The organism is Mediterraneibacter massiliensis (assembly GCF_001487105.1).
GTDB classification, from domain to species: domain Bacteria; phylum Bacillota; class Clostridia; order Lachnospirales; family Lachnospiraceae; genus Mediterraneibacter; species Mediterraneibacter massiliensis.
Genome location: NZ_LN913001.1, coordinates 1,058,074 through 1,115,339, shown reverse-complemented (window position 1 = coordinate 1,115,339; position 57,266 = coordinate 1,058,074). Strand labels below are relative to the sequence as shown.

The following is a 57,266-nucleotide window of genomic DNA, read 5'->3' as shown; positions in this document are numbered from 1 at the left end:
CTGGGCTATCGCTTCTGTTTTGATCTTCTCCAGTTTTTCTTTCATTTTCTTTCTCCTTTCATAAATAAGAGTTTTGCCCCGTAGAATTCTCCGCCTGCGGCGGATTGATCCGGCAACATGACACTTTTTTGCCGCAGCGCAATCCTTACGGAACATTTTTATTTCATAAGAAGTAATTTCCTGTGAAATAAAAAAACTCCGTTCCCTGCAAAGGGACGAAGTTATACTATCGCGGTACCACCCTGTTTCACGCTGAAAACCAGCATGCACTCAGTTTTGTGTAACGTACAACATACGGCACTTTCTACTTCCGATTTCAAAAGTGCAGCTTCCGTGGGAAATTCGATCGCCATCTGAACTAAAGAAAACTTGCAGCCGGTGGTTTTCTCTCTCTGCTAGAAAATGGTCCTCTACTTTACACGTTCATCGCTTTTCTCTCAATTTCTCGCCATCTTCGACGAAATTACTCTTCCATTTTAACACACGTTCTCTGTTTGTCAAGATTTTTTCGCTGTAAACCTTCCAACATAGCATTTACCTCTCCTCCCAAAAGAATGATATACATGCAGACATACAGCCAGAGCATGATCAGGATAATGGTCGTAAGACTGCCGTACATACTGGAGAAGCCTGTAAATACATCCAAATATACAGAAAAGAAAAAAGAAAACAAAAGCCATCCCGACGCAGTAAACAGCGCGCCTGGCAGCTGCTTTCTCAATGTTGTTTTCCCCCTGTTCTTCCTATTTGGCAAAAATTTATATACCAGATCCCAGAATATCGTCAGGACAACTAACGACACTACGGTACGGATCCGGATGATAAAATCTACCACTTTGCTAAGAAACGGAACGTGCTCATACATCATCAGACTGATACGGTTTCCGAAAACAGAAAGCACTAAGGAAAGAATGATCGCAAGGATAAAAATAACCGTATAAAAAGATGCCCTAATACGCAGATACAGATAGTTTCGTGTCTCTGTATTATCATAAATACAATTCAGTCCGGAAGTAACTGAGAGTACGCCCTTTCCTGCAGACCACAGAGCCACTATGATCGTAAAGGGAATAATACTGCCGGAACGTGTATAAACTTCCAGTACGATAGAACGGATCAGCCCTTCCACCGAGGTCGGAAATACCTGTAATACCGCCCCCATAACATCTTCCATAGGCACAGAGGTAAACTGCACCAGTGTAAGAAGTAGAATAATGATCGGTATTAAGGACAACACGAAAAAATAGGCTGCCTGCGCCGCATAAGCCCCCGTATGATGCGAACCTATCGTCTCTACTATCCTCTCTATATTCTTCCTTGTATTCCTGCTTTTGCCTGACATCTATAAACTCCTGACTTTTCATCGGTTTTCCAAATCATACCATACTTCCCTATATTAGGCAACAAAAAGCGGCTGTACGAAACAGCCGCCTTTCTCTTTAGTAATTCCCCAAAATGCCGGTCCTGTATTTTGACTCCTAGCCACAGCTAGGTGGGCAACCGCATCTGCTTTTTTGTCTTCCACTGCGAACGGAGGCCTGACATAGTACAGAAATATAGGAATCCCGTTTCAAGTAATTGTAGGTTCAAAATTACAGGGTTGTCGCACATCTCAGGTTGTGTTTTAAACTCTAGGAGTATTATACCCTATTTATTTCAAATTTACAACCTGTTTTCCGCTTTCAATTCCTTCCAATTTTCCCTCTCTAAATGCGTGCATTCTTTCCCTGAATATGATATAGTTACCATATTGCCAAAATACCTGGCGTTATCACATTACTTAATCAGATAAGGAGTTTTGCTTTATGAAAATGAATGAATTAAAACTTGTCTATTTTAGTCCCACAGGAACCACAAGAAAAGTTATTATGGAAATCGCGAAAAATATACATTTAAAATCAGTATCTTTTGATTTTTCTGTGCATAAAGAAAAAAGACCTGCCCTGTCATTTACGCAGAATGATTTTGTACTTTTTGGGGTTCCTGTCTATGCCGGAAGGGTCCCTTGCACTTTCTTGGACTGCCTGAAAGAAATACAGGGAAATAATACCCCCGCCGCTGTTTTCGTGACTTACGGCTGCCGCGAATATGAGGACGCACTTCTCGAATTAAAAACAGAAACAGAAAACAGAGGTTTCAAAGTAATCGGCGCCGGCGCTTTTCCCACAGAACATTCTATCGTACGTTCTATTGGTCTTGGGCGGCCAAACAAAGAAGATATGAAGGTGCTCTCTGACTTTGCCACACAATTAAACAGACGTCTGAAAGCCGAACAACCTTTTGAAAGCTATACTATTAACGTACCAGGCAATACTCCCTATCGAAAATACAGTACTGCCGGTCTGTACCCTAAAGCAGATATCAATCTTTGTACGGAATGTAAAACTTGTGCAAAAGTCTGTCCTGCCGGTGCGATTTCCTTGGAAGATCCTAAAAAAACAGATAAGAACAAATGTATCAGCTGTCAAAAATGTGTACGGATATGTCATCAGAAGGCAAGAAGTGTCAGCACAATGAAATTAAATATGCTTACAAAAAAACTCACAAAAGTTTGTAAGAGCGACAAGACCGCCGATATTTTTCTGTAAACTTGTTTTCCCATGCAGACACACCTCTCCATAGCTGCATTTTTTCATAAAACCACACAGTATTCCCTATTACGCAAAAAGTATCCCATCGTCTGCAAAGACTTTGGGATACTTTTTATTTCCTTACGGAATCTCTCTTTTTATTATTTCTGCGGTCCGGCTGCTACCAGCGCCTTGCCGATCTCGTTTCCTTCATATTTTGCAAAGTTCTTAATAAATCTTCCCGCCAGATCTTTTGCTTTTTCTTCCCATTCAGAAGCACTTGCATAAGTATCCCGTGGATCCAGAATCTTAGGATCTACGCCTGGCAATTCTGTCGGAACTTCAAAGTTGAAGAATGGAATTTTCTTTGTTGGCGCATTTAAGATAGAACCATCCAGGATCGCATCGATGATACCTCTTGTATCTTTAATGGAAATACGCTTTCCGCTTCCGTTCCATCCTGTATTTACCAAGTATGCCTTAGCTCCGCTTTCTTTCATTCTCTTAACAAGTTCCTCTGCATATTTTGTCGGATGCAATTCCAGGAATGCCTGTCCAAAGCATGCGGAGAAAGTAGGTGTCGGTTCTGTGATCCCACGCTCTGTTCCGGCAAGTTTTGCTGTAAAACCGGACAGGAAGTAGTACTCTGTCTGTTCCGGTGTCAGAACAGATACCGGAGGAAGTACACCAAACGCATCTGCAGACAAGAAGATCACATTCTTAGCTGCCGGTGCAGAAGAAACGGGACGTACAATTTTTTCAATATGATCGATCGGATAAGATACACGTGTATTCTCTGTTACACTCTTATCTGTAAAATCAATCTTTCCGTTTTCATCCAGTGTCACATTCTCTAAAAGCGCGTTACGCTTGATCGCGTTGTAGATATCTGGTTCAGACTCTTTATCCAGATCGATAACTTTTGCATAGCATCCGCCTTCAAAGTTAAATACTCCGTTGTCATCCCAACCATGCTCATCATCTCCGATAAGAAGACGCTTTGGATCTGTGGAAAGTGTTGTCTTACCTGTTCCGGAAAGGCCGAAGAAGATCGCTGTATTCTCTCCGTTCATATCTGTATTGGCAGAACAGTGCATAGAAGCAATGCCCTTTAAAGGAAGGTAGTAGTTCATCATAGAGAACATACCTTTCTTCATTTCTCCGCCGTACCATGTATTTACGATCACCTGCTCACGGCTTGTGATATTAAACATAGCCGCTGTCTCAGAATTCAGTCCCAGTTCTTTATAGTTCTCTACTTTTGCCTTAGAAGCATTATAAACAACAAAATCCGGAGTAAAGTCTTTTAATTCTTCCTCTGTCGGACGGATAAACATATTTTTAACAAAGTGTGCCTGCCATGCCACTTCCATAATGAAACGGATTGCCATACGTGTATCTTTATTTGCGCCACAGAATGCATCTACTACAAAAAGTCTCTTGCCTGAAAGTTCTTTCTGTGCGATTGCTTTTACAGTATCCCATGCTTCCTGGCTAGCTGGATGATTATCATTCTTATACTCATCAGAAGTCCACCATACAGTGTCCTTGGAATTCTCATCCATCACGATGTATTTGTCTTTCGGGGAACGCCCTGTGTAGATACCAGTCATAACATTGACCGCACCAAGTTCGCTTTCCTGACCTTTGTCAAACCCTTCCAAAGCCGGATTGGTCTCTTCTTCGAACAGCATTTCATAGGAAGGATTATACACGATTTCTGTAGTTTCTGTAATACCATACTGAGTTAAATCAATATTCGCCATGTTACACTCAACCTCTTTCTTTCTATAGTATAGAGCGCCAAATATAGTAAAACAATATTTGACATTACATTTTCCCCCAGTTTCAAAATGGGGGAACATGAAAACTTCATGCCAGGATACATTATACTAAATAATTTGTTAAAAATCAATCAAAAATACTTATTTTTCAATTTTGTTGTATATACCATAAACCATATCAGCATAATGAAAAATGCCACCATGCCGATCACATCGATCAGCATGATCGGCTGTACGAAATAATGGAACATATCGATTGCCCCATATATCGTAGCGACAACTGCAAATATCAATACCGCAGGAAGCGCTTTTTTCATATAACTTTCTTTGTCTTTGCACATCTGTTCTGTATAGCTTTTTCCAAGCAAAAGCGTTTCATTGATGTGCCCGTCCCGTTTCATCTGGAAATAGGCATAGAACCCATAAATCCCACACCCAAAAACAATCACACTAATAATGCCAAAAAAGTCATCCATTGCCTACACCTCAACTCCCAATATTTCTTTTACGGTCTTTTTCATCTGATCTGCGTCACACTCTCTCGTATGGCGGATCGGAGCATTCCGTATTTCCTCTATTGCCGCCGGTATTTCCATGCCGGAAATCTTATGCAGTTCATCGATCAGCTCAAATTCATCCTTTTTGCTGTATGCTTCATCGATCGCTGTCATCACACTGTGAGCAAACTTATAGGGACTTGCAGTAGAAGCAACAAGTGCTTTTTTTGCATCTTTGTTCTTCTTTTTATACTCTCTGCACACATAGGCGGCTACAGCTGTATGCGTGTCCATTACATATCCTGTCTTCTGATACGTTTCTCGTATCATCTCTTTAGTCTGCGCTTCTGTTGCATACCCGCCCGCAAAATCTTTCAGTCCTTCCTGCATTTCTGCTGTGATCTCATATGCGCCTTTTTCTTTCAGTGCCTGCATCAATTCTGCATTTTTCTGTGCATCCTGTCCTGCGATCGTATAAATAAGACGTTCCAGGTTGCTGGAAATCAAAATATCCATAGAAGGAGAGGAAGTCAGCACGAATTCTCTGTTTCGATCGTATCTTCCCGTCTGGAAGAAATCAAAAAGCACTTTATTTTCATTGGACGCGCAGATTAATTTTGCGATCGGCACGCCCATTTGCTTTGCATAATACGCCGCTAATATATTCCCAAAGTTTCCTGTCGGCACCGTGACATTAATTTCTTCTCCCTCGGAAATTTCTCCATTCTCCAAAAGTTTCGCATACGCATATACATAATAAACGACCTGCGGAACGAGCCGCCCGATATTGATAGAATTAGCGGACGAAAACTGATAGCCGCACGCAGCCAGTTCTTCTGCCAGTTCTTTATCTTCAAAAATCTCCTTAACGCCGCTCTGCGCATTGTCAAAATTCCCATGGATCGCTACAACAGAAGTATTGTCTCCCTTCTGGGTCACCATCTGCAGTTCCTGCACTTTGCTTACGCCGCCTTTAGGATAAAACACGATGATCTTCGTTCCCGGTACATCTGCAAAGCCTGCAAGCGCGGCTTTTCCTGTGTCTCCTGACGTCGCTGTCAAAATCACAATCTCATTTTTCACATGATTCTTCTTTGCCGCTGTAGTCAGCAAATGAGGCAAGATCGACAGTGCCATATCCTTGAACGCGATCGTCGCTCCGTGGAACAATTCCAAATGATAGGTATCTCCTACTTTTGCCAGAGGCGCGATCTCTTCTGTATCAAACTTTTCATCATAGGCGCTTTTGATACAATGCTTTAATTCTTCCTCCGTAAAATCTGTAAGGAACTGCTTCATTACCACGTATGCCGTCTCCTGGTAAGTCATGCTCTTAAGCGTCTCCATGTCCACATCCAACTTTGGCAGCTGCTCCGGAACAAACAGACCACCGTCATCTGCCAGTCCCTTTAAAATCGCCTGGGAAGCTGTCACCGTTTTTTCTGTGCTGCGTGTACTTCTGTATACTAACTCCATATGTTCTCCCTCTTTTTCTTTTACTTCTTGATATGCAAAGAGCAGTACGTGCTCTTGCATGCACGTTACTGCCCTGCATTATATCATAAGTTTCTCTATTTATCAATTTTGTTCCCTGACTTTATATCTGTGGAACTTCATTGGTTTTCTGCCTGCGGAACAAAATCACGATAAGACCACTGACCGCCATCAGGATCGGATAGATCAGATACGGTATAATCTGGAACGGCGTAAGCCCTGTCAGCGTAGCGGCAGACAAGAGCTGTGCCCCATACGGGATCATTCCCTGCCCCACAGAAGTAAACATATCCAAAAGGGATGCAGAACGTTTTGGCTCAATGTCAAATTCATCACTGATCTCTTTTGCGATTGGTCCTGCCATAACGATCGCCACTGTATTATTTGCCGTACAAAGATCTACAAAAAGGGCAAGAAGGGCTATACCAAGTTCTCCGCCTCTTTTCCCGTGGATCCTGCTTTTGATCATCTCCAGGATAAATTGGATTCCTCCGTATTCGCGCACAAGAGAGACCACACACGCTACAACGATAGAGATTACAGTAATATCATACATAGAAGTCACACCGCTGCCTACTACACTGAATATTTCAGAAACCGCAATACTGCCTGTTGCCACTCCTACGATCAGAGACACTACGATTCCACTGATCAATACAAGAAAAACGTTGATTCCGATCAAAGCCCCTACCAATACGATCACGTAAGGGAGTACCTTCCACAAATTATAAGAAAATTCACTTTCCATCTGATAACTGACGTTTCTTGTCATCAGCCAGAAAAAGATAATTGTTATTATAGCTGCGGGCAGCACGATCAAGAAATTCGCCTTAAATTTATCCTTCATCTCACATCCCTGTGTCTTTACTGCAGCAATCGTCGTATCAGAGATCATAGACAGATTATCTCCAAACATCGCACCGCATACGACTGCTCCGATACAGATAGCCAGTGAAAACCCCGTCTTCTCACTGATCCCCACAGCGATCGGCGCCAGTGCCGCAATCGTTCCCATAGATGTACCCATAGAAACCGAAATAAAACAACCGATGATAAACAGACCTGCCACAGCAAAATGGGAAGGTATAAAAGACAAGCCCAGATTTACCGTGCTGTCTACGCCTCCCGCCGCTGTTACCGCACCGGAAAAACCGCCTGCGCACAGAAAAATCAGACTCATGGTAATAATATTTTCCTCACCTACTCCTGCAGAGATCACTTTGATCTTATCTGCAAAAGACAATTTACGGTTCTGCAAAAAAGCCACAAAAAGTGCAAGCAAGAAACCGACTATCGCAGGCATAGAATAGAAATCATCAAATAGAATACCTGCACCTAAAAAGATAACCAAAAACACCCCGATCGGCAGAAGCGCAATACCTCTGCCCTTTTTCTCCTCTTTTCTCATATCTCACCCGTTTTTCTTATTATTTGTGTAATTTACAAGCCCTCCGGCTGCAATAAGCTTCTGCATAAATTCCGGAAATGCCTGTCCTTGGAACTGCGTACCTTTTGTTCGATTATAAATTTTCCCACTGTCAAAATCTACTTCTACTTCATCTCCCGCTTCTATACCTCTTGCTGCCTCCGGACATTCAATGATCGGAAGTCCGATATTGATGGCATTACGGTAAAAAATGCGTGCGAAGGTTTCTGCGATGACACAGCTCACCCCGGCTGTTTTTAAACAAAGAGGCGCATGTTCCCTGGAGGAACCACAGCCAAAATTTTTATTTGCCACGATCAGATCCCCCGGCTGTACTTTTTTTGTAAACTCCGGGTCAATGTCGACCATTGCATGGCTTGCCAGCTCTTTTGCATCAAAACTGTTTAAATATCTTGCAGGAATGATCACATCCGTATCTACATTGTCTCCATATTTAAATACATGCCCACATGCTCTCATTCTTTCTCACCTACTTTCTCAGGATTTGCAATACAGCCTGCGATCGCACTTGCGGCCGCTACTTCCGGCGATGCCAGGTAGATCAGAGAATCCACATGCCCCATTCTTCCTACAAAATTTCGGTTTGTCGTGGATACACATTTTTCGCCTGCTGCCATAACTCCCATGTGGCCGCCCATACAAGGACCGCAGCTCGGTGTGTTCACAGCACATCCTGCATCTACAAAAATGTCCAGCAGACCTTCCTGGATACATTCCTTATAAATCTTCTGTGTCGCAGGCACTACCATCACTCTTACATCTGGATGTACAGTGTGCCCCTTTAGGATCGCGGCTGCCTTTCTCATATCTTCCATTCTTCCGTTTGTACAGGAACCGATCACTACCTGGTCGATCTTGATCGGCTCCATCTGCTCGATCTCATCGATCGTTTTTGCATTTCCCGGCAAGTGTGGGAATGCGACAGTCGGACGCACTTTCGCAAGATCCACCTCTACGACTGCGTCATAGTCGGCGTCTTCATCTGCCTCGTAAATCTTATATTCTTTCTGCGTATGTTCTTTCAAATATGCCTTTACTTTCTCATCTGCCGGGAAAATACCGTTCTTCGCCCCTGCCTCGATCGCCATGTTCGCCATCGTAAACCGGTCGTCCATCGACAGATTGGCAATCCCGTCACCTGTAAATTCCATCGATTTATATAACGCGCCGTCCACACCTATTTTTCCGATAATATGGATAATGATATCTTTTCCACTGACATAAGGCCCCGGTTTTCCAGTCAGCACGAATTTGATCGCGCTTGGCACCTTAAACCAAAGTTCTCCTGTCGCCATTCCTGTGGCAATATCCGTCGTTCCCACACCTGTAGAAAAAGCTCCCAGTGCGCCATATGTACAAGTATGTGAATCGGCACCTATGATACATTCCCCGGCGGCAACCACGCCTGCCTCCGGCAGGATCGCGTGTTCCACGCCAGATTTTCCCTGTTCAAAATACCACTTTAATCCCTGCTCTTTTGCGAACTCACGGATTGATTTTGAATTTTCTGCTGATTTGATATCTTTATTCGGTGTAAAATGATCCGGCACTAACACTACCTTATCTTTGTCATAGACTTTATCTGCCATCTGTTTAAAAATCGGCAGAGCCATTGGTCCTGTAATGTCATTGGCCATGACCACATCCAGCTTCGCTTCGATCAGTTGTCCGGCAGTAACAGATGCAAGACCTGCATGCGCCGCCAAAATTTTCTGGGTCATCGTCATTCCCATTGTGACATCCTCCTTTTCCATTTCCTATGTGAGACATTTTATCACACACACGCTTTAAAGAAAAGAGAGGAATCTTATCTTCTTTTTTTCCTTTTATCTATAAAGACAATAAGCACTGTCCCAATGCTGATAAAAATTCCAATCATATACATATAGATAAGGGCATCGTCTCCGGTCTGTACGCGCTTTGTCTGCTGCCTGTGTCCGATCAGTGTATCTGGTCTGTCTGTTTTTTGCTCCTTCGGCTCTTGCGGAAAGTCTAGATTCTCGATCGTTCCCATGTCCAGCACAAAGGCATCCCTTGAAATGATAAATTCTCCTGTATACAGTTGTTTGCCTGTATTATTCTCACAGCGCAGTTCCTCTATCCTATATGTATCATAGGGAAGAGCTCCCTGTGTATCGTTCACCGGCGCCGCCACGCCATCGGCCATTCCAAACCACAGCCCCGCCTCTGCCTTTTCGGCATTGGTGTCCACGGAATGTCTGACATAATCAGAAGCAGAAGAAAAATACCCATTAGCATCCGTTACAATAACATGACTTTCCCCTGTTGTCACAGAAGTGATCCTAAAGGGGATCCCTGCCATCGCTTTCTGCGTCTTTTCTTCTATCTTTGTAAAAGAAAAATCGCCCCGGATCACCTCATCTGCCGCATAATACGTATTTCCTCCCGACAGATGTGCCGTTTCTCCTTCCTGTTTGATCTGTATCACACACACAGAAGTCCAAACTTCTTTCCTTTCTGTGTCCGGCTCTGTTTTTTCCTCCGCCGTTTTCCGAAACACAGCGCCCTCCAGCAAATATCCTGTCGGTGCTTTTATTTCTTCTATAACGATCGTTCCAAGCGGAAATACAGGTTCCTTGTCTTCCTTGGAATAATAAAAAGGATCCCCGGATATCTTATATAGTTCAGAAAATTCCCAAAAAGCTTCTCTTTCTTTTTCTTCTGTCCCTTCTCGCTCTTTATCTGCCTCTTTTGTCTCCATGATCCATGTTCTCTTTGGTTTATCTGGTAATGTTTCCTCTGTATAATATCCATCATAAAAAGAAACAGAAAACTGCGCTCCTGCCAGTGAACCACTCCCCTCTGCTCTTATCCCCTTTGTTCCTGCATCTAGTTTCACAAGCTTCAGATCTGCCTTTGCCTTAATCGGTCTGTCTTCTACCTGCACACTGACTGTCTGCGCGCTTTTTACAGAAACAATCACACTTTCTCCGGACAATGTATAGCCTGCCGGTGCCTTGATCTCACGCACCGTATAAGTGCCGACAGGCAACTTTTCACTACGCGCGTATCCATTTGCGTCTGTCACGAGCGTTCCTTTCAAACTTTTTTCTGCGTAAATCCCATAGGAAGCACCTGCCAGGCTGTAACAGGGATTGGTTTCGGAAATATCTGCATCCGAAGATTCTTTCTGTATTTCTACATATCCTCCCGCCGGACGATACTCCCATTGACAAAGATCTTGCCCGTTTCCTTTTAATATAACGCCGCTGCATTCCCATTTTTCTCTCCATTTTGGATCTGTCGCATGCTCGATCCCATATTGCAGCACCTGCCAGGTATATTCCGATACATAGTGCACTCCGTCCGGACACAGCACATTGTTCCCGAATTCCAAAGTAATTCCGGGATACCAGCCGTTTACTTCATTTAGCACCTCCCAGATCAATATCTGTTTAAAGAAATAATCCTGACTGGAAGTAAAAGAAAACCCCAGTGTCGTCTTCCAGTCATCATACCAGGCAAAGGCACATCCGATCGTATCGATCGTATACTGACTGTAATATGCTGCCGCATCGTATACCTGCTTATCTCCTGACTGGAAGCCAACAGTAGGATCCGCACAAAACGCCCACTCTCCGTCCGCTCCCAGAACACCTTCCGACCAACTGTCCACCATTTCCCAGGACTGTCCGTCCGGGCTGTATTTTACCATATCGATCGTTCCCTGATCTGCGGCGAGTACATTCGTGTACACTTTCTTTCCCGGAACAGCCTTTCTCACCAACTTCTCTTCCTGCTCACTTTTTTCCGCAAAACCTACTCCTGTAAGCAGTCCTGACAGATAGGATGCGTCGTACATAGGCTGTCTCTTCTCTTCCGCTGCCGCGACCTGTATGCAGGAAAGCGCAAAAACAAAAACAACAAACACAAATAAAAGGAGCTTTCCTCCCTTTGCCCATTTTTCTTTTTTCTCTTTCATATTTTCTCCTGTCACAGAAAACCTGCACCTTCATTCATATTTTCCCCAGCAGAAAATATACACCATCTGCACGCAGACACCAGGCGTGCACAAAATTCTTCTGCCTCCTTTCCCTTACTTTTCTCACTTTTATTCATTTAGGAATTCAGTGGGGAGAAAACCCCCGGATCATGAAATGATTGATTTGCTTCTAAAATAGATATTCATTCTGAATTGCCCTTTCCGGCAGCTGCCGGACGACATAGGATGTTGCCTTGTATCCCTTTGCTGGGACACTTATTATACCACATCCTGCCGGAAGGGGCAATTCATAAAAATCACCAAAAAGATTCTTTCCGATTATATCTCTAATATCTTTCCGATTATTTTGCCTGGATATATCCTTTCGCTGTCAGAGACTCCGCGCACAGTACGGCTCCGCCTGCAGCACCTCTTACTGTATTGTGAGACAGTCCGATAAACTTGTAGTCATAGATCGTGTCCTCTCTGAGACGTCCGATAGACACACCCATTCCCTTTTCATAATCTACATCCATCTTTACCTGTGGCCTGTTGTCCTCTTCAAGGTATTGGATAAACTGCTTCGGAGCACTTGGAAGATCTGCTTCCTGCGGAAATCCTTTAAAACTTGTCAGCTTCTCAATGAGCTGTTCTTTCGTCGGCTTCTTCTCAAAATTAATGAAAACTGCGGCCGTATGTCCGTTTAATACCGGCACACGTACACACTGGCAGGTAATCTTTGGAAGCTCTGCTTTGACAATTTCTCCGTTCTCCACTTTTCCAAGTACACGCAGAGGCTCCTGCTCACTTTTTTCTTCCTCGCCGCCAATATACGGAATAATATTCTCCACCATCTCCGGCCAGTCCTTAAATGTTTTGCCCGCTCCTGAAATCGCCTGATAGGTCGTTACGATCAGTTCTTTCGGGCCAAACTCTTTCCACGCAGCCAGACACGGCGCATAACTTTGAATGGAACAATTTGGTTTTACCGCGATAAATCCACGTGTTGTACCCAGACGCTTTTTCTGATCTGCGATCACTTCAAAGTGTTCCGGATTCACTTCAGGAATCACCATAGGCACATCCGGTGTCCAACGGTGCGCGCTGTTGTTCGATACGACCGGTGTCTCTGTTTTCGCATATGCCTCCTCGATCGCTTTGATCTCGTCCTTTGTCATGTCTACTGCACTAAATACAAAGTCTACTGTAGACGCCACATGTTCTACATCATTTACATTCAAAACAACCAGCTTCTTTACTGCTTCCGGCATCGGGGTATCCATTTTCCATCTATTTCCCACCGCTTCTGCATACGTCTTTCCTGCAGAGCGCGGACTTGCCGCTACTGTTACAACCTCAAACCACGGATGATCTTCCAGAAGAGAAATAAATCTCTGTCCTACCATGCCCGTTGCTCCCAAAATTCCAACTTTTAGTTTCTGCTCCATTTTTCTTCTCCTTCTTTCTTCTTATGTAGGATCGGTTTCCCGATCCTTTCACCTATATTTAATTTACAAAACTATGTTCAAACATCTTCGCTTTTCTCTGCCAAATAAGCTTCCTCCGCTGCGATTACCTTCTCCATCGCAGCCTTTCCCGGCGCTCCGATAGTATTTCTCTGTTCTACACAAGTCTTCATGCTGATCGCCTCATATATATCCTCGGCAAATACCGGAGAAACAGACTGAAATTCCGCAAGACTTAAATCATCCAGCGCGATATTCTTCTCGATACAGTACAATACAAGCTGTCCGACGATCCCATGCGCATCCCTAAATGGCACGCCATGATTGACAAGATAATCCGCCGCATCGGTGGCGTTAGTAAAACCACGTTTTGCACTGTCTTCCATCCGACTATGATGAAATTTCATTGTCTCTAACATGCCTGTAAACAGGAGCAGACAGCCTTTTGTCGTGTCGATCGCATCGAAAGTCAATTCTTTATCTTCCTGCATATCCTTATTGTAAGCAAGTGGGATTCCCTTCATTGTCGTCAAAAGCGCCATCAGTGCTCCGTAGACTCGCCCGGTCTTTCCTCTCACAAGTTCCGCGATATCCGGATTCTTCTTCTGCGGCATGATGCTGCTTCCTGTACTATATGCATCGTCGATTTCTACAAATTTATATTCATTGGAATTCCAGATGATCACTTCCTCAGAAAAACGGCTCAAATGCATCATCACCGTAGACATCGCAGAGAGCAATTCCAGCAGATAATCTCTGTCCGATACAGAATCCATACTGTTTAAAGTAGGCCCGTCGAATTCCAGAAGCTCCGCTGTATATTCTCTGTCCAGAGGATAGGTAGTTCCCGCAAGCGCCCCTGCTCCAAGCGGACACCTATTCATCCTTTTATAAATATCTTTCATCCGCAGGCGGTCACGTTTAAACATTTCAAAATAGGCCCCCATATGATGCGCAAGCGTGATCGGCTGCGCTTTTTGCAGATGCGTAAACCCCGGCATGAAAGTTTCTGTATTTTCTTTCATCAATTTTAGTAATACGGTCAAAAGTCCTTTTAATAATACGTCAAGTTCTCTTACTTCATTCCGGATATACAGCCGCATATCCAATGCTACCTGGTCATTGCGGCTCCTCCCTGTATGCAGTTTCTTTCCTGCTTCGCCAATCCGCTGTGTCAGCACTGCCTCCACAAAGCTATGGATATCCTCATATTCATCCGTGATCTTAAGTCTGCCGTCCTTGACATCTTTTAAGATTCCTTCCAATCCCTCTAAGATCTGTTTTTTTTCTTTCTCCGTCAGGATCCCCTGCTTTGCCAGCATTTTCACATGGGCAAGACTCCCTCTTATATCCTGCTCACACAACCTTTTGTCAAATGAGATCGAGGCATTGAAATTATATACTAGTTGGTCCGTTTCCTTTGTAAAACGCCCGCCCCATAACTGCGCCATTTCTTTTCCTCTTTTCTTAGCTCATATTTTTCCTCATAGTTTATCACATGAAAGTATGGCCTGTCCAGTACATCTGCAAGAAATCCATGTAAAGACTTCCTCATAAAAAGCATGCGCCAACAGAACACACCATAGAAAAAAACGCTGTACTGTCCGAGTTTTCACTCACAGCACAGCGTTTTTGCTTTTTTAAATTCTCTGCTTTTGGCATCCACCATCGTCAGACAAAGTCCGTGTTACATGATCTCTTTCTGATGGGTTGCATATAAATATTCATCAATCGTATTGATGATCCTGTCTTCTATAAGTTCTATCGGCGTATTTTCCAGCAGACCCTCCCGTACTTTCGTATACTGGATAGGCATGAACTGGCTTAATAGATTCAATGGAACGCCTGCTTTTTCCAGATTTCCAAGCAGCCGGTCAGCCGCTTCTTCCACCGCCGGTGTCGGCATATAATACCTGCATCTGTCAGAGAAGGAATATTTTCTCTTCATCCGTATTTCCAGATCACTTCCCTGATAATGCTTTTTCCAGTATTTCTCATCTTTCAACATTTCAGCATCCAATGTCTCTGCGAAATGGCTTAAAACCGTATCTGTACCATAGAACAATTCTTTCTCGATATGTTCCAAAGCAAACATCGCCTCACGCATGGCAAATGTGAGCGCTGGCCCTACTTTCAGAATACCAACACCATCTTCCACCAATTCACGCAGTTTCATCTTTGTCTGATAATCTGTCGAATGTCCTTCAAATACAAGCGTAGGGAACTCCTCGATGGAAGCCATCAGTTCTTTTGCCTTCTCACGATCATATTCCGTACATCCACTGTCCTTTTCCTCCACACCCGGCTGTACGACAACACCGATCACACGTTCCCACACATCGGCTCCAAGTCCTGCTTTCTTAAATGCTTCTTTAAATGCCTGTACCGTATTCTTAAAATCCTCTACCTTTGTCACCTGTACTCCTGTATCTTCGCTGCCTACAGCGCCTCCGGGAATGGGCACTTCACTTCCGATGATATACACCGGCGGGATTGCATCCGGTTCTGTCTTGAGAAGTTCATGGTATGTCTCTTCAGCCACCTGTGCCAACCTTGCGCCGCGTCCTGCGATCACTTCATCGGAAAGTCTTTCATCTTTCGCGTCGCTGCGCACTTTCATACTCGTATCAATGTGGATTTTCGTAAAGCCCGCTCCCACATAGTGACGGATCAGTTCTTCTGCATCTGCCATCGCTTCTGCTTCATCTTTTCCCGCAAAAGTCAGAGGTCCCAAATGATCTCCGCCTAAGAATATCTTCTGTTCATCAAATCCATTTTTTCTGGCAATCTCCAGCACGAATTTTTTAAAATCCGCCGGTTTCATCCCTGTATAACCGCCGTTTTGGTCACACTGGTTTGCCGTACTTTCAATCAGTACGCAGGAACCGTCTGCCTTGCCTCTTTTTATCGCCGCTTCAATAACATATTTGTTCGCACTGCAGACAGAATAGATGCCGACATTTTTCCCTTCTTTCTGCAGATCTACAATTTTTTTCAGTGGATTCAATACCATGATGATCCCTCCTTTTCTTTCTTCATCCTAGCACGAAATAAAGTATCATACTTTGGATTTATTAAACAATCATTTGCATTTTTTAAGAAAGCCAGAAATAGAGAGACAAAACCAAAGGTTATATGCTATACTGTTAGCAAATTAAGCAATAAAATCTATAAAGAATCGAGGTTATTTCTATGTCATTAGTTACAACAAACGAAATGTTGAAGAAAGCACAGGAAGAACACTATGCAGTCGGTGCATTTAATGTAGAAAATATGGAAATGGTCATGTCTGTATTAAAAGCAGCCGAGGAAATGCAGGCACCAGTCATTATGCAGACGACCCCGTCTACTGTTAAATATGCGGGACTTTCTTATTATCTTGCTATGGTCCGCGCAGCAGCCGAAAGCTCCTCTGTTCCGGTCGCTATGCACCTTGACCATGGCAGTAGTTTCGAACTTGCAATGCAGGCACTGCGGACAGGTTATACCTCTATTATGATCGATGGCTCTCATGAATCTTTTGAAGATAATATCTCTTTAACACGCCGGGTAGCGGATGCCTGTCTTCCGTCTGCCGTCAGTGTAGAAGCAGAATTGGGAAAAGTCGGTGGAAAAGAAGATGACCTCGTTGCAGCAGACGACTCGCCTTATACAGATCCACAGCAGGCAAAAGAGTTTGCCGAACGTACAGGAGTGACTTCTCTTGCAGTTGCGATCGGGACTGCACACGGTTTATACAAGGGAACACCAAAGCTGGATTTTGATCGTCTCAGCGCTATTCGTGACGTCGTCTCTATTCCTCTTGTCCTACACGGCGCTTCCGGCGTGCCGGACGAAGCAGTCCGTGAAGCCATCCAACGCGGCATCTGTAAAGTAAATTTCGCAACCGAACTGCGTATCGCTTTCAGCGACGGCGTCAAAAAATATCTCGGAGAAAATCCGGATGCATTTGATCCTAAAAAATACGGTAAAACAGGTATGGATAACGTCGCTGCCCTCGTCAAAGAAAAAATCTCCGTATGCGGCTCCGCAGGAAAAATATAAATTTAACGGAGCAACAAGCAGTGCGAAAAGAACAGCTCATGCCATGTGCCATGCTTGCATGTAAACAGGGTATGAGCTGTTCCTTTTCATTCGGCGACTGCCGATAGCGAAATGAAGCGTAAGCAGAATTGAGCTAACACTGTGGAAGTAATCAAAAGAAATATGAAGTCAAATGGCAAAAGGACACATGAAATGTGTATTTTACATCGCTCGTCAGGGCTTTGCCGAAATTCCTCGCTCACGTAACACACATATTTTCCACGCCCATTTTGTCAGTTGAATTTATATTTATTTTCTCCTGAATTTCTGTACAGTTTCTATATCTGTTTCCAACATCTCTGCTATCTCTTCAACAGAATATCCCTTTTGGACTTTCTTTTCTATTAATTCCTGCAGCTTTTCCAGTCTTCCTTCTTTCAATCCGGCTGCATGGCCTTCCTCACGTGCCTTATTCTGTCCCATGATTTTTTCTTCCCAAGCCTGCATATACCTCACTCCGATCTTTTCACTGGATTTGATAGCCCGGATGCGCTTCTGGATGTTATGGATCCGCTCACTGGCACAGGTCCTGCTCACTTCCTCCGTGGTGTGCTCCATATACTTGAGGAGTTCTACCAGTTCTTCTGACACGCCCTCGGTATTCGTTCCATGGGTATTAAGGAAGATACGGACAGCGTCGTCTTTTAACGAAAGTTCCGGTACTTCCTCACACTGCATACGGAAGGTATAGCGGTACAGTCCGTATCCGAACAGGTCAAAGGGACAGATCAGGATGATATATACGGGATTTAACTTCTGAAAGCCGACTTCTCCCGGAGTCAACAGATTCGAGTCTATCAGCGCCTGATAGAAGCGGCTCCGTTTCGAAAGATTTCCCGTGTTCTCCTTCTGGACTTCTGTATTATATACCGTGTCCTCTTCATCCATGGCCCATACATCCAGCCGCACATAGCGGTTTAAGGGATGGATGCGCTGTTCCTTCTCCGTCTGGGGCAGCAGTTTTAATACAACCTCTCTCCCTAAGATGATCTCTAATATATCCCGCATGGTATCCGGGTCGTCCGCCGCCTGTGCGAATAAAAAACGATCCAGCAGGTTCAAATCCTTCAATGGCTTTTGTTTTAGTTCCATCTGTACTTTTCTCCTTTCATTATAGGGAAAAGCCTGCCGGTTTACAACACTTTTCCCTAAATTGCCTGTGACGTAAAATTTCTCCGGCACAAATATGTGATTTTGTTTCTTTGGGTAAATGTTTGCGAATATCCCGGATAAAGATCCGGATATATCGACGATCCGGAAACCGGATAAAACAGAATGATCTGTACAGAGCAGATCATCAGACTGTGCTTAAAAAACACAAGACTCTTTCTTATAGATGCGCATCTAAAAAGATACTCTTACCTTAACACAACAAAAGATAAACTACAATAAAATAAATATAAATTTAACGAAGCAACAAGCAGTGCGAAATGAAGCGTAAGCAGAATTGAGGAATCTGCCTTCTAATAGTGGAGTAAAACTTCTGATTGGAAGAGACAGCGAAGAACCACTGTGTCAGAACACAGGGCAGGACCCGCTTATCTGACACAGTGGTTCTTTGCATACCTTCTATTTTATTTCCTTTTCTTATTCATCTTCACCAGTGCTATGAAGTGGAGCGCGCTGAAATATACTCCTACCACCGCAAGGCAGCCGCTGAATATGACAAGCCCTGTCCCATATTTCTCCTGATATGCATTCAGCAAGATCAAAACTGCAAATACCAAGTACAGCACTGCTAAGGCGATCACTCTGCCCTTCTCTTTTTTTGTGACAATATATTCTAACGCGGAAACTCTCTTTTCAAAGTCTACATCTGTAACTGGCTCTAATTTTTTCAAAAAGGATCTTCTGAAAAATATCTCTGCCAACACCAGCATTACCACACCTGCGACAATCGCCTGGCGGACTGTCAAAAATGTCGCTCCACACAGGATCGCAGCAAATAAAATCACTACAAAACGGTTTTTATAAAACACAGCAGAATTCTCATTCTTCTTCTCGATCAAGTATCCTTGTTTTGTCACAAAATCATAATAGATTGTACGTTTCTTTTTATCTGTATATATATTTCTGCCTGACAGGCGGATCGTCTCCACCGGTTTCGAATTCTTTTTCTTTCCCATTTATCTATTCATCCATATCTTTTGTTTATTTAAGCTTCTTGTGCCAACATTGCCTTTCCCATACAATATGTCTCAAGTACCTGATAGTTTCTGTCAAGAACGACCAGGTCGGCATCCAGTCCCACTTTGATAGATCCCTTACGATCTTCCAAATGCAGACACGCTGCCGGATTTCTTGTACATGAATTGATCGCCGTATCCACCGGAACAAGTGCTTCTTCTATCAAGATACGCAAGCCGTCGTTGATACGCAAAGTAGAGCCGGCAAGTCCTTTTGTGGAAGTCAGATGCGCACTTCCGTCCGGATAGATCTCGATCTCGTTTCCGCCAAATAAGAACTTAGAGCCTATTGGTTTTCCTTTTGCCATCAAAGCATCGCTTACCATTATACCATAATGCGGTCCTTTTGCCTCAAAAAACTGATGCAGCGCTGCAGGTGTAGAATGATTTCCGTCACAGATGATTTCTCCATACATACTCTTTATACGATATGCTGCTCCTACCAGACCATTTGCCCGGTGATTAAACGGTGTCATGCCATTGTACACATGCGTCATAGACCTCGCGCCATAGGCAAATGCCCGGACAGCCTGTTCGCTTGTTGAAGCAGAATGTCCGATACTGACCACTACGCCATGTTCTGCACAGTACTGCGTCAGAGCAAAATCCTCATCTGTCTCCGTTGCCATTGTAATATATTTGATCATGCCATTGGCTGCTTCCTGATATTTTTTAAACTGTTCTACCGTAGGTTTGCAAATAAACTGTTCCGGCTGTGCTCCTTTATATTTCATATCCAAATACGGACCTTCGAAATGGATTCCTACTATCTCCGCACCTGTATATCCTTCTTTCACTACCTTTGCTACGTTTTTAAGCGCTCCTGTAAGAACCTCTTCACTCTGTGTGATCGTCGTAGGAAGAAGCGCAGTCACGCCTTCGGATACAATATTTTTTATCCAATGACGCAGTCCTTCTTCGTCGGCATCATTCGTATCAAATCCGTATGCTCCATGGCAGTGCACATCGATAAACCCGGGCAGGATCCGTTCACTTCCATAATCCTTATCTACCGCTTTTGTCCCGTATTCATACAGATTTACAATTTTCCCATTTTCCACTTCAATCTGTGCTTCTACAAACTGGTCTGCCAACCAGACCTTCTTGCTTTGGATGATCATACCTATTCCTCCTGTTTTCTTAACCAACATACTATTTCCCTGCTCAAATACCTGTTCCGCTGCATTTTGCACAAGTTCCTGACATCTTGATTTTTGCCGGCAGTTATACTATAATTTTTTAATATAGTAATCATGTGACTCATATAGTATGGGGGATCTTTAAGATGATAAATCAAATAGCTGATCACAGCTTTGAACCATTTGGAACTTTTTACGATGAACCAATAGATATTCAAAACCACAGCCTTATCTGTCAAGAAATCACTTCTCATTCTAAAAAGATAGAACAACTTTTTATCTTCCCCTGCGAGACCTATATAGAATGTACACAAGGACTCTCCCTGCTTTTGATCGCTAATTCTCCGGATATGGAAGATCTAAAAACATTTCCGATCCGACATTATGTGAAGATTAATCCCAACATGTACTTTAATGTGATCCCTCTGTCTATCCCCTTTACCTGGAATCTTATTTCAACGCAGGTGGAACCTTGCACCGTAGACCTGCCAACCCCATACACATATCAGCCGGTATCAGCGCCTTTTCATGTCCGCAGAATACTAGACTGCTGGTTTACAAACCAGATGACGCCCTGCCGACTTCTAAAAAAAACTCATAAATCATATGAACTCATTTATGTGTATGAAGGTTCTTTAGATATCACTCTGTCACATGATGTATATACATTGCAGCCTCATGATCTGATTTTGTTCAGATCAGATGCAGCAACTGTAGATATTAAGTCTGCCTGTTCCTATCTGACAGCAATTTTTGATATTAACCAGCGTAAACCCTTGCATATACGCAACCAGATTTTCCATTGTACAAGTGAATTACAGCAGGTTTTATGGAAACTTCTGATCGAGAGTTTTGCAAATTCTTATTATACACGTACACTTATGGTCTGCTATCTGCAGGAAGCGCTCATGCTGCTTATGCAGTTTTACGAGACCATTAATCATCAGGCATTGCTTTCAGACAGTAAGTCCCATATGAACGATCTTTTATCAGAAATCCTCGCTTATATGAACAAGCGTATTGCCGAGCCGATCACGATAGAAGAAATCTGTCACGAATTCTACATTTCCCGTTCTTCTCTTCAGGCTTTATTCAAAACGCACTTGAACAGCTCACCAAAAAACTATCTGCTCAATATCAAACTGCAGAAAAGCAAAGAGTTGATCCGGGAAAACCAATATACGATCAGTGAAATCGCATATATGCTTGGTTTTAGCTCCATTCATTATTTTTCCCGACTTTTCAAAAAGTATTTCAACATCACACCAAGCGCCTATGTCAAGAAAATAACGGAGCGTCAGAACACCTCTTCTGAAGAGTCCTGACACCACCTCCTAGCGAATCACTCCATTACGTTTTGAATGCTGTAACGGGATATCTGCACCACGGTGCTTTTATTGATCTCTACATCGATCAGATCGTCTTTGATTTTTACGATCTTTCCGTAAATCCCGCCTGCAAACATGATCTTAGCTCCAACTCGGATTCCTTTTTGCAATTTCAACATTGCTTCTCTGTTCTTTTTCATATTTCGTGAAGAAATAAAAACCAGAACAAGGGCGCATATTCCTATCAGAACACCTACAGTAACACAGCTCCATCCTATAACTTCCCAGTTCATAATTGCTGTTTCTTCCTCCTTGTCAGAACATGGTTTGCCGAAAAAGCAAACCATGTCCCTATTTTCTCAATTGTTTCTTATTTTCTTGTATATGGATAAAGAGTAACTCCCTTTACCACTCTGTTTACCTCGCCTGTCGGACACGGATTATCCGGCGTAATAGACATAGAGAGGGATTTTAATACAGCAAGTGTCTGTGCAAACAGAATATAATCCAGTCCCAACAGTACATTTTCCGTCTTCCCGTCGAGACCGAAGGAAACTGCATAATCAGCCAGCGCAGCTGTCTCATCGTCTTGTTTGCTCATAACTGCCACGATTTTATTTCCTTTACGCTGTCCACTCATCTCTTTTAACAGATCCGTCTCATACTGCCTTGTATAGGCGCAATCGCTAAGATATACAACTGTCAGTGTATTATCGTTAATAATAGATTTTGGTCCATGGCGGAATCCCATCGGAGTATCATACATAGTTACTACGTTTCCTGCTGTAAGTTCCAACATTTTCAACGCGGACTCCTGCGCCGTCCCTTTCAGCGTATTGCTTCCCAAGTAGACGATACGGTCAAAATCATATTCTGCAACAATCTTCTGCGCAACAGCAAACCTGTTATCCAGAAAATCCTGTCCTGCCGCAGCAATCTTCCGCACACCTTCCAACACCTTATCCAGCTCTCCTAAATGGAAGCACAGATATGCTGCCAAATACATATTAGAATAACTGGAAGTCATGGCAAAACTCTGGTCATGTGTCTCCGGTGTCAGATTGATCGCATAACAATTCTCTGTTGCAGCCGCACGTTTAGACAACGCGCCCTCTTTATTGCATGTGATGAACAAATGATAAATATGATCACATACACTTTCCGCTGCGTCGATCGCGCCTACTGACTCCGGTGAATTTCCGGAACGTCCAAAACTGATCAGCAACGTCGGTTTTGTCCTTGACAGATATGCTTCCGGTGTCGCTACAATATCCGTTGTTCCATATGATTTTGCCTTATGGTTTAATAAACCTGCCAGGTGTGGGAAAAGTGCGTTTCCTACAAACTCACTTGTGCCTGCGCCTGTTAAAATCACATCAAAATCTTCGCATCCTATAACCTGATCGATAAATTTCTGTATTTCTTCTTTTTCCGCTTCAATCTGCTTACATGTTTTTTCCCATGTAGCAGGCTGCTGATAAATCTCTGTAAGAGTAAAAGTTGATGAGGTTTCCTTCATTTTTTCTTCTGTCACATCAAAAATCTTACTCATATTTTTCTCCTCTCTCCGCTTTATATACAGCGGCTCTATTTTTTATAGTATGCAGCTGTTTCATTCAGATACCGTCTTCCGATTCTTCCTGTACTACCTGCTTGAATTCGTATTTTGTCACCTGTTCTTTTCCGGTTTCCAGGACAGCATCAACCAATCCGTCCAGATCATCCATAAACTTTCTGGACATAACGATCTCTACCAACATCGGCAGATTGGTCCCTGCCACGATCCTGATATTGTCTTTCCCATGTCCAAGCTGTGCCGCAACATTAAACGGCGTTCCTCCCATCAGGTCTGTAAATAATATAATTCCTTCGCAGTCCTTTAATTCTTCCATCGCTTTCGTAAGCTCACGAGTCAGATCTTCTGTGCTGTATGTCGGCAGAAAATCTACATAGCGGTATGCCTCTTGTTCCCCTGCGATCAAATTAACAGAGCTTGTCATACCGGATCCAAAATTTGCGTGTCCTGTTACCAATAATCCAATCATCTTATCTCTCCTACTCCAAAGCATGTGCAGCGTCCGTGTCTTCTTCCTTAAGACAGATATCTACGATCGGCATATAGACTGCCTTAGGATGAAAACATGCTTTTGCACTTTGATAATATGTCATTGCATTTTTCTTATCCCCCAGATAAGAATATTGCTTCGCGACCATAAATAAAATCACTCCAAGCGCAAAACCATAATACTTCTTGGAATTGATCTCCTCCACCATCTCATCAATCAGGTCATGTTTCCCGTCCAGCATAACGGCATACGCCATTTCATTGTAGTGGATAAATGCCGGATCCTTCGTATTTTTTATCTCTTCCAGAAGCCAATCTGCATATTTCCGGTTTCCTTTTATAAGAAATGTATGGAAATATACTTCCAGAAAACTTTGCTTATCCGCAGGATCCCGATACTTTTTCTCAATCATATGACGCAGCATTTTTTCAAATTTCTCTGTCTCTCTGGAAATATAATACACTCTCAACTTATATAAGTCACAGACATATTCCCCCAGCAGTCTGCGGGAAAGCCCCATATCCGCGATACGCTCCACTGTATCACTGTCCTTTTTATGAAGCGCAGTATTCATCGTGTGAAGCTGAAAATTTTTCACGCCCTGGAAAACAAAATAGCCCACAGCTGCAATGATTATAATTGAAATTGTTACTGTACTCAAATAGTCACCTGATTTCCCTGTAAAATAATGGGAGGGGGGATTAAAATCCCTCCCCTCCCGGTTATCTATTGCAAACCGCAACAGACTTTCATTTCAATAAACACTATTCAGCTTCTTCCGGTACCGGATAATCATACCATTCTACAAGTGGTGTATATCCTCCTGGAATAGACTTGCCGTCTGCGTCCATTGCTTTGGAATCTCCTGTCCAGATACCGAACGCACATCCTACGATTCCTACTACAAGAATCAGGACGATACATTTTACCGGAGTCCAACCTTTCTTGATCAGAACATAGATACCAAGTGTGATCAACAGCGGAATCAGCTTAGGCAGCACGCCGTCCAGCAAAGCCTGGATATTGATCTGTGTATCGCCAACAATCAGACGTACAGTTGTAGAACCATAGTTTGCGATCAGACCGCCGACTACAAAGATACCAAGAATACTAGCTGCACGAGTAAATTCTTTTGCATTGGATGTCAGCAGTGTAACAGCTTTGGTTCCCAGTCCATAGGACCAATACATCAAACCGAAACGAACAATAAACTGTACTGCATTGAAGATGATCAGGAAAAGGATCGCGCCGGCAATCTGTCCTTCCATCGCCATATTGGCAGTCAGTCCGGCTGTAATAGGAACTAAGGTCAGCCAGAATAACGCATCCCCGATACCGCCCAGCGGTCCTGCCGCAGAAATACGTACGGAACGGATCGTCTGTGTATCCGCTTTGTTCTGCTCAAGTGAAAGCACGATACCCATTACAAACGTTACAAGGAATGGGTGTGTATTTAAAAAGTCCAGGTTGTGCGCCATGGAAGCCTTCAAGTCTTCTTTGTTTGTATGTATCTTCTGAAGACCTGGAAGCATAGACCATAACCATCCTGCTGCCTGCATTCTTTCATAGTTAAAGGATGCCTGTAAGAAACAGGAAAGCCAAACCATCTTGTTCAGTGTTTTCTTATCCAGCTGCGGTGCCGGAGTCAGGTCTTGATATTTATCAGGAATATTATATGCCATCCTCGTCACCTCCTACAAAGCCGGCGCCTGCGCCTGCGTTCTGTTTGATCCTTGTCTGCATAGTAAAGTCATAGATTGCAATCGCAACACCTACAAATGCGCACAGGATCAAAGTTGCTCCTGATGTTGCCTCGTTTGCGCTGCAAAGCAGAGACATCGCGAATCCTGCAAGCAGGAATCCCCACATTTCTCCGGACATCATAACCTTCATCAAAATCGCAAATCCAACGAACTTCATAGCGCCGCCCGCTGCGTCCAGACCTGCCATTACCCATGAGAACTGGTATGAGAAATCTTTAAGCGTCTCGCCGAGCGCTGTACCACCGTACAGACCTGCTACAGCCAGGATACCAAACAGTGTACCCAATACTGCCATCTCAAGGAAGTTGATATTGCGGATACCTTTTACGTCCGCATTCTCTGCGCACTTGTCTGCTTTTGCCATCATACCGGACATGATCGTAAATGTCAGTGTAACTGCATACTGTCCGAATACCGCGAATGGAATCGCAAGACCCATCGCCGCGCCGACTCCGTCTGCCGTTGCCTCCATTCCAAGAGAAACAGCAAATACTGTCGCCATGATACCTCCCATGATCGCGTTTGGAGGCTGTGCTCCTCCGATCGGCATACTACCGATCTGAATCAGCTGGTATGCACCACCTACTACGATACCAAGCTCAAAGTTACCTAAGATCGCACCGATGATCGGACAGGTTACGATCGGCTGGTACAGAGACTCTAAAAAGCTGAACTGGTCGATTCCCATGATAAAGGCAACCACAAAGACCAGAATCGCCTGGATAATTGTAATATCTCCCATGTTTACTCCTTTCCAATAAACCAATAAACCAACTTGTTATTTAAATAATTTGTCAATGCTTTCCGCCGGTGTGTCCGGAACTCGTTTGATTTCCAGCTCTACTCCCAGCTCCTGCAGCTTCTTGAATGTCGCGACATCATCGTCATTGACCGCAACAGATGTTGCAACTTGACGCTTCCCATCAGCCATGTGCATATTTCCGATATTTACTTTTTTGATCGGCACTCCGCCCTCAACCAGCTTTAACACATCCTGTGGTGTCTCGCAGATAATTGCAATATGCTGATTTGCAGAAGCTTTGTGGATGATATTGATTGTTTTCTCAAGCGTGAAGAAACGTGTCTGCGCATATGACGGTGCAGCCATGTTCATCAGCCCTTGGCGGAACTCATCCCCGGCAACTGCGTCGTTTGCAACCAGGAGTAAGTTTGCACCTACTACACCACACCACTGTGTCGCAACCTGACCATGAATCAGCCGATTGTCAATTCTCGTCAATCGAATATCTGGCATGCTCGTATCCCCCTTTCTTATAATTTCCAGCATTCTCCGGCCTATAAAGGCGCCGTCATAATGCCATTTCAACAAGCATTTCTCAAACACATCTTTCGTGAGAAGAAACATCTGCTTACAAGATTTATTATACCAAAATTCTTTATAATTAATTTGCACTTTTTATTTATTCTCTTGCATTTTTAATTATATGGTTTCACCAAAAAACATCAGGAAACGCCTCTTCTTTATTACAAATAGGACAATTTCCTGATGTTTTTTTCATTTACTCTTTTATTTTTTCCTTTTTTCTGCTCTCATAAGAGAACTGACAGCCACAGTAATCCTGCCTGTATAACCCGTATTCTCCTGACAATTCGACAGAGCGCTTATACCCATTTTTCTTTTTAAAATCCGAGCAAAGATATTCTATCCCATACTTCTGTCCGGCCTGCCTCCCTATCTCATTAAGCTTTTGTGCATTTTTCATAGGACTGATGCTCAGCGTAGTTGTATAATAATCAAACCCACACTCTGCCGCTGTTTTAGCTGTCTGCTCAAGACGCAGTTTGTAGCATTGGAAACACCTCTCTTTTCCCTCTTTCATGTGTTCCATCCCTGCTGCCATCTCGTAAAACTTTTCTTTATCGTATTTTCCGGCAAGAAAAGAAACCGGATATTTGAAACGCATCTGTGAAATCAACATCTGCTGCTCTAAAATCCGTTTCGTATACTCGCTTTCCGGATAAATATTAGGATTATAATAGTATACGGTGATCTCAAAATATTCTGACAGATATTCCAGCACGTAACTGCTGCAGGGAGCACAGCAGCTGTGCAGAAGAAGTTTTGGGACTGTCTGCTCCTTTTCCAGTCTGCCTAATATTTTATCTAATTCTTTTTGATAATTTACTTTCTGTACGTTCATCCGGATCACTCCTGTGTTTCTATTTATATATCTATTGTATATCGTACGCCTTATGAAAAACCTGCCCGAAAGGCTGCACGTTTCTGTTATTATACCACATTTAAACGCTGATGCACCGATATTTATTTTTTTCATAAACTAACTATATATCTGTCGACTGGAGTGATGTTATGGATGCCATTTTAAAATTAACAAACATACATTATACGTATCACAGCTATACCGGAGAGACAAAAGCACTTTCTGATATTTCTTTTTCTGTCGCTCCCGGAGAATTTACCGCCATTGTCGGCCCGTCGGGATGCGGCAAATCAACTCTTCTTTCTCTGATCGCCGGACTTTTAAAACCAGAAAAGGGAAATATAACACTCTGCGGAAAGCCGCTTAATGAAAGCACAGTCAACGTAGGCTATATGCTCCAACACGATCATCTGTTTGAATGGCGCAGTGTCTACCGCAATATCTTACTCGGTCTGGAGATCCAGCACAAATTGACTCCACACTCCCGCCAAAAGGCCGACGAACTTTTAGAACAATACGGCCTAAAAAATTTCAAAAACGCGAAGCCTTCCGACTTATCCGGAGGCATGCGTCAACGTGCGGCGCTGATTCGCACGCTTGTTTTAGAGCCGGAACTTCTGCTCCTAGATGAACCTTTCTCCGCCTTGGACTATCAGACCCGGCTCTCTGTCAGTGATGATATCGGACAGATCATCCGAAACTCCGGCAAAACCGCTCTGCTTGTTACACATGACTTATCGGAAGCAGTCAGCCTTGCAGACCGCATCATCATTTTAAGCCGCCGTCCTGCGGCAATCGTAAAAATCCTGCCGATCACATTTGCGCTAGAAAAAGATACACCCATGGAAAGAAGAAATGCGCCCGAATTTAAAAATTATTTTAATATTATATGGAAGGAGTTGAAAGCATATGAATAAATTTTCCCACGGTCAACAACTCTATCTGCGCCGCCTGCGCATGCATCGCCGCATCGTTATCCTCTTTCGTATATCCATCCTGCTTCTCTTTCTTATTTTATGGGAGGCCTCGGCCGATATAGGACTTATCGATTCTTTTATCTTCAGCAGTCCTTCCAGAATTTTTCTGTGTTTCTGGAGTATGGTACTCGATCGGTCTATCTTTCTCCATATCGGCATCACTTTGTATGAAATTATCGTCAGCTTTCTGCTGGTCACATTTTTCGGCATCCTGGTCGCTGTGCTGCTCTGGTACAGCCATAAGCTGTCTGAAATCGCCGAACCTTATCTGGTCGTATTGAACAGCCTGCCGAAATCCGCACTCGCCCCTCTTCTGATCGTATGGCTGGGCGCCAATAAGAAGACGATCATCGTCGCCGGTATGTCTGTTGCCATTTTTGGAAGTATCCTCAGCCTATATACCAGTTTTTCCTCTATAGATCAAGAAAAGATCAAACTGATCTATACCCTGCGCGGCACCAAGCGGCATGTGCTGAGCAAGGTCATCCTCCCTGGTTCTGTTCCCGCCATTATCAGCAACATGAAAGTCAATATCGGTCTCTGCCTGGTAGGGGTGATCATCGGAGAGTTTCTTGCCGCAAGAAACGGACTTGGCTATCTGATCATATATTCCAGCCAGGTCTTTAAACTCGACTGGCTTTTGATGGCTATCGTGCTGCTGTGTATCATGGCAATGGCGCTGTATGCGGTGATCAATTTATTCGAAAAATGGTATATAAAGAAATTCTAAATTTTTTTAATTTTTATATGACTTTCCTTTGGAACAGCTTTCAATGCGTTCGGTATAGTAATCTTTATATTTAACATGCTGTTCTCGCAGCCATCGCTTTCCTTACGCTGTTTGATTATTTTCGCAGCGTACGGGAAGGTACGATCTCTCTGCCCTCTGTATAGAGTACAAAACACGACAGCAGAAACTACCTGTGCATAAAACACAGACAATAAGAAGCCCCCGCTGCGGCTAAACAAACGGGGGATTTTTATTGTGTCTGAAAACTTTTAATTACTTTTATTGCATAAGAAAGAACCACAAAACATTATCTGGCCTGCACTTCTTTAGCTCTGCCTATTCTTTCCCATCGAAACAATACGTACACAATTTGCAGGGAGATAACCCAATAGACGCTCTTAGATCATCCAGTCTGTGATAGCGAAGTGTCGTAAAGTTCTGACGGCGTCTCACTTCTTCTACCATTTCTTCATACCGGGCACTGCACGGATCTGCATATTCCTCCAGTATTTCCGGAGTCACTTCTTTTTCTCGTTCTTCAATAATCCTTCTTGTAATCAGATCCAACTCAGATTTAGAACGTGAGAAATTCAAATATTTACAGCCATACAGCAACGGCGGACAAGCCGGTCGGACATGCACCTCTTTCGCCCCGCTGTGATAAAGAAATTCCGTTGTCTCCCGAAGCTGCGTCCCTCTTACAATAGAATCATCTATCAAGAGCAGTTTCTTATTCTTGATAAGCGCCTGTACCGGTATCAGTTTCATACGCGCGATCAGCTCCCGCTGACTTTGATTTGCAGGCATAAAGGACCGCGGCCATGTGGGAGTATATTTAATAAACGGCCTTGCATAGGGTATCCCAGATTCATTTGCATACCCAATCGCATGAGCAATCCCCGAATCCGGCACGCCGGCAACGATATCAGGAGAAACGCTTCCTTCATCACGCTTTGCAAGCATGCTGCCACATTTGTAACGCATTTCTTCCACATTGACGCCTTCATAGGCTGATGTCGGATATCCATAGTACACCCAGAGGAAAGAACAAATCTTCATCTCCTCGCCCGGAACGCCTACTGTCTCGATCCCATCCGGCGTTATATAGACGATCTCCGCAGGCCCTAATTCTTTATGATCCTGATACCCCAGATTGATATATGCAAAATTTTCGAAAGAAACACAGTAAGCGTCTTCTTTTTTCCCGATCACCACAGGAGTACGCCCGTACTTATCCCGCGCTGCATACAACCCTTTTTCTGTCATCAGCAAAATTGTCATGGAACCATCTACCAGACTCTGTACATATCGTATGCCGTTTACAATACTGTCTGCTTTGCAGATCAAAGAAGCAACCAGCTCTGTAGCATTGATCTTCCCGCCGCTCATCTCCTGAAAATGGGAATGTCCATCTTTATATACCATCTTAAGCAGTTCATCCTGATTATTGATTTTTCCCACGGTTGCGATCGCAAAGCTTCCCAGATGAGACTGGATCAAAAGAGGCTGAGGCTCATAATCTGAGATACAGCCAATTCCCAGATTTCCATTCAATTCTTCTACATCTTTTTCAAATTTTGTACGAAAAGGAGAGTTCTCTATATTATGGATCGCTCTTTGAAAACCTTCCTCTCCAAACAACGCCATTCCTCCTCTTCGTGTGCCGAGATGTGAATGATAATCTACTCCGTAAAATAATTCCAACGTACAATTTTTCTTTGAAGCAACACCAAAAAATCCGCCCATTACCGTATTCCTCTCCTTTACTTGATAAAAATATCAATTGCTTTATTTAATTTTTCTACACTTTCCATATCCCCGTGTTCGATTGCATCGACGATACAATGTTCCAGATGTTCTTTTAAGATTACTTTCCCTGTATTATTGACTGCCGCTTTCACCGCCGCGAGCTGTATCAGTACTTCACTGCAGTCTTTTCCACTCTCTATCATCCGCTTGATCGACTCTAAGTGCCCGATAGAACGTGACAGCCTGTTTATGATTGCTTTTTCATACCCTTTCGAATGGACATGGGGATGTTCGCCATGTTCATGCATATGTTCTTCTGCCATTTTTCACCTGTTCCTTATTCTTTCCTCTCTATAATACATCAGCTTATCCATTTCTTAATGCAGCAAAGACCAGTATCCCTGCACAAAAATAAACAGAACCACAAGCGGCAGGATAAAAGTCACATATATCCTTGACCATTTAGGAAATTTTAGACCTGTACCGCTGTCTGCCTCGGCACAGAAGTTTTTCCATCCCCATCCATACCTGCTTGTACAAAATAAGACATACACCAGACTTCCGAGCGGCAGTAAGTTATTGCTCACGAGGAAGTCTTCGAAATCCAGCACCGTCGTCCCACTTCCCATCGGCGCGAGACCGCTGAGCACATTAAAGCCCAGCACACATGGTATAGACAATACTATGATTGCCGCCATATTCCATATAACCGCTTTCCTCCTGCCGCATCCGATCAGATCCATCGCAAAGGAAATGATATTTTCAAATACTGCTATGATCGTCGAGGCAGCCGCGAAGAACATACAAAGAAAGAAAATGCTCCCCCATATCCTGCCGCCGCTCATAGAATTAAATATATTCGGCAAAGTAATAAAAATCAAGCTCGGTCCGCTTCCAGGATTGACATCAAAAGCAAAGCACGCCGGAAAGATGATCAAACCTGCGATCAGCGCTACACAAGTATCCAGGATCGTCACACAAACAGCCTCCCCTGTAAGTCTGCGGCTTCTGTCAATATAACTGCCAAAAATAGCGATTGCTCCAATACCCAGGCTCAAAGTAAAAAACGACTGTCCCATGGCCGCAAACACCACTTCCATGATGCCTGCCTCTTTTACTTTCCCGAAATCCGGGAACAGATAAAATGTCAGTCCTGCATATGCCCCTTCCAGAGTAATAGAACGTACTGCCAATACGATCATCAGAGCAAGCAAAAGCAGCATCATGACTTTCGTGATCTTCTCGACTCCTTTTTGCAGTCCCAGACAGCAGATACCAAAACAAAGAGCCACAACAAGAACCATGAACACTGCCATGATCCCCGGATTTGCTGTCAGCTCTCCAAAAGACTGTTCGATCTGTTTTGCGTCCAAACCTGCAAACTGGCCTGACGCCATTTTAAGCAGATATGTGATCATCCAGCCGCCGATGGTGGTGTAAAACATCATAAGCAGGTAATTCCCTGCCATGCCAAAATACTTATACCAATGCCATTTTGTTCCTTCAGGTTCCAACTTGTCAAACGCCAGCGCAATACTGGACTGCCCCGCGCGCCCCACAGAAAACTCCATGACCATAATGGGCAGTCCCAGGATCAGCAGAAAGAACAGATAGATCAGCACAAACGCCGCTCCTCCATACTGCCCGGTAATATAGGGAAAGCGCCAGACATTTCCCAGTCCGATCGCGCATCCCGCCGAAATAAGAATAAAGCCCAGACGCGAGCCGAATTTTTCTCTTTTCATCGTATTTCTTCCTCTCTATACTCTCATTCACAGTTTTTCATCTGCATGCAGATTTCCAAACACTTTTTTATCTTATGACAGACTTTCCTCTCTGTCAAGCAGGAGTAAAATACATCCCGGAAAAATTTGCCTGAAACAGATTGATACTGCTCGCCATTTTGCATATAATTATAGAAAGAAGAGTGGACAAATAAAAAATCACGCTCTATATAAAGGAGATTCTGCTTATGAATTACTTGACCTATCTTCCTGTGTTTGGCAAATTGCCAAAAGAACAGCAGGATGCGCTTACGAATACAGCTTTCATCCGTAAATTCAGTAAAAGCGAAATACTGCATAACGGATCCCAGGACTGCACGGGACTACTCCTTGTGATATCCGGTCAGATCCGTGCGTTTACCATATCTGACGATGGCAGGGAAATTACTTTGTACCGTCTTTTCGAAAGAGATATCTGCCTGTTCTCTGCTTCCTGTATATTGAACAGTATACAATTTGACATAACGATCACCGCTGAAAAAGATACCGAAGTCCTGGTCATTCCCTCCGAAGCTTATAAGAAGATCATGGAAGTGTCCGCCCCCCTCGCCAATTATACAAACGAGGTCATGGCAAGCCGGTTTAGCGATGTCATGTGGCTGATAGATCAGGTAATGTGGAAAAGCTTTGACAAGCGGCTTGCAGATTTTCTTTTAAATGAAGCCAGTATCGAAGGTACAAACACGCTTAAGATCACCCACGAAACTATTGGGAAACATCTGGGAAATCCAAGAGAAGTCGTAACCCGTATGCTTAAGTATTTTGTAAATGAAGGACTTCTCACTCTCTCCCGAGGAACGATCGAGATCACAGATGAAGAGGGGCTCCAAAGAATGCTGGATTGACAAAAAACGCTGAGATCCTCCAAAAAGATTTTCTCAGCGTTTTTTCTTTTATGCTTATTTATCGGCATCCATTCCGCAGGGAGTTGCTTTTTTATGCAATGCTTTATCATTGTGAACCGCATCATAGAACCGGAACCCACCGGCAAAGTTATACGCTTCAAAACCATTGCCGGTCAAGATCCTGCTTGCAATATAGCTGCGCAGTCCGCTTTGACAAATAACATATACCGGTTTGGTTTTGTCAAGTTCATCAAGGCGCTCCCGCAGTTCATCAACAGGAATATTCATAAACCCTTCTACATGCCCCCTGCTGTATTCCATCACTGTCCGCGTATCGAGGAGTATACTACTGCCGTCACGCGGAAGTGTTTCGTCGTCCTCATAATACCACTGTTTCACAACACCTTTCTTTAAGTTCTCTATCATATATCCTGCCATATTCACAGGATCCTTGGCTGAGGAATACGGAGGAGCATAAGCAAGATCAAGTTCTGTAAGATCATCTGCTTTCATACCGGTATGGATTGCCGTCGCAAGAACATCTATCCGCTTGTCAATCCCTTCAAAACCTACGATCTGGGCGCCAAGCAGCCGGTAAGTTTCTTTTTCAAACAGGACTTTCATCGTCATCATTTTGCCGCCGGGATAGTATCCCGCATGGCTCATCGGAGACAGGATCACTTTATCTGCTGCAATACCAAGTGATCTTGCTGTTTTTTCATTGATCCCCGTAGATGCAGCCGTCATATCAAATACTTTAATGATCGAACTTCCTTGACCGCCTGTGTAGCGGCTGTCTCCGCCGCATATATTGTCGGCAGCGATCCGGCCTTGCTTATTGGCAGGGCCCGCAAGAGAAATGAGCGCATCCTCGCCGGTCACAAAATTTTTAATCTGTACCGCATCTCCCACAGCATAGATATCAGAAACCGATGTTTCCATTCTGTCATTGACTATAATACTGTCCCTGATTCCTGTTTCAAGTCCCGCCTCCTTTGCAAGTGTCGTTTCGGGAGCAACGCCGATAGCAAGCAGCACCATATCTGCATGAACTATAATATCGTCCTTTAGTTTGACATCAATGCCGCATCCGGTATCCGAAAATCCTTCCACAAAATGCCCCAGCAGCAGATTTACGCCGTTCCTACGGATCTCCGCGTGAAGGAAAGATGCCATATCTGCGTCAAAGGGAGTCATCAGCTGTTCAGCAGCCTCCACAAGGGTTATATCAATCCCAAGTCCATGCAGATTTTCCGCAGTCTCGATTCCAATAAAACCTCCGCCAACGACAACTGCATGCTTTGGACGATGTTCCTCCACATATTTCTTAATCTTCAGCGTATCCTCAACGGTACGCAATGTAAATATCCTGCTGCTGTCCATCCCGGCAAACTTTGGCCGCACCGGCTTTGCGCCGGGGGAAAGGAGGAGCTTGTCATAACTTTCTGTAAATACATTCCCACTTTCAAGATTTTTTACGGTCACTGTTTTGCTTTCTGGATGAATTGCTGTAACCTCATGATGCACCTTCATTTTAATACGAAAGCGATTCCAAAAACTTTCCGGTGTCTGCAAAGTCAGTTCGTTTTCATCTTCAATGACACCGCCAATGTAATAAGGAAGTCCGCAATTAGCATAAGAAATAAATCCCGAACGCTCAAACACCGTGATCTCAGCCTGTTCATCAAGCCTGCGTATTCTTGCCGCCGCTGTCGCTCCGCCTGCGACGCCGCCTATGATTACAATCTTCATGATCTGACCACCTTTCCGCCGTAACTTTTGATTCCGCCTATATTTTCTATCTTTGTATATCCTTTTCTCTTCAGATAAGACACAGCCTGTCCGCTTCTGATACCGCTGTGGCAATGCACAAAAAGTGGTGTGTTTTTATCTTTCACCGTATTTTCAATTGCCGTGATCCGATCAAGAGGCAGATTGATACTGCCCTCAATATGTCCGTCACGGTATTCTTCCACAGTTCTCACATCCAGCAAAACTGCACCGTTTGTTTTTGTATATTTTGCAACACCAGCGTTAATATCAGTGCTGTGCAGCAGTGTAAAAAGTCCCATTCTGTTTCCTCCTTCTTTTTACTATATTCTTAATATATCCTATTTACGATCTAAACTCTGTGATCTCATCACAAAGCCTTTTTTCTATTCCTTAGTTTACAGATTGCCTGCGTCATCGTTCCCATCGGGCAGAAAGCGCACCATGTCCTCGGCTTAAATAGGAGCATAACGATCAGACCTATGAGAAGCGATGTAAGCATCAGGCTGTAAAACCCAAAACTGAACTGCGCCGCCCAGTCCGGAAAGATACTTCCCGTATATGTCCATCCCCACGGTACCCGGAATGTCCAGAACAATTTAATAGCTTCACGCAAACTTCTGGCACCTTCTGCCACAAGATACGTCTGAAAGACCATATTTCCGAACATAGACAGAAAAAACAGCAGGAAACCATATCGAAACCATTTCGAAGCCATCCATTTTGGCGTAGGTCTATTTCGGGAACATTTCAAGTCTCCGCCGAGTTTACAATATAATTGTCCCCTGCCGCAAAGATGGTTGCAAAAAAACTTGTTGCCGCCAAATACCGCAAGTATGACCGGCAGCAGAAAGTCGATCATGCCAAGCCAGGCAAAAAGGATATTAAAGAATCCGAGTGCAAAATATACGATCGACCATATCCATAGATACTCATACCACTGCTTTTTCTTTGTCTTCATAACTCTCCCTGCTTTCTATCTGAATACTGTTCGCCGGACAGACCTTTTCGCACCTTCCACATCCAACACATTTGTCTTCCCGAACCTTGGCATAACAGCCTCTATATACCTGGATCGCCCCCAACGGACAAGCCGCTTCACAGGCACCACAGGCAACACAGACTTTTTTGTCTACAGCTGCATATCGTTTAGACGCCATCTTTCTTCCTCCTGTTTTCCACATATCTATTCTGCTTTTGCATTATAGCAGTTTGCCGTACTGCTTTCCGTGATATTGTCACACAGACCTATATCATTCTGTTCTATTTATTTTTCAAATATTTTTTAGTGTAAAAAAAGACAATCAACTTCTTACTTGAAATCAACTGTCTTCCTTAACTAAAAACATCTCCATTGGCTGCTGATATTTTGGAATATCTATAATAAAACCGCCACAATCTTTATAGTCCGATTTTCTATAAAAATGCTGTGCTCCTTCATCAACTTGTGCAAAAGTCAATAGTATGTCAAGTCCATACCAAGCAGCTGTACTCAAAATAGCATCTTTCTTCGTTTTCATTTCTTGCACAAATCGGTTTTTGTTATTCCCTTTGTTTTTTTATTTCGCCAAACATAGCCCCTCCAATAATCAACACTGCACCGACAATTTGTACAGATGTCATTACCTCGTGCAGCAAGAATGCCGAGAATAGAAGCGCTGAAACCGGATCCAGATAGCTGATCAAGGCAACAGATTGACCAGACAGCTTCTGCAAACCAGAAAAATATAGCAAATAGGCAAGTCCTGTATTAATAAAACCAATTGCCGCAATATACGGTAAATCATTTCCTTTCAAATACGGAAGGCCTAAAGTACATAACGTGTACACCAACACAACAACAAAAGCTACATCCAATTCAATGGCTGCCGTCTGCAGCCCGCTTGTATGGGAAATCTGTTTATTTATAACAATCAATGCAGCATACAGAATTGCCGAAATCACTGCAAACACCAATCCCCATGTATTCATCCCTGTTACAACGATGCTCCCACTTATACAGAGCAGACCACTTGCTACGATAATAACAGAAATCAACTTTCTTCCCGTAAGCTTTTCACGGAAAAAGATCGGCGAAAATAGCAGAACAAGAATTGGTCCCACATAGTAAATCAATGTCGCAAGGCTGACATTCAATACTCTGTATGCCTCAAAAAGTGTAATCCAATTCAGACCAAGCGCAACGCCGCCCAGTAAAATCGGCATCCACTCTCTCTGCACACGATCTTTATCAAAGCCCCCGCAAAACAAAACCAGACAAGTTAGCATTATGCCACCAATAAATGTACGCAGTAGCACAATCTGGCTGCTGGCTAAAGATATATGTGATGCGAAAATACCATTTGTACCAAAAATCAATAAGGCCATTATATATATACCGTATGCCAGAAATCTCTTATCGTGGCTCTTATTATCCATCACTTTACTTCCTCCACAAATTTACATTTATCGTTATCTTTATTAAGCATTATATCATTAGAAAATGGAACATTCCTTCTTTTTCAATCATGGAACACGCCTTAGAATATAAATAGAGCTTATACAAATGATAATCAAAAGCATCTGTATAAGCTTCCCTTCACTTTTCTGCTTTTACAAAACCTGTATTAATTCATAGTTTCTATTTCCCAACCCAATCTTCTGCGCATGCTCCAGACAGGTCTCCCACTCACTTTCCGGAGTCGTATTGATGAAATGATCGTGATGATCGCACCTGCTGTGGTCTTTTACATGTTCCTCCAAAAGACTTCCCGGCATCGGCTGCTGGGCATTACAGGCGTCTGCGCATGCCTGATCCAGAGCAACCGGATCAAAGCTTGCAAACATTCCTACATCCGGCAGGATCGGCACATCGTTTTCCGGATGGCAATCACAGTACGGAGAAACATCGATTACCAGATTGATATGAAAACTTGGTCTGCCATCTACTACTGCCTTAGAATACTCCGCGATCTTCATATCCAATTCTTTTACCGCCGAGCTATTCTCATTATAGATCGCGTCAAAATTACATGCACCCAGACATCTGCCGCAGCCTACGCAGCGGCTGTGATCGATGGATGCCTTTCCTTCCTGAAACGAAATCGCTCCATGGGCACAGTTCTTAGAACAGACCTTACAGCCAACACAGATTTCTTGATCTACCGTCGGCTTGCCGCTGTTATGCTGTTCCATCTTCCCTGCCCGGCTTCCGCAGCCCATCCCGATATTCTTCAGACATCCACCAAATCCGGTCGCTTCATGCCCTTTAAAATGGCTCAGGCTGATAAACACGTCCGCATCCATGATCGCCCTGCCTATCTTAGCTTCTTTTACCAGTTCTCCACCTTTCACCGGCACATACGCCTCGTCTGTTCCCTTCAGCCCATCTGCAATAATAATATGGCACCCTGTGGAGAGTATATTGAATCCATTTTCATAGGCAGCGCTTAAGTGCTCTAACGCATCCTTTCTTCTTCCCACATACAGCGTATTACAGTCTGTAAGGAAGGGACGTCCGCCTAGCTCCTTCACCACATCTGCCACTGCTTTCGCATAGTTCGGCCGCAGGAAGGACAGGTTGCCCGGCTCTCCGAAATGGATTTTGATCGCCGTCATCTTTTTCTCAAAGTCGATCTCTCCAATCCCTGCCTTTTTTATTAGTTTCTGCAGTTTCTTTGGAAGATTTGTGCCCGGAAGGGCACGAAGATCTGTAAAATACACTTTTGATTTTTCCATATTGTCTCCTCTTTTCCGTCTTTTTTTCTTCCAATTCTTTCTTACTTTGCTTTTCTGAATCCGGTCGTATGAACGACAACCGCCAGATTTCCCAGCTCGTCTTTTACTTCTACCCGGTAATAACTCGTCGTTTTTCCATTTTTTACGCAGAATGCCTCGGCGATCAGAGTATCCCCCTTTGCCGCGCCCAGATACGCAATATCTGAATGCAGGGACACAGTACCGATCTCCTGCCAGTTCGCCGCCACGGCAAAGGCAAAATCTGCCAATGTAAAATAGGCGCCGCCCATGACGGCTCCCATAGCATTTCGATGGCGTGCTTCCAATGGCATCGTACACTTTGCGTAAAGATGATCTACTTCTTCTATGACAGCGCCATTTTCTGTAGCGAAACGATCTTTTTCAAATAGTTTTATAGTTTTACCTTCTGGTTTCACTACTTTTGCCCTCCTTTCTGAAAAAAACTGTTGAAATCCTTTTGAAAAAGCGATATAATAACAAAGTCGCATGGCGATAAGCTGGAATAGCTCAGTTGGTAGAGCACTTCACTCGTAATGAAGGGGTCGTCGGTTCAAGTCCGATTTCCAGCTTTTTTATTTTGCTTTCAATTCTTCTGCACGCATATGAACAGATATCTGTGGATATGGAATTTCAATCCCTTCTCTGTCAAATGTCAATTTTATTTCTTCTAACAGTCTCCATCTTGTTGCCCAATATTCTTCTGTTTTTACCCATGCACGCATTCCTAAGATCACACTGCTGTCTCCCAAAGAATCTACAAATACCTTTTTTTCTTCCTTCTGGATAATCTCTGTATCCTGCCGCAGCATCTCCTCCAATAGAGACTTTGCTTTTTTTAGATCCGCCTCATAGGAGATCCCTATCTTTAGATCCAACTGTCTTTCTGGGCGTGCCGTCACATTTGTAAGGCTTTGATTAGATAATGTACCGTTTGGAATAATAACGGTCTTATTATCTATGGTCGTCATCTTCGTATAGAAGATCTGGATCTCTTTTACTGTCCCCTCTATATTTTCGTTGTTTACGATGATATAATCCCCCACAACAAACGGTTTTAACAAAAGGATAAGAACACCGCCGGCAAAATTGGAAAGGCTCCCCTGCACAGCAAGTCCGACAGCAACTCCGGCAGATGCAATGAGAGCCGCTACGGATGAAGATTCCACACCAAATTTTGTGGCGATTGAAAAAATCAGAAGCGCGTATAACCCAAATTTTAACAAAGAGTCTACAAATTGGGTCACGCCTGTATCTGCGTTTGCCCTTTGCATAGAGCCTCTTACAAACTTACGTATCCCCCGTATGACTGCTCTTCCGATAAAGAAAAATAAAAGCGCAAGCAGTACTTTGATGCCGAAATTAATCAGCGCCGGTATATTTTCCTCAAAAAATTTCACGATATGTTCTGTCTGTTTCACGCTGTCTCCTCCTTTCTCTTTAATGCCAGAAAAGCACACAAATTCCCCCTCTTATCGCCTGCCTCCCTGTGAGAATATAAAATCTTACTATTGCAGTGCGTACAAATATTGGTAACTGCCATATGTTCCTCTGTAATCCCTGCTTCCTTAAGAAGATATACATTTGCCTTCCATAGATCCAGCTGGTATTTTCCGTTCTCTTTTCTATAAAAAATATCTCTCCATACAGATTTTGGAAAACTATCTTGAAACTCTTTTATCACATCTTCGCTCACTTCATAACAATCCTGACAGATAGACGGACCCACAGCTGCCAACATATCCTTTGGATCACATCCGTAAGTTTCCTGCATCTTCTCCACTGTCTTCTGCCCGATCTTCCCGACTGTACCTCTCCATCCGGAATGGCTTAATCCGATCGCCTTTCTCACCGGATCGACAAAATACAAAGGTACACAGTCTGCATAGAATGTCACCAGACAAACTCCTGGAACATTCGTCACCAATCCATCTACATCCGCATAATCTCTCGGCTTTAGGATCCCCATCCCTTTCTCCCGCTCTGTCACAGCCCGCACATTCACCGTATGCGTCTGCTGTGAAAAGACCATATCCTCACACTTCACACCAATGGCGCGCCCGATCCTGCGGAAATTCTCTTGGACAGCCTCCTTGTCGTCTCCTCTTGTAAAACTCAGATTTAAAGATGTATAGCAGCCTTTGCTCACGCCCCCTAAACGAGTAGAAAAACCATGCCGCACAAGGCCTGTATTTTGAAATAACGGATATTCCAAATAAGGAGTATCCGCCTCTATCTCATCAAAAATATGTGCCGTGTTCTTATATCGTAATCCCAATCCCATATGATCTGCTCCTCTATACTATTTTCCCTCAAACGCATTCCTTATATGACATATTTCTCTGCCTTGTATGCCGATTACATCAAACCTGCAGGGAACCTCTGTTTCTCCTTTTTCCGTCATATAGTGCATAGCCGTATAAAAAACCTTTTTCTGCTTGCGTGCATCCACTGCTTCCAGTGGGTTTCCTCTGCGCGTGTCAAAGCGGTACTTCACTTCGCAAAATACGAGTATATCCTTTTCCCGCGCGATAATGTCAATCTCTCCAAACGGGCATCGGTAATTGTACCGCAATATTTCCAGTCCTTCCTGTTCTAAATAGCGCCCGGCCGTCTGTTCATATATTCTTCCTTTTCTTACGTTGTTCTTAGACATGCTTCTTTTTATGCACCTGTGCCCAGAAAACACCATATTTTTCTTCTGTTCTAAGAATCTCTATACGTCTGCGATAAAATGACCTATAAAAGAACGGCGGTGGATCGGTGATGGTCCCAGCTTCTTCAAAGCCTCTATGTGTTCTCCTGATCCATATCCCTTGTTCTGCGCGAACTTATAGCCTGGGTATACGCTGTCATATTCTTTCATCATATGGTCTCTTGTCACCTTCGCCACAATGCTTGCGGCAGCAATTGATATACTTTTTGCGTCTCCTTTGACAATAGGCACTTGCGGCACAGAGATCTGCGGGATCGTCACCGCGTCGTTTAATAAAATCTGCGGTGCCACCTTCAGTTTCTGGACTGCTCTGCGCATTGCCTCATAAGTAGCTTGCAAAATATTGATCTCATCGATCCGCTCAGGAGACACGACTCCGATTCCCACGGCAACTGCTTTTTCCTGGATTTCTGTATAAAGTTCCTCCCGCTTCCCAGCAGAAAGCTTCTTTGAATCATTGATCCAAAGAATGTCACAATCCTTCGGAAGGATCACTGCGCCCGCAACGACGGGACCCGCCAAAGGGCCTCTTCCAACCTCATCAATCCCACATATATAGTCAAACTGTCCATATGCATTTTCGAATTGTCTCATCTGCCTTAAACGTTCTCTTTCTGCGGAAAGTTTTTCAAGTTTTTTTCTATATCTTACAAGCAGATTTTGCACACCACTTCTTGCATCATCTGCATACTCTGCAAAGAGAAGAGGCAGTGTTTCCTCTTCGGCCGCTTCAAACTCTGCCTTGATCTGCCCTATACTTTTATTCATGTCTGATCACCCCAAATTTGTCAAAGGGCCAGATGCGTACCCATGCCCTGCCTAACAGGTCTTTTCTGTGGATCACACCGACACTAGGGTCTCTGCTGTCCTGGCTGTGGTTTCTGTTGTCTCCAAGGACAAAATAAGCATCTTCCCCTAAAGTAACCGGTTCTTCCGCAATCCCCGGATTAAGCATTTCTTCTGTGCCATACTGCTCACCAAGCGCTTCTCCGTTTATGTAAACTTCTCCGCCAACGACCTGCACAGTTTCTCCCGGCAGTCCAATGATCCGCTTGATATAATAGGTGTCTTCTTCATACTGGTATGGAAATACAACAATATCATATCGCTTCGGATCCCGAAAACGGTAGGATATTTTATCCACGATCAACTGATCTTTGTCAGAAAGTGTCGTTTCCATGGATGAACCGCTCACTCGCGTCCTGACTCCCACAAAAGTGATGATCAGGTATGTAAGCCCAATAATCACCAGAATATATAGAACCCATCCTAATAATTCCCTGACAATACTCTTTTCGCCGTCCATTTCCATCCTTCTTTCTGCCGTCTATCTATATCTTAGTAACTCTCCTGTGGGAATTCAAGTGTTATTTTCCCAAGCCGTCCATTTCGAAAATCATCTAGCATAAGCCTTGCCGCTTTCTCTGTATCCAGTACATCTCCCTGCAGCAGACAGTGCCTGCATCTCGCGATTGCCTTCAGACACTCATAATCATCTTCCGATTCCGTCACTTCATACTTCTCTGCAAGTATCCCCCGATAGTATTCCTTCAAAAACGCGATCAGTCTGCACACCAGTTCTTCCGTCTGTAAAATCTCATCTTTGATAGAACCGATAAAAGCAAGTTTCAATCCTACGCTCTGATCCTCGAATTTAGGCCAGAGGATACCCGGTGTATCTAACAGTTCTACATTTTTATTTAAACGGATCCATTGCTTTCCTTTTGTCACGCCCGGCTTGTTCCCTGTCTTTGTACACGCCTTTCCCGCCAGAGAATTAATAAAAGTAGATTTCCCCACATTCGGAATTCCTACCACCATAGCCCGGACCGGACGATTTAAGATCCCACGTTTTCTGTCTCTTTCTATCTTTTCTTTACATGCCTGCGCGATCACTCCCTGAATAGACTTCATACCACTGCCTTTTTTCGCATTTATCTTCACGACTGCATAACCCTTTTCCTGAAAATATTCCATCCAGGCATCGTTATATTTGTCCTGTGCCAGATCCGCCTTATTTAATACGATCAGACGCGCCTTATGCTTTCCTAGCTCATCAATGTCCGGATTTCTGCTGCTTATCGGAATCCGGGCGTCAACAAGCTCGATCACCAGATCGATCAGTTTTATATTTTCCTGCATCATCCTTTTTGCTTTTGTCATATGACCGGGATACCACTGAAAATGCATGCTGTTCCTCCTCTACTGTTTTACAAAACCAAAATTTTCTCCAAAACTTGCCACAAACCAAACCTTGCCATATATTTCTTCCCGTTTTACATTTCCAACTTCTGCCATGCGGCTGTCATCACTTCCTTTATGATCATCTCCCATGACAAAATATTCTCCTTCTCCAAGTTCTACGGAGTCTTTTGCGACGCCTGCATATACAATATCTGTAGGATATAGTTCTCCTGTCAGTTTCTCGCCGTCGATGTACACACTTCCTTCCCGAATCTGTACTGTCTCTCCAGGAAGACCAATGATCCGTTTGATCGAATAATGCACATTTTCATTCCCGCTGGGACGAAACGCGATCACGTCCCCTCTGTCTGGTTTTACCGCATCATACACAAGATGATCGACAAGAACCACATCCCCATTATAAAGCGTCGGTTTCATCGAGTCTCCCGCATTGCTGACTCTTTGTCCAAAAAACCATACAAGCGCTGATGCCACTATGCAGACGAGCAAAATTTCTGCTCCCCATACTATCACATCCTTACGTGCGTACCTGCCGACTCTCCTTGTCTTCCCCTGCATACGCATATGTCCCGCTTTCTTTTCAAAATGCAGGCCTTTCTTCTCGAGCTTTCCTGGCCTGTGCCTTCTTTTTCTGTTTTTACGAAACTTTAGATCCTGCATAACTCTCCTCTGTCATAGAATGAAGTTTCTCCTGCGGCTATAAGAAAAGGGACAATATACATATTTGTAATTGTCCCTCTCATGGTTACTTATTTTGTGTCTTATCTTACTAATTCTTTTACCTTTGCAGCTTTTCCAACACGTTTTCTTAAGTAGTTCAGTTTTGCTCTTCTTACTTTACCTCTGCGTACAACTTCTACTTTTTCTACATGTGGGGAGTGGATTGGCCATGTCTTCTCAACACCGATGCCGTTAGAGTTCTTTCTCACTGTGAAAGTAGCTCTCACTCCGCCGCCCTGCTTTTTGAGGACAGTTCCTTCAAACACCTGGATTCTTTCACGATTCCCTTCTTTGATCTTTGCGTATACTTTTACAGTATCGCCTACGTTAAATACAGGTGCGTTTTCCTTCATCTGCTCTGCTTCGATTTTTTTAATGATTTCGTTCATTTCGTGTGACCTCCTTCATATTAGACGTTCTTAACACATAGCATAAGTGCCAGAGGACCATCGACTTTCTTTTCACAACTATCGTAGTTTACCACATTTTTGTATATGTTTCAAGTATTGTTTTGATTTTTCTTTAGAAACTCTTCTTCTGCCTCCGTAAGAACCGCTTTTTCCAGCAGGTCCGGACGATTCTTCCAAGTCCGCAAAATAGACTGTTCCCTTCTCCATTTCTCGATATTGGCATGATGTCCTGAAAGAAGAACCGGCGGCACCTTCTTCCCATGCCATTCTTCCGGTCTTGAATACTGCGGATACTCCAGCAGATTGTCCTGAAAGGATTCAAATTCTGCCGAAACATCATTGTGCAAAACTCCCGGCACCATACGGGCGATCGCATCCACCATCACCATTGCCGGCAGTTCTCCGCCCGTAAGTACATAATCACCGATCGATACATAATCTGTAACGATTTCTTCCAGTACCCTTTCGTCTATCCCTTCATAATGTCCGCACAAAAGGAGCAGATTTTCTTCTTGCGCGAATTCTTCCGCCATCTGCTGCGAAAATGTCTGCCCCTGGGGCGAGAGATAGACCACTCTCGGCTTTTTGCTGAGTTTCTCTGCCACAGACTGATAGGCTAAATATACCGGTTCTGCCTGCATCAACATGCCTGCTCCGCCGCCATAGGGATAATCATCCACACTCTGGTGCTTGTTAAACGCAAAATCCCGGATATTTACCGCGTCGATCGTAAGCAGGTCATTTTTCACCGCCCTGCCGATGATACTCGTATTCAATCCACTCATGACCATATCCGGAAACAGTGTCAATATATGAAAATGCATTGTTTTTTCTCTTGCTCCTTTCTGCGGCAAAGACTAGATCAATCCCTTCAAAAGGAAAATCTCCATCTTTCCTGCCTCTACGTCCACACTACGTATACACTGCTTGATCGCGGGAACAAGCACTTCTCCATGTTCTATAGAGTCAATGACATACACTTCGTTAGCTCCCGTCTCTATAACGTCCTTTAAAATCCCAAATTTCCCCGTCTGTGTATAGACATCCATTCCGATCAGATCTCCGATATAATATTCATTCTCACCAAGTTCCACCGCATCCTCACGCGGTACAAAAAGCGCTTTTCCTTTGTATTTCTCTATCGCATTTATATTGTCGATCCCCTCAAATTTTACGATCACCAGATTTTTAAAAAATCTTACACCTTGTATTTTGAGGGAGATCTGTTCTTTTCCTGTTTCCAGTATCACATCTTTCAATTTTTTAAAACGTTCCGGATCATCTGTCGTAGGAAACACCTTGACTTCTCCCCGGATCCCATGTGTCGATGTGATAACCCCAACCTGCAGCAGCTGTTCCATTTCCATATCTCCTTGTATAATATCTTTTTACCGAAAGATCGATCCTTGCAAAGCTTTTTGCTTTCAATAGAAAGCAATTTCCTATGAAATCAAAAAAAGGCAGCTTCCATATCCTATCTATGAAGGCTGCCCCTTTTCACAGGCTCTTCACGCCCGCGCCTTATCTACATGATGTCCACGACAACTCTTTTATCTTCTTTCGCCGCCGCTGCTTTTACCACAGAACGGATCGCCTTTGCGATACGTCCCTGCTTACCGATAACTTTTCCCATATCTCCATCGGATACATGCAGCTCAAGTACTGTCGTTCTTCCGTCCTGTCTCTCTGTTACAGAGACACCGTTCGGATCATCTACCAACGCTTTCGCGATCACTTCTACTAATTCTTTCATTTACGCGCACCTCCGCGAAAACAGCTTATTTCTCAATTCCTGCTGCTTTGAAAATCTTGCCTACAACTTCTGTTGGCTGTGCTCCATTATTGAGCCATCTTTTTGCTGCTTCCTCATCTACTTTGAATACGCTTGGTTCCTGATTCGGATCATATGTTCCGATCTCCTCGATAAATCTTCCGTCTCTTGGGGACCTTGAATCAGCCACTACGATTCTATAAAAAGGAGCCTTCTTCTGTCCCATTCTTCTTAATCTGATTTTTACTGCCATTTTCTTTCACCTCTGTTTTTTCTTTCTTTTCATTTAGTTTTTCGTCTCTTCCGCTGTGCAAAAAAGACATCTATGTGTTAAAAAGGAAGTTTAAATCTGCCTTTTTTACCACCTCTGCCGCCCATCATGCCAGGAAGCTTTTTCATCATCTTCCTGGTCTCATTGAACTGCTTTACCATCCGGTTTACTTCTGCGATATCTACACCGGCGCCTTTTGCGATCCTGTGCTTCCGAGAAGGATTTAACATCTCCGGATTTCTTCTCTCCTCCACCGTCATAGAATAGATGATAGCTTCCATCCGCGCCATTTTCTTTTCATTCTCTTCCGTGTCAAGCTCCGGCATCTTACCTTTTCCAAAGCCGCCCATGCCGCCAAGTCCCGGCATCATACCCAGAATACTGGAAAGCCCTCCCATCTTCTTCATCTGATTCATACTCTCTAAATAATCCTCAAAATCAAACTGGGCTTTCTTCATCTTGTCTGCCATCTGCCTGGCCTTTTCTTCATCCAGTTCGGCTCCAGCCTTCTCGATCAGGGTCAGGACATCGCCCATCCCCAATATACGGGAAGCCATTCTGTCCGGATAAAACTGTTCCAGATCGGACAGCTTTTCTCCCATACCTACATAAAGGATCGGACATCCCGTAACTGCTTTGATGGAAAGCGCAGCACCGCCTCGTGTATCACCGTCCAATTTCGTGACGATCACGCCGTCAATCCCTATCTTTTCATTGAAACTTCCGGCTACATTCACCGCATCTTGCCCAGTCATGGCATCTACGACTAAAATCGTCTGATGAACTTCTACCGACTGCTTGATCTCCTGCAGTTCCTCCATCATCTCTTCATCTATATGAAGGCGGCCTGCCGTATCCAGGATCACCAGATTATTGTGATTCTTTTTCGCATGTTCAACAGCCGCTTTCGCAATATCCGCAGGACGATTCTTCTCACCCATAGAGAAAACTTCCACTCCCTGTTTTTCTCCGTTTATCTGCAGCTGTTTAATCGCCGCAGGGCGGTATACATCACAAGCGACCAGAAGCGGCTTCTTTCCTTTTACTTTATACTTTCCGGCAAGCTTAGCCGTCGTCGTCGTTTTACCGGCACCCTGAAGACCTGCCATCATGATCACTGTGATCGCGCTTCCCGGCTGTAATTTAATCTCCGTGGTTTCAGAACCCATCAGCTTAATGAGTTCTTCATTTACGATCTTGATCACCATCTGACCGGGATTCAGTCCGTTCATCACATCCTGCCCGACTGCACGCTCCTGCACACTTTTTACAAAACCTTTGACTACCTTGAAATTGACATCCGCCTCCAAAAGCGCCATCTTGACTTCTTTTAAAGCGGCTTTTACGTCGTCTTCTGTCAGACGACCTTTGCTTCTTAAGTTTTTAAACACATTTTGAAGTTTCTCTGTTAAACTGTCAAATGCCATCCTACAACTCCTCTATAATTTTATCCGCAATCTTACGAACTTCGGTTATCATTTTCTGTGTATCTGTCTTTTCGTTTCCGTACATCTCCAAAATCCTGTCGATCTCATGCACCTTTTCTTTAACAGAAACGAACTTTTCTACAAGATGCAGTTTTTCTTCATAGCCCTCCAAAATCCTTTGACAGCGTTTCACTATATCGTGGACTCCCTGCCTGCTGATTCCGGCGCTTAACGCGATCTCTCGCAAGGATAAATCTTCCAGGACAAACTGTTCGTAGATTTCCTTTTGATGTTCTGTCAAAAGTTCTCCGTAAAAATCATACAGCAATGCCTGTTTAAAAATCTCATCCATTTTCATCACCTTTGTTATATTACATGAAAAGAAAGGGGTTGTCAAGCTTTTTCTCTTGACACCTTCTCAGGACTTTTTCACGTACTGCGGGACAATAATTTTTCCACCTGCAGCATTCCCCATCCGGGTTCTTTCTCTCTCCTGGTACAGGAGGCGCGCAATTTCAACTTCACTTCTACATTTGTCATATCCGGTTCTTTGGACAGAAGACAGGCGATTGCGCCTGCTACTACCGGTGTTGCCATAGATGTTCCACTTTTGCTTGTATAAAATCCTTCCGTCTTCTTGTTAAACCGGCTATTGCAGCTTATGATCCCAGTTCCCGGCGCCAGGACATCCGGCTTTACCACGCACTGTTCCGTAGGACCTCGCCCGGAATAATTCTTAATTTTCCCTTTTCCGCCTATAACCGGCAGTTTCACAGATGTTTCTGCATAATCCGGCACCCCGACCGTGATCACCTTGGGACTGTTTCCTGGTACTGCTACAGTTCCGGCCTCCGGTCCATAATTGCCGGCAGATACAACGACGACAACTCCCTGATCCCACAAATCTTCTACCGCCTCTAATAGGAGCTCTTTTTGATATTTTTCCAGATCAGGGTGTGTTCCCACCGAAATATTCACAATCCGGACAGAATATTTTGTCCGCAGCTTTGTGAGCCATTCAATCCCATCCAAAATTGTCCGAACAGCTCCGTTCCCTTCCTTATCTAGCACCTTTCCTATCAGAAGTCCTGCTTTGGGTGCCATTCCTGCGTAATTTCCCTGAGATCTGCATCCGCTTCCCGCCAGAATACCAGCCACATGAGTACCATGCCCGCTGTCATCATAAGCCTCCCGCTCCTGCCCGGTAAAATCCTTAAATGCCAGAATCCTGCCGGCAAAATCAGGGTGCTGTGCTATCCCCTCTTGTGTCAAGTAGTTGCAGGCAATTTTCTTTTACTTTTTTTACGATTTTATCAGGTTTTGCAAGGCTTTTGCTTCCCAAATATCTACTTAGTGTTAAATAAATGCTATAAATCATCAAAAAGCGTTGCTGAATAAATGCAAAATGATAGGAAGATATTTATTCTATTTTACATCCACAATATGAACACTATTCTTCTTCATGTATAGGTGCAATCCGTAAAATTTTCGCTTTGCTTAAGGTTGGAAGCTATCATTCTTTTCTAATCTCACTTATAATATTCTCTCTTCCCATCTTCCATGCTGGAATCATCACTGCCACCACCGCAATCATCACATTTAGCACCATAATTCCGTTCAAAACCAGATTGGGAACATTAGAAGTCAGATGTAAAAATTGAAGCACATGAGCCATATAATAGTTCATTACCCTTCTAAGAACCCGATTATATAGCAGATAGATGAATACATCTGCCAACAATCCATACAGAACACCTGTCTGCAAAATCATCTTATAAAATCCGCTGTCTGTGATTCCCATTGCACGTATGATACCGTATTCTCTTCTTCTGGCAAGAATCGTATGGTTCATACTATTCACGATATGAAACAGACTTATAACCAGAAGAATCACCGCAATGCCAGAAAAGAATATCTGCTGTTGCTTAAGATAATCTTTCTGTGTTTCGATTGCAGAAGTATATTCCTGCAATACTGCCTTGGGAACATCTCGGATTACTTGCAATAACTGATTACTCACGTTCTCTGCATTTGTGCCATCAGCTGGTGACGCATTGATAAAACTGTAATCCATAATTCCAAAGTTTTCTTCCATCTGTTCGCCAGTCATAATCACACTCTGCGCATTTTTCCAGACTCCTGTATTTAAAAAATCTTTCTCCTGTGCCAATGGTCTGCTTACGATCGCCGCAATCTCAAACTCTTTCTCAATATAGTTTTCTTCGCCGCTTTGGAATTTTAACAGTTCATCTGTATAGTTCTCTGTCTTTGGTACACGAAGCGTAATTGTATCACCCGGCTTCTTTCCGTAAAAATAATAGTTTCCCTGACCGTCCATATTCGCCGTCACGATCACTTGATTATTATTTTTCATTGTTTCCGGCTGAATCTCTCCTTCCAAAATGAAATCCTGAAGCTGTTCTATCAGAGCTTCATCGTAGCCATATACATTATATTTGATCCGATACTTCCCATCTTCCTGCTGATTACAGATTCCATCGTATCTCTCGATAAAATACGGCTCTTGATTTTGATTTCTAAAATAATCACGCCAAACTTCTTCTGCCAAAAACTCATTTTCAGAAAACTGTAAGTCTCCCATCGTATATTTTGTGGCAGATACGTCAGATGTTTCAGACATGTTTTTAATCTTATCTGCTACCGCCTCTGGGATTGTATCTTTCAGCGAATTGGACTTTAAAGAAATACGGTATTCCGAACCAAGTCCATCATCCGATATTAACGAAAGTTCTGCGTGTACTTTCAAATTTTCCACCATATAAGTCGTACATAAGAAAATACATCCGCCAATAGACAAGGATAATATAATTCCGATCACCTTTCGCTTGTTAGCAAACATAAATTTCCGTACAACGACATTTGCCATATTTACATTTCGCAGAGCATAGATTTTTCTTCTTTTTGTGAAAGAAGTATCTTCATTCACCACTGCTCTTAACGAATGTTTCCGAAGTGAACGAACCACAATAAAGGCAACCAGTGCCAATGAAATCAACAGAAATAGAAATCCAAATACCATTGCATCCATGGAAACAAAAAACTTCGCTGTATTTACTCCTTCTGCCAACGTATGGTCGGTAACGGATAGACCAGTCTCCACTCCTCCAATTCCTTTTCCGCCAAATACATTGCTAAGTTTTTGATACACGAGGCTTATTAAGCCATTTCCCAAAAAACACCCTAACGGATACCCAATGAAAAATAACATCCAAAGTTCCAAAAGTAATGTACCGCCAATCTGTGCTTCACTGATGCCTAATGTCTGCAATATTCCATACGCAGAAATTCTCTTCGATACGGAAATGTTAAATACACTATATACTACAAACAGGCTGAACAGACATAACAGGAAAACCATCCCATTATAAGCCAGATTGTAGTCGCTCTGTAGGCTCAAAACAATATAAGTGAACTTTCCTTCTTCATTTTTCAGACCAGTTTTCACAATTTCATAAATACTTCTTGGGGCTTCTCCACCAAGATACTGTGTAACTTCATCATTTCCTACTGCTATCTCAGATGGTAATTTATGTTCTTTCAAAAAAGCATCCAACTGTTTATATAACTTCTCATCTTCATTGAATCTGAGATACAAAAACGTCTGACTGCCTCGCCCTCTAAACGCATCGCTCACAAAAACTTCCATTTCACTGGAACTTGCCGCCCATTCGCTTTTTAGAACGCCAGTAACGATATACTCTTTTTCTCCAATGCGAAGAGAATCTCCCAGATTCCCTGAAAATCCGAGATTGCTAAGCACAAATCCATCTGCTGCAATTTCATTTTCTTTTTCAGGGAATGTTCCTTCCACCAAGTCTCTGTGTGCCATCTGGCGATAAGTTTCATCAGCATGGATAAAACAAATCATAAATTCCTCTGCCACTACGTCACGGATTTCCATCTTTCCACACTGCTCCAGCGTGTATCCTTTCCCTTTCTCATCGCTTTCTACAGAATCGAAAAGCTTCTTGTCCGTTTCTATATAATAATGCCAGTCTCCGTAAATCGTCTTGCTGTTCGCCAGATCACTTTTCTGACTGCTGTAAATCAAAGAAGAAATTCCGGAAAGCAATGACGCTGTTAATAGAATACTCGCCAAAATTGCAAACGTCTGGCTCTTGTAATACCGCATATATTTCCATGCCAGCTTTAACATACGACATCACCGCCTTTTGCCGGAAATCTTCTCTTTCCCGTAACAATCTGACCATCTTCGATATGAATTACTCTGTCGCAAGTCTGTGCAATGGCTTCATTATGCGTTACCATGAGAATCGTCTGATTATACTTGCGACAACTCGCTTTTAATAATCCCATAACCTCAATGGTTGTAGCTGAGTCCAAATTACCTGTCGGTTCATCACAAAGCAGGATGCTCGGCTTGTTTGCCAAAGCTCTGGCGATTGCAACTCTTTGCTGCTGACCGCCGGATAATTCGTTTGGATATTTCTTACGCTTTTCCCAAATGCCCAGTTCCCGTAACAATTCTTCGATATATTTTTGGTTAATATGTTTTCCACGGTCAAATGTAATCGGCAATGACACGTTATCATACACATTCAACACAGGCATTAAACTATAATTCTGGAATACAAACCCTATATTTCTTCTGCGAAAAATCGTCAGTTCTTTTCTTGACAGAGAACCAATCTCTTTATTCTTTATGAAAATCTTTCCACTTGTCGGATTATCCAGACCACCGATTAAATTAAGACAGGTAGATTTACCTGAACCAGATGTGCCTACAATGGCAACAAACTCACCTTTTTCTACTTTTAGATTGATATTCCGTAATGCTTTTACCTGATTATCTTTTTCTCCATATATTTTCTCAACATTTTCTAATTCTAAAATACTCATCCGTCACCACTCCTCTTTTTCTGATACATCCAGTATAACTGCTGTATCTTGCAATTTCTTTACAAACGGATGATTAGTTCTTACAGTTTTGTAAGAACACAGAAAAACAACTTCCCTTTCCATACTCGGAATCTACCGTCATATATCCTTTTTCTTTTTCCAAAATCAGATTAGAGAGATACAAACCAATCCCGGAACCTTCCAGGTTCTCAACTTCTGGACTTCTATAAAATCGTTTGAATATATCGGTCATTTCCTCCTGCCGGATACCACGCCCATTATCTGCAATCTGAATCTCTGTATATAAATCATAGTTTTTTACACGGATAGAAATTTTTCCTCCTCTATCGGTGTACTTAACAGCATTTTCCAACAAATTTACAAATACTTCTGTTGTCCATTTTCGATTATGATACAGTAATTTGTCCTGAAATGGCTCCAATGTAAAATTGATTTCCTTTTTCTCCAGTTTCTCATAAAGCGTATCTACTGCGTCTAAAATCGTCTGCTTGATTCCTATTGCTTTTCCTTCAAAGCCATCAATATTTTGTTCCAACTTTACCATCTTCGATAAAGACTCCACAATCCAGCTCAGCTTGTCAACCTGTCGTTGCATTTTTTCAGAAAACACAGTTTTCTGTTCTGGCGTAATTTCCTCTTTACTTAAAATTTGTGCATAAAGAGAAATATTCGCTAAGGGCGTTTTTAATTGATGAGACATATTGGATACCAGACTTTTCACCTGTTCTTTTTCTTGTTCGGCACTACTCGCATGGTTACTAAGCACTTCTTGTATCTGCTTGATTTTACTGACAAGGGCAGAATATTCCCCTTCTTTCAAATCCGAATCGACAATCATTTCCCTGCTTAACACACGCTCCAGCAATCGATCAATCAAACGATACGTTTTTCTCCTTTGATATATGTTATATCCAATTGACATAAGCAAAAGTACTGCTAAAATTATCGTAAGCCACATCTTTTTATTCCTTCCAGATATATCCGATTCCATGAACTGTTTGAATCCATTTTGGTTTCGATACATCATCCTCTATCTTTGTACGAAGTCTGCTGATATTCACAGACACCGTATTGTTATCTACATACTTCCCATCACTATCCCATATTTTCTCCAGAATCTGCTCTTTAGAAAGGATATGGTTCTTATTCTCAATCAAATACACTAACAGACGGTATTCCAATTTGCTAAGTGAAATCTCTTCGCCTCGTTTATATACTTTGCAGACACTCTGATCTACGTTTAATTCTCCTGAGATGATTTTCGTACTTTCCGTTTTTTCCTGAAGAATCCTCTTCATTCTTGCCTTTAATACTCCAAGAGAAAATGGTTTTGATAAGTAATCATTTACTCCTAATTCTAAAGCCTTTATCTCATCCAGCTCTGTATCACGAGCTGTCAGCATAATAATTGGGATATTGCTGTAACTGCGAACCTCTTTGCAAAGTTCAAACCCTGTTCCATCCGGCAAGTTACAATCAAGAAGAACCAGATCACAACCACCTTTCTTTATTTCCTGTAAACCTTCCTTTTTGGTCTCTGTCTCCAGAACATCATATCCATCACTTGAAAAAGAGAAGGAAAGACCTTCTCTTAAATCACTGTCATCTTCAACTATCAAAATTTTATACTTTTCCATCATATATTCCCTTTATTGCTTCACACTAAATAACTATTTTTTACTTTACATATAATTATACAGCAACCACCTTCATTGTAAAGAAAAAAGCAAGCCGTTTTCAGACTTGCTTTTCATCATGCTTTATTCCCTAGCATTTCCCCTACTCTCCCATAGCTATTCTTTTCCAGCACTAAAGTTCCAGATAATCTCCATATGCTGTTCATCCCATACATTTATCTTCTTTATGAAAGTATCTACCACCTCTTGGTTTAGTTCATTGATCTTACATTCTTTCCAAATGATATGAGTATCCAGCAGTTCTGCATGAAGTTCTATCTCCACCGCTGCCAATCGCATCTCCTGCTCTTGGATTTCACTTTTTATAAAATCTTCCTTTTTCTGCAATTCCTCTCTGAACTCTATATATTCTTCCCTTGAGATTTCCCGTTTTCCATATTTCTCATAAAGTGTGATCTGTTCTTTTCCCACAACATCCAAGGCTTTTTGAGATTTTTGCAACTTATCCCTCTTCACATGGTACTTCTCTTTTTGTACTTCCTGATACTGACTCCACACTTCTTCCAATTCCATCTGTCTGCGGATTTCCTTTTGCAAGGCAGATAAAAGAACCTGTTCCAAAAAGAATACATTGACTTGGCTCACACAATTCTCATCACCTGTCGTATAACGTTCATTACAATAAAAATAAGGATTTTTTGCTTTACGATAACGCAAAGCCTTACCGCACTCTCCGCATACAACCTTTCCCATCAGAATATGTGCTTTTTGTGGCTGATAAGGTTTCGTTCTTCCCCTCGTCTGCTGTACTGCATCAAATATTTCCCGTTCGACGATTGGTTCATGATGATTATAAGTAATCTTCCATTCACTTCTTGGTTTTAAGTGATTTTTTCCTCCAACCTTATCCTTCTTATATTTTCCATATACCACATCTCCCGCATAAAAATGATTTTTCAGTATCGTACAGATTGTTGTATGCTGCCATGAAAATTCCTTGCCAACTGGCTTCCGGTGTGTTGCTCCTCTCTCTATCAGATATTCCACAGGTGTTTTTACCTTTTCTTTATGAAACTTCTTTGCAATGTCCACCGAAGTATATCCTTCTAATGTCAGTCGAAAAATTCCCCGGACAACTGCTGCCTCCTCTTCTACAATCTCCACTTGATTTCTGTCATCTGCTTTTTTGCGATATCCAAAGGGACAGTTCCCGCTGCAATAAATCCCCCGTTCTTTTTTAGAATGTAGGGAAGAAGTCACCTTTACCGACAAATCCTTGGAATAGAGATCATTGACCAGCGTTTTAAATGCCAGATTCATCCCAATCGTTTTTTTAGTGACAGCTTCACTATCATAGTGGTCATTCACAGAGATAAAGCGGATTCCTAAAAATGGGAAAATCTGTTCTACATAGGAACCTGTTTCTACATAATCTCTGGCAAAACGTGAAAAATCTTTTACGATAATACAATCTACTTTTTTCTGCCGGGCAGCGGCTAATAATTCCTGCATTGCAGGTCTGTCCATACTGGTTCCGCTGTAACCATCATCCACAAATTCTAAAATCTCATAATTTTCAAAATTTCGCTCAATATATCCTCTTAACAACAAACGCTGATAAGAAATGCTGTTACTCTCCTGTGCATTCCAGTCATCTTCCTTGGACAA

The 57,266-nt window shown here is 43.1% G+C and carries 60 protein-coding genes, 1 tRNA gene, 1 other RNA gene and 1 other annotated feature (2 of these 63 only partly in view); of the genes, 7 read left to right on the top strand and 55 right to left on the bottom strand.

Annotated features, from left to right (window positions below; translation table 11 throughout):
* From pheS to ssrS, 3 genes are all read right to left on the bottom strand, one after another.
* On the bottom strand, positions 1-45 hold the 5' portion of the coding sequence (pheS, locus tag BN3282_RS09660) for a phenylalanine--tRNA ligase subunit alpha (protein ID WP_059068735.1). Its footprint begins 975 nt before the window's first position; only the first 45 of its 1,020 coding nucleotides appear in the window; it begins with the start codon at positions 43-45; its stop codon lies off the left edge, out of view.
* Positions 46-208: 163 nt separating this feature from the next.
* Positions 209-436: a binding site (T-box leader), on the bottom strand.
* 27 nt (positions 437-463) lie between these two features.
* Complete coding sequence (locus BN3282_RS09655; RefSeq protein WP_059068733.1) at positions 464-1,342, bottom strand: YihY/virulence factor BrkB family protein; 879 nt, start codon at positions 1,340-1,342, stop codon at positions 464-466.
* 101 nt (positions 1,343-1,443) lie between these two features.
* A non-coding RNA gene (ssrS, locus tag BN3282_RS14715) (6S RNA) lies at positions 1,444-1,622 on the bottom strand.
* 183 nt (positions 1,623-1,805) lie between these two features.
* Between ssrS and BN3282_RS09650 the strand changes: the two genes are divergently transcribed.
* Complete coding sequence (locus tag BN3282_RS09650; protein ID WP_059068732.1) at positions 1,806-2,588, top strand: EFR1 family ferrodoxin; 783 nt, start codon at positions 1,806-1,808, stop codon at positions 2,586-2,588.
* A gap of 143 nt (positions 2,589-2,731) precedes the next feature.
* On the opposite strand, the gene pckA is transcribed toward BN3282_RS09650, so the two are convergent.
* From pckA to BN3282_RS09600, 10 genes are all read right to left on the bottom strand, one after another.
* Positions 2,732-4,336, bottom strand: coding sequence for a phosphoenolpyruvate carboxykinase (ATP) (gene pckA, locus BN3282_RS09645; RefSeq protein ID WP_059068730.1), 1,605 nt, complete (start codon positions 4,334-4,336; stop codon positions 2,732-2,734).
* A 149-nt stretch (positions 4,337-4,485) separates the two neighbouring features.
* On the bottom strand, positions 4,486-4,830 hold the full coding sequence (locus BN3282_RS09640; RefSeq protein ID WP_059068728.1) for a hypothetical protein: 345 nt from the start codon (positions 4,828-4,830) through the stop codon (positions 4,486-4,488).
* A 3-nt stretch (positions 4,831-4,833) separates the two neighbouring features.
* On the bottom strand, positions 4,834-6,327 hold the full coding sequence (gene thrC / locus BN3282_RS09635) for a threonine synthase (protein WP_059070361.1): 1,494 nt from the start codon (positions 6,325-6,327) through the stop codon (positions 4,834-4,836).
* 121 nt (positions 6,328-6,448) lie between these two features.
* Positions 6,449-7,753, bottom strand: coding sequence for a Na+/H+ antiporter NhaC family protein (locus BN3282_RS09630; RefSeq protein ID WP_059068726.1), 1,305 nt, complete (start codon positions 7,751-7,753; stop codon positions 6,449-6,451).
* 3 nt (positions 7,754-7,756) lie between these two features.
* Positions 7,757-8,251 carry a 3-isopropylmalate dehydratase small subunit gene (locus tag BN3282_RS09625; RefSeq protein ID WP_059068725.1) on the bottom strand — a complete coding sequence of 165 codons (495 nt, stop codon included), beginning with the start codon at positions 8,249-8,251 and terminating at the stop codon, positions 7,757-7,759.
* Entirely contained in the window at positions 8,248-9,525 is a 1,278-nt protein-coding gene (gene leuC, locus BN3282_RS09620) for a 3-isopropylmalate dehydratase large subunit (protein WP_059068723.1), read from the bottom strand. The genes BN3282_RS09625 and leuC overlap by 4 nt, the downstream gene beginning before the upstream one ends.
* 74 nt (positions 9,526-9,599) lie before the next feature.
* On the bottom strand, positions 9,600-11,735 hold the full coding sequence (locus BN3282_RS09615; protein ID WP_059068722.1) for an MSCRAMM family protein: 2,136 nt from the start codon (positions 11,733-11,735) through the stop codon (positions 9,600-9,602).
* A gap of 362 nt (positions 11,736-12,097) precedes the next feature.
* Positions 12,098-13,183: an aspartate-semialdehyde dehydrogenase gene (gene asd, locus BN3282_RS09610; protein ID WP_059068719.1), complete on the bottom strand. Its 1,086-nt coding sequence runs from the start codon at positions 13,181-13,183 to the stop codon at positions 12,098-12,100.
* A gap of 77 nt (positions 13,184-13,260) precedes the next feature.
* Positions 13,261-14,652, bottom strand: a complete 1,392-nt coding sequence (gene argH / locus BN3282_RS09605) for an argininosuccinate lyase (RefSeq protein WP_059068717.1) — start codon at positions 14,650-14,652, stop codon at positions 13,261-13,263.
* A 236-nt stretch (positions 14,653-14,888) separates the two neighbouring features.
* The gene (locus BN3282_RS09600) at positions 14,889-16,214 is read right to left on the bottom strand and encodes a class II D-tagatose-bisphosphate aldolase, non-catalytic subunit (protein ID WP_059068715.1); all 1,326 of its coding nucleotides are present in this window, start codon (positions 16,212-16,214) and stop codon (positions 14,889-14,891) included.
* A 179-nt stretch (positions 16,215-16,393) separates the two neighbouring features.
* On the opposite strand from BN3282_RS09600, the gene fba reads away from it, so the two are divergent.
* Complete coding sequence (fba, locus tag BN3282_RS09595) at positions 16,394-17,245, top strand: class II fructose-1,6-bisphosphate aldolase (protein WP_059068713.1); 852 nt, start codon at positions 16,394-16,396, stop codon at positions 17,243-17,245.
* Positions 17,246-17,533: 288 nt separating this feature from the next.
* Here the strand turns inward: fba and BN3282_RS09590 are convergent, their stop codons facing one another.
* The 3 genes from BN3282_RS09590 to nagA all read right to left on the bottom strand — a co-directional run bounded on the left by BN3282_RS09590 (position 17,534) and on the right by nagA (position 20,591).
* Entirely contained in the window at positions 17,534-18,376 is an 843-nt protein-coding gene (locus BN3282_RS09590) for an Rpn family recombination-promoting nuclease/putative transposase (RefSeq protein ID WP_059068711.1), read from the bottom strand.
* 482 nt (positions 18,377-18,858) lie between these two features.
* The gene (locus BN3282_RS09585) at positions 18,859-19,410 is read right to left on the bottom strand and encodes a hypothetical protein (protein WP_059068709.1); all 552 of its coding nucleotides are present in this window, start codon (positions 19,408-19,410) and stop codon (positions 18,859-18,861) included.
* A 29-nt stretch (positions 19,411-19,439) separates the two neighbouring features.
* Positions 19,440-20,591 carry an N-acetylglucosamine-6-phosphate deacetylase gene (gene nagA, locus BN3282_RS09580; protein ID WP_059068708.1) on the bottom strand — a complete coding sequence of 384 codons (1,152 nt, stop codon included), beginning with the start codon at positions 20,589-20,591 and terminating at the stop codon, positions 19,440-19,442.
* Positions 20,592-20,755: 164 nt separating this feature from the next.
* Between nagA and BN3282_RS09575 the strand changes: the two genes are divergently transcribed.
* Entirely contained in the window at positions 20,756-21,934 is a 1,179-nt protein-coding gene (locus tag BN3282_RS09575; RefSeq protein ID WP_059068706.1) for a helix-turn-helix transcriptional regulator, read from the top strand.
* Positions 21,935-21,951: 17 nt separating this feature from the next.
* Here BN3282_RS09575 and yajC read toward each other — a convergent pair whose 3' ends face one another.
* The 8 genes from yajC to BN3282_RS09535 all read right to left on the bottom strand — a co-directional run bounded on the left by yajC (position 21,952) and on the right by BN3282_RS09535 (position 27,928).
* Positions 21,952-22,230, bottom strand: coding sequence for a preprotein translocase subunit YajC (gene yajC / locus BN3282_RS09570; RefSeq protein ID WP_059068704.1), 279 nt, complete (start codon positions 22,228-22,230; stop codon positions 21,952-21,954).
* Between the two features lie 77 nt (positions 22,231-22,307).
* Complete coding sequence (locus BN3282_RS09565; RefSeq protein WP_059068702.1) at positions 22,308-23,489, bottom strand: SIS domain-containing protein; 1,182 nt, start codon at positions 23,487-23,489, stop codon at positions 22,308-22,310.
* A 64-nt stretch (positions 23,490-23,553) separates the two neighbouring features.
* The gene (gene agaF, locus BN3282_RS09560) at positions 23,554-23,982 is read right to left on the bottom strand and encodes a PTS galactosamine/N-acetylgalactosamine transporter subunit IIA (RefSeq protein ID WP_059068700.1); all 429 of its coding nucleotides are present in this window, start codon (positions 23,980-23,982) and stop codon (positions 23,554-23,556) included.
* 10 nt (positions 23,983-23,992) lie between these two features.
* The gene (locus BN3282_RS09555) at positions 23,993-24,664 is read right to left on the bottom strand and encodes a hypothetical protein (protein ID WP_059068698.1); all 672 of its coding nucleotides are present in this window, start codon (positions 24,662-24,664) and stop codon (positions 23,993-23,995) included.
* Between the two features lie 103 nt (positions 24,665-24,767).
* Positions 24,768-25,685, bottom strand: coding sequence for a PTS system mannose/fructose/sorbose family transporter subunit IID (locus tag BN3282_RS09550; RefSeq protein ID WP_059068696.1), 918 nt, complete (start codon positions 25,683-25,685; stop codon positions 24,768-24,770).
* On the bottom strand, positions 25,675-26,508 hold the full coding sequence (locus tag BN3282_RS09545; RefSeq protein ID WP_059068694.1) for a PTS mannose/fructose/sorbose/N-acetylgalactosamine transporter subunit IIC: 834 nt from the start codon (positions 26,506-26,508) through the stop codon (positions 25,675-25,677). The genes BN3282_RS09550 and BN3282_RS09545 overlap by 11 nt, the downstream gene beginning before the upstream one ends.
* Positions 26,509-26,544: 36 nt before the next feature.
* Positions 26,545-27,021, bottom strand: coding sequence for a PTS N-acetylgalactosamine transporter subunit IIB (agaV, locus tag BN3282_RS09540; RefSeq protein ID WP_059070359.1), 477 nt, complete (start codon positions 27,019-27,021; stop codon positions 26,545-26,547).
* Positions 27,022-27,286: 265 nt separating this feature from the next.
* Positions 27,287-27,928 (bottom strand): epoxyqueuosine reductase QueH, encoded by a 642-nt coding sequence (locus tag BN3282_RS09535; protein WP_059068693.1) that lies wholly within the window; start codon positions 27,926-27,928, stop codon positions 27,287-27,289.
* A 170-nt stretch (positions 27,929-28,098) separates the two neighbouring features.
* On the opposite strand from BN3282_RS09535, the gene BN3282_RS09530 reads away from it, so the two are divergent.
* Positions 28,099-28,866 (top strand): ABC transporter ATP-binding protein, encoded by a 768-nt coding sequence (locus BN3282_RS09530; protein WP_059068691.1) that lies wholly within the window; start codon positions 28,099-28,101, stop codon positions 28,864-28,866.
* Complete coding sequence (locus tag BN3282_RS09525; protein ID WP_059068689.1) at positions 28,859-29,656, top strand: ABC transporter permease; 798 nt, start codon at positions 28,859-28,861, stop codon at positions 29,654-29,656. The genes BN3282_RS09530 and BN3282_RS09525 overlap by 8 nt, the downstream gene beginning before the upstream one ends.
* Positions 29,657-29,992: 336 nt before the next feature.
* Here BN3282_RS09525 and BN3282_RS09515 read toward each other — a convergent pair whose 3' ends face one another.
* Genes BN3282_RS09515 through BN3282_RS09505 form a run of 3 tightly spaced genes read right to left on the bottom strand, consistent with a single transcriptional unit; the run spans position 29,993 to position 33,150 of the window.
* Positions 29,993-31,402: an amidophosphoribosyltransferase gene (locus tag BN3282_RS09515; protein WP_059068686.1), complete on the bottom strand. Its 1,410-nt coding sequence runs from the start codon at positions 31,400-31,402 to the stop codon at positions 29,993-29,995.
* 17 nt (positions 31,403-31,419) lie between these two features.
* The gene (locus BN3282_RS09510) at positions 31,420-31,728 is read right to left on the bottom strand and encodes a metal-sensing transcriptional repressor (protein ID WP_059068684.1); all 309 of its coding nucleotides are present in this window, start codon (positions 31,726-31,728) and stop codon (positions 31,420-31,422) included.
* A 54-nt stretch (positions 31,729-31,782) separates the two neighbouring features.
* Positions 31,783-33,150: a sodium-dependent transporter gene (locus BN3282_RS09505; protein ID WP_059068682.1), complete on the bottom strand. Its 1,368-nt coding sequence runs from the start codon at positions 33,148-33,150 to the stop codon at positions 31,783-31,785.
* A gap of 227 nt (positions 33,151-33,377) precedes the next feature.
* On the opposite strand from BN3282_RS09505, the gene BN3282_RS09500 reads away from it, so the two are divergent.
* Positions 33,378-34,034 (top strand): Crp/Fnr family transcriptional regulator, encoded by a 657-nt coding sequence (locus tag BN3282_RS09500; RefSeq protein ID WP_059068680.1) that lies wholly within the window; start codon positions 33,378-33,380, stop codon positions 34,032-34,034.
* Positions 34,035-34,088: 54 nt separating this feature from the next.
* Here BN3282_RS09500 and BN3282_RS09495 read toward each other — a convergent pair whose 3' ends face one another.
* The 8 genes from BN3282_RS09495 to BN3282_RS09460 all read right to left on the bottom strand — a co-directional run bounded on the left by BN3282_RS09495 (position 34,089) and on the right by BN3282_RS09460 (position 39,958).
* Complete coding sequence (locus BN3282_RS09495) at positions 34,089-35,786, bottom strand: FAD-dependent oxidoreductase (RefSeq protein ID WP_059068679.1); 1,698 nt, start codon at positions 35,784-35,786, stop codon at positions 34,089-34,091.
* Positions 35,783-36,106: a rhodanese-like domain-containing protein gene (locus BN3282_RS09490; protein ID WP_059068678.1), complete on the bottom strand. Its 324-nt coding sequence runs from the start codon at positions 36,104-36,106 to the stop codon at positions 35,783-35,785. The genes BN3282_RS09495 and BN3282_RS09490 overlap by 4 nt, the downstream gene beginning before the upstream one ends.
* Positions 36,107-36,174: 68 nt before the next feature.
* Positions 36,175-36,765 carry a 4Fe-4S binding protein gene (locus BN3282_RS09485; RefSeq protein ID WP_059068676.1) on the bottom strand — a complete coding sequence of 197 codons (591 nt, stop codon included), beginning with the start codon at positions 36,763-36,765 and terminating at the stop codon, positions 36,175-36,177.
* Positions 36,737-36,964, bottom strand: coding sequence for an ATP-binding protein (locus BN3282_RS09480; RefSeq protein ID WP_059068675.1), 228 nt, complete (start codon positions 36,962-36,964; stop codon positions 36,737-36,739). Before BN3282_RS09480 ends, BN3282_RS09485 begins: the two co-directional genes overlap by 29 nt.
* Before the next feature lie 162 nt (positions 36,965-37,126).
* Entirely contained in the window at positions 37,127-37,324 is a 198-nt protein-coding gene (locus tag BN3282_RS09475) for a hypothetical protein (protein WP_059068673.1), read from the bottom strand.
* 22 nt (positions 37,325-37,346) lie between these two features.
* Complete coding sequence (locus BN3282_RS09470) at positions 37,347-38,171, bottom strand: DMT family transporter (RefSeq protein ID WP_242866656.1); 825 nt, start codon at positions 38,169-38,171, stop codon at positions 37,347-37,349.
* A 225-nt stretch (positions 38,172-38,396) separates the two neighbouring features.
* Positions 38,397-39,521 (bottom strand): DUF362 domain-containing protein, encoded by a 1,125-nt coding sequence (locus tag BN3282_RS09465; protein ID WP_059068669.1) that lies wholly within the window; start codon positions 39,519-39,521, stop codon positions 38,397-38,399.
* Positions 39,522-39,562: 41 nt separating this feature from the next.
* Positions 39,563-39,958: a PaaI family thioesterase gene (locus BN3282_RS09460; protein ID WP_059068667.1), complete on the bottom strand. Its 396-nt coding sequence runs from the start codon at positions 39,956-39,958 to the stop codon at positions 39,563-39,565.
* Positions 39,959-40,038: 80 nt separating this feature from the next.
* Here BN3282_RS09460 and BN3282_RS09455 point away from each other — a divergent pair.
* Positions 40,039-40,111, top strand: a tRNA-Thr gene (locus tag BN3282_RS09455).
* A gap of 3 nt (positions 40,112-40,114) precedes the next feature.
* Here BN3282_RS09455 and BN3282_RS09450 read toward each other — a convergent pair.
* The 20 genes from BN3282_RS09450 to BN3282_RS09355 all read right to left on the bottom strand — a co-directional run.
* Complete coding sequence (locus BN3282_RS09450) at positions 40,115-40,960, bottom strand: mechanosensitive ion channel family protein (protein WP_317246540.1); 846 nt, start codon at positions 40,958-40,960, stop codon at positions 40,115-40,117.
* Positions 40,957-41,823, bottom strand: coding sequence for a peptidoglycan editing factor PgeF (gene pgeF, locus BN3282_RS09445; RefSeq protein ID WP_059070358.1), 867 nt, complete (start codon positions 41,821-41,823; stop codon positions 40,957-40,959). Before pgeF ends, BN3282_RS09450 begins: the two co-directional genes overlap by 4 nt.
* Before the next feature lie 18 nt (positions 41,824-41,841).
* Complete coding sequence (locus tag BN3282_RS09440) at positions 41,842-42,195, bottom strand: YraN family protein (RefSeq protein WP_059070356.1); 354 nt, start codon at positions 42,193-42,195, stop codon at positions 41,842-41,844.
* A gap of 60 nt (positions 42,196-42,255) precedes the next feature.
* Positions 42,256-43,023 (bottom strand): ribonuclease HII, encoded by a 768-nt coding sequence (locus BN3282_RS09435; RefSeq protein ID WP_059068664.1) that lies wholly within the window; start codon positions 43,021-43,023, stop codon positions 42,256-42,258.
* Positions 43,016-43,561 (bottom strand): signal peptidase I, encoded by a 546-nt coding sequence (lepB, locus tag BN3282_RS09430; protein WP_082667574.1) that lies wholly within the window; start codon positions 43,559-43,561, stop codon positions 43,016-43,018. The genes BN3282_RS09435 and lepB (BN3282_RS09430) overlap by 8 nt, the downstream gene beginning before the upstream one ends.
* A 32-nt stretch (positions 43,562-43,593) precedes the next feature.
* Positions 43,594-44,445, bottom strand: a complete 852-nt coding sequence (gene ylqF / locus BN3282_RS09425) for a ribosome biogenesis GTPase YlqF (RefSeq protein WP_059068660.1) — start codon at positions 44,443-44,445, stop codon at positions 43,594-43,596.
* Positions 44,446-44,457: 12 nt separating this feature from the next.
* Positions 44,458-45,018, bottom strand: coding sequence for a signal peptidase I (lepB, locus tag BN3282_RS09420; RefSeq protein WP_317246539.1), 561 nt, complete (start codon positions 45,016-45,018; stop codon positions 44,458-44,460).
* Positions 45,019-45,221: 203 nt separating this feature from the next.
* Positions 45,222-45,569 (bottom strand): 50S ribosomal protein L19, encoded by a 348-nt coding sequence (gene rplS / locus BN3282_RS09415; protein ID WP_059068657.1) that lies wholly within the window; start codon positions 45,567-45,569, stop codon positions 45,222-45,224.
* 110 nt (positions 45,570-45,679) lie between these two features.
* Positions 45,680-46,414: a tRNA (guanosine(37)-N1)-methyltransferase TrmD gene (gene trmD / locus BN3282_RS09410; protein ID WP_059068655.1), complete on the bottom strand. Its 735-nt coding sequence runs from the start codon at positions 46,412-46,414 to the stop codon at positions 45,680-45,682.
* 33 nt (positions 46,415-46,447) lie between these two features.
* Positions 46,448-46,951: a ribosome maturation factor RimM gene (gene rimM, locus BN3282_RS09405; RefSeq protein ID WP_059068653.1), complete on the bottom strand. Its 504-nt coding sequence runs from the start codon at positions 46,949-46,951 to the stop codon at positions 46,448-46,450.
* 164 nt (positions 46,952-47,115) lie between these two features.
* Entirely contained in the window at positions 47,116-47,343 is a 228-nt protein-coding gene (locus BN3282_RS09400) for a KH domain-containing protein (protein WP_059068651.1), read from the bottom strand.
* Between the two features lie 25 nt (positions 47,344-47,368).
* Entirely contained in the window at positions 47,369-47,614 is a 246-nt protein-coding gene (rpsP, locus tag BN3282_RS09395; RefSeq protein WP_059068649.1) for a 30S ribosomal protein S16, read from the bottom strand.
* A gap of 77 nt (positions 47,615-47,691) precedes the next feature.
* Positions 47,692-49,059 (bottom strand): signal recognition particle protein, encoded by a 1,368-nt coding sequence (gene ffh / locus BN3282_RS09390; RefSeq protein ID WP_059068647.1) that lies wholly within the window; start codon positions 49,057-49,059, stop codon positions 47,692-47,694.
* A 1-nt stretch (position 49,060) separates the two neighbouring features.
* Positions 49,061-49,411 (bottom strand): YlxM family DNA-binding protein, encoded by a 351-nt coding sequence (gene ylxM / locus BN3282_RS09385; protein ID WP_059068645.1) that lies wholly within the window; start codon positions 49,409-49,411, stop codon positions 49,061-49,063.
* Between the two features lie 77 nt (positions 49,412-49,488).
* Positions 49,489-50,331, bottom strand: a complete 843-nt coding sequence (locus BN3282_RS09380) for a S8 family peptidase (RefSeq protein ID WP_059068642.1) — start codon at positions 50,329-50,331, stop codon at positions 49,489-49,491.
* Between the two features lie 241 nt (positions 50,332-50,572).
* Positions 50,573-53,236, bottom strand: coding sequence for an ABC transporter permease (locus BN3282_RS09375; RefSeq protein WP_059068641.1), 2,664 nt, complete (start codon positions 53,234-53,236; stop codon positions 50,573-50,575).
* Positions 53,230-53,940 carry an ABC transporter ATP-binding protein gene (locus BN3282_RS09370; protein WP_059068638.1) on the bottom strand — a complete coding sequence of 237 codons (711 nt, stop codon included), beginning with the start codon at positions 53,938-53,940 and terminating at the stop codon, positions 53,230-53,232. The genes BN3282_RS09375 and BN3282_RS09370 overlap by 7 nt, the downstream gene beginning before the upstream one ends.
* 73 nt (positions 53,941-54,013) lie before the next feature.
* Positions 54,014-54,838 carry a sensor histidine kinase gene (locus BN3282_RS09365; RefSeq protein ID WP_330382180.1) on the bottom strand — a complete coding sequence of 275 codons (825 nt, stop codon included), beginning with the start codon at positions 54,836-54,838 and terminating at the stop codon, positions 54,014-54,016.
* An 85-nt stretch (positions 54,839-54,923) separates the two neighbouring features.
* Positions 54,924-55,598: a response regulator transcription factor gene (locus BN3282_RS09360; RefSeq protein WP_205408541.1), complete on the bottom strand. Its 675-nt coding sequence runs from the start codon at positions 55,596-55,598 to the stop codon at positions 54,924-54,926.
* Between the two features lie 156 nt (positions 55,599-55,754).
* Positions 55,755-57,266: the 3' portion of a recombinase family protein gene (locus BN3282_RS09355; protein WP_059068632.1), read on the bottom strand. 36 nt of this gene lie beyond the right edge of the window; 1,512 of the gene's 1,548 nt are visible here — the last part of the coding sequence; its start codon lies off the right edge, out of view — the gene reads right to left on this strand; it ends in the stop codon at positions 55,755-55,757.

Excerpts from the sequence above, each read along its gene's own strand:
- BN3282_RS09545 (WP_059068694.1), bottom strand. The coding sequence starts at position 26,508 with ATGGGAGATATTACAATTATCCAGGCGATTCTGGTCTTTGTGGTTGCC.
- BN3282_RS09485 (WP_059068676.1), bottom strand. The coding sequence starts at position 36,765 with ATGAAGACAAAGAAAAAGCAGTGGTATGAGTATCTATGGATATGGTCG.
- BN3282_RS09585 (WP_059068709.1), bottom strand. The coding sequence starts at position 19,410 with ATGGGAAAGAAAAAGAATTCGAAACCGGTGGAGACGATCCGCCTGTCA.
- nagA (WP_059068708.1), bottom strand. The coding sequence starts at position 20,591 with ATGATCATCCAAAGCAAGAAGGTCTGGTTGGCAGACCAGTTTGTAGAA.
- rpsP (WP_059068649.1), bottom strand. The coding sequence starts at position 47,614 with ATGGCAGTAAAAATCAGATTAAGAAGAATGGGACAGAAGAAGGCTCCT.
- BN3282_RS09505 (WP_059068682.1), bottom strand. The coding sequence starts at position 33,150 with ATGAAAAGAGAAAAATTCGGCTCGCGTCTGGGCTTTATTCTTATTTCG.
- rplS (WP_059068657.1), bottom strand. The coding sequence starts at position 45,569 with ATGAACGAAATCATTAAAAAAATCGAAGCAGAGCAGATGAAGGAAAAC.
- BN3282_RS09640 (WP_059068728.1), bottom strand. The coding sequence starts at position 4,830 with ATGGATGACTTTTTTGGCATTATTAGTGTGATTGTTTTTGGGTGTGGG.
- yajC (WP_059068704.1), bottom strand. The coding sequence starts at position 22,230 with ATGAACTGGGAAGTTATAGGATGGAGCTGTGTTACTGTAGGTGTTCTG.
- rimM (WP_059068653.1), bottom strand. The coding sequence starts at position 46,951 with ATGGAACAGCTGCTGCAGGTTGGGGTTATCACATCGACACATGGGATC.
- BN3282_RS09655 (WP_059068733.1), bottom strand. The coding sequence starts at position 1,342 with ATGTCAGGCAAAAGCAGGAATACAAGGAAGAATATAGAGAGGATAGTA.
- BN3282_RS09375 (WP_059068641.1), bottom strand. The coding sequence starts at position 53,236 with ATGTTAAAGCTGGCATGGAAATATATGCGGTATTACAAGAGCCAGACG.
- argH (WP_059068717.1), bottom strand. The coding sequence starts at position 14,652 with ATGGCGCAGTTATGGGGCGGGCGTTTTACAAAGGAAACGGACCAACTA.
- BN3282_RS09525 (WP_059068689.1), top strand. The coding sequence starts at position 28,859 with ATGAATAAATTTTCCCACGGTCAACAACTCTATCTGCGCCGCCTGCGC.
- BN3282_RS09535 (WP_059068693.1), bottom strand. The coding sequence starts at position 27,928 with ATGAACGTACAGAAAGTAAATTATCAAAAAGAATTAGATAAAATATTA.
- BN3282_RS09370 (WP_059068638.1), bottom strand. The coding sequence starts at position 53,940 with ATGAGTATTTTAGAATTAGAAAATGTTGAGAAAATATATGGAGAAAAA.
- pckA (WP_059068730.1), bottom strand. The coding sequence starts at position 4,336 with ATGGCGAATATTGATTTAACTCAGTATGGTATTACAGAAACTACAGAA.
- BN3282_RS09515 (WP_059068686.1), bottom strand. The coding sequence starts at position 31,402 with ATGGGCGGATTTTTTGGTGTTGCTTCAAAGAAAAATTGTACGTTGGAA.
- fba (WP_059068713.1), top strand. The coding sequence starts at position 16,394 with ATGTCATTAGTTACAACAAACGAAATGTTGAAGAAAGCACAGGAAGAA.
- leuC (WP_059068723.1), bottom strand. The coding sequence starts at position 9,525 with ATGGGAATGACGATGACCCAGAAAATTTTGGCGGCGCATGCAGGTCTT.
- BN3282_RS09360 (WP_205408541.1), bottom strand. The coding sequence starts at position 55,598 with ATGGAAAAGTATAAAATTTTGATAGTTGAAGATGACAGTGATTTAAGA.
- BN3282_RS09600 (WP_059068715.1), bottom strand. The coding sequence starts at position 16,214 with ATGGTATTGAATCCACTGAAAAAAATTGTAGATCTGCAGAAAGAAGGG.
- BN3282_RS09590 (WP_059068711.1), bottom strand. The coding sequence starts at position 18,376 with ATGGAACTAAAACAAAAGCCATTGAAGGATTTGAACCTGCTGGATCGT.
- BN3282_RS09470 (WP_242866656.1), bottom strand. The coding sequence starts at position 38,171 with ATGGCCTTATTGATTTTTGGTACAAATGGTATTTTCGCATCACATATA.
- lepB (WP_082667574.1), bottom strand. The coding sequence starts at position 43,561 with ATGGACGGCGAAAAGAGTATTGTCAGGGAATTATTAGGATGGGTTCTA.
- ylqF (WP_059068660.1), bottom strand. The coding sequence starts at position 44,445 with ATGCATTTTCAGTGGTATCCCGGTCATATGACAAAAGCAAAAAGGATG.
- thrC (WP_059070361.1), bottom strand. The coding sequence starts at position 6,327 with ATGGAGTTAGTATACAGAAGTACACGCAGCACAGAAAAAACGGTGACA.
- agaF (WP_059068700.1), bottom strand. The coding sequence starts at position 23,982 with ATGATTGGATTATTGGTAACAGGACACGCAAATTTTGGATCCGGTATG.
- BN3282_RS09650 (WP_059068732.1), top strand. The coding sequence starts at position 1,806 with ATGAAAATGAATGAATTAAAACTTGTCTATTTTAGTCCCACAGGAACC.
- BN3282_RS09480 (WP_059068675.1), bottom strand. The coding sequence starts at position 36,964 with ATGGCGTCTAAACGATATGCAGCTGTAGACAAAAAAGTCTGTGTTGCC.
- agaV (WP_059070359.1), bottom strand. The coding sequence starts at position 27,021 with ATGCCAGATATTCGATTGACGAGAATTGACAATCGGCTGATTCATGGT.
- BN3282_RS09500 (WP_059068680.1), top strand. The coding sequence starts at position 33,378 with ATGAATTACTTGACCTATCTTCCTGTGTTTGGCAAATTGCCAAAAGAA.
- pgeF (WP_059070358.1), bottom strand. The coding sequence starts at position 41,823 with ATGGGATTGGGATTACGATATAAGAACACGGCACATATTTTTGATGAG.
- BN3282_RS09475 (WP_059068673.1), bottom strand. The coding sequence starts at position 37,324 with ATGAAAACGAAGAAAGATGCTATTTTGAGTACAGCTGCTTGGTATGGA.
- BN3282_RS09575 (WP_059068706.1), top strand. The coding sequence starts at position 20,756 with ATGATAAATCAAATAGCTGATCACAGCTTTGAACCATTTGGAACTTTT.
- BN3282_RS09615 (WP_059068722.1), bottom strand. The coding sequence starts at position 11,735 with ATGAAAGAGAAAAAAGAAAAATGGGCAAAGGGAGGAAAGCTCCTTTTA.
- BN3282_RS09530 (WP_059068691.1), top strand. The coding sequence starts at position 28,099 with ATGGATGCCATTTTAAAATTAACAAACATACATTATACGTATCACAGC.
- BN3282_RS09510 (WP_059068684.1), bottom strand. The coding sequence starts at position 31,728 with ATGGCAGAAGAACATATGCATGAACATGGCGAACATCCCCATGTCCAT.
- BN3282_RS09565 (WP_059068702.1), bottom strand. The coding sequence starts at position 23,489 with ATGAGTAAGATTTTTGATGTGACAGAAGAAAAAATGAAGGAAACCTCA.
- BN3282_RS09550 (WP_059068696.1), bottom strand. The coding sequence starts at position 25,685 with ATGGCATATAATATTCCTGATAAATATCAAGACCTGACTCCGGCACCG.
- BN3282_RS09400 (WP_059068651.1), bottom strand. The coding sequence starts at position 47,343 with ATGAAAGAATTAGTAGAAGTGATCGCGAAAGCGTTGGTAGATGATCCG.
- trmD (WP_059068655.1), bottom strand. The coding sequence starts at position 46,414 with ATGCATTTTCATATATTGACACTGTTTCCGGATATGGTCATGAGTGGA.
- BN3282_RS09625 (WP_059068725.1), bottom strand. The coding sequence starts at position 8,251 with ATGAGAGCATGTGGGCATGTATTTAAATATGGAGACAATGTAGATACG.
- BN3282_RS09465 (WP_059068669.1), bottom strand. The coding sequence starts at position 39,521 with ATGGAAAAATCAAAAGTGTATTTTACAGATCTTCGTGCCCTTCCGGGC.
- BN3282_RS09495 (WP_059068679.1), bottom strand. The coding sequence starts at position 35,786 with ATGAAGATTGTAATCATAGGCGGCGTCGCAGGCGGAGCGACAGCGGCG.
- ffh (WP_059068647.1), bottom strand. The coding sequence starts at position 49,059 with ATGGCATTTGACAGTTTAACAGAGAAACTTCAAAATGTGTTTAAAAAC.
- BN3282_RS09435 (WP_059068664.1), bottom strand. The coding sequence starts at position 43,023 with ATGAATAAAAGTATAGGGCAGATCAAGGCAGAGTTTGAAGCGGCCGAA.
- BN3282_RS09490 (WP_059068678.1), bottom strand. The coding sequence starts at position 36,106 with ATGGGACTTTTTACACTGCTGCACAGCACTGATATTAACGCTGGTGTT.
- lepB (WP_317246539.1), bottom strand. The coding sequence starts at position 45,018 with ATGCAGGGGAAGACAAGGAGAGTCGGCAGGTACGCACGTAAGGATGTG.
- BN3282_RS09440 (WP_059070356.1), bottom strand. The coding sequence starts at position 42,195 with ATGTCTAAGAACAACGTAAGAAAAGGAAGAATATATGAACAGACGGCC.
- ylxM (WP_059068645.1), bottom strand. The coding sequence starts at position 49,411 with ATGGATGAGATTTTTAAACAGGCATTGCTGTATGATTTTTACGGAGAA.
- asd (WP_059068719.1), bottom strand. The coding sequence starts at position 13,183 with ATGGAGCAGAAACTAAAAGTTGGAATTTTGGGAGCAACGGGCATGGTA.
- BN3282_RS09630 (WP_059068726.1), bottom strand. The coding sequence starts at position 7,753 with ATGAGAAAAGAGGAGAAAAAGGGCAGAGGTATTGCGCTTCTGCCGATC.